A 57,671-nucleotide genomic window follows, 5' to 3' on the forward strand; every position below is an offset into this window, starting at 1 on the left:
CTGATGCAGGATACGGAAGAGGAGGAGTTGAAGGAGTATCGATCAAAGCGCCGTGCAGAAGTGTTAGCAGAAGCGGATAGGTTGAGGGATTTTGATGATGAGGCGTATCAAGGGTGGGTGAATGAGGGATTTGGGGAAGTAGAAGAGGAACTTCGTAACATGAAGCGGGCTTTATATCGACAGAAGAAGAGAGATCGTTTACGAGAGGTAATTGAGGACATGAATGAAGGGAGGGTTTTTTTATCGGGACGGGTAATCACACTTTGGCATTATCAGCGACAACAGATGAGGTTTGTTGGTTAGCAAGGAAGTGAGGTGTGTATGAAAATAGAGAAAGCAATTAAGGGTTATATTATTGATTGTCGAACACGCGGGCGTAGTTATCGAACAATTGAATGGTACGAACAGAAATTACGGGTGTTTGCTGATTGGATGAGGGAAGAGGAGGAGATAGAGGAGCTGGAAGAGGTATCGACATTGCATCTGCGTGCATTTGTGTTGCATATTCAATCAATTCAGGTAGGGCGGCCAACGGTGAATAAGAATGGAGATCCGTCAGAGATTTCGCCATTGACGGTAAAGGGTTATGTGCAGGTGGTGAAGGGGTTCTTTAATTGGTGTTACCAGGAGGAGCTAATAGAGAAGAATCCTGGGGCGCGTTTGCAGTTACCAAAGGTGCCTGAATATGTGATACCAACGTTTAGTAGTGAGCATATTAGAATGATGCTGGCAGTTTGTGATACATCGACGGCGCTAGGGTATCGAGACTATACCATTGTGTTGCTGCTGTTAGAGACAGGAGTAAGGATCTCAGAGTTGTGTAATCTGAGAATGCAGGATGTACATGAGGATTATATCAAGGTAAATGGGAAGGGGAAGAAAGAGAGAGAAATAGGGATATCAGCGGGTGTGAGTAAATGTTTATGGAAGTATATTAATAAATATCGAAAAGCGCGTGATGAGAAAGAGGATAGGGTGTTTATTAATCGAGCCGGTGTTCCTTTGACTCCTACAGGAGTGGATCAGGTACTAGATGATCTGAAGGAGAGGGCAGGGATCACAGGAGTGAGAGTGTCAGCGCATACATTCCGGCATACGTTTGCTCGGATGTACCTGGAACAGGGAGGGGACTTGTATAAGCTTTCGCTGCTGATGGGCCATAGTGATGTAGAAGTGACTCAGGAGTATTTGAAGGATTTTAAGAAGAGAGAGGCACGGCGTGAGCAGGATCGTTTTTCTGCTGTAAATGCTCTGGGTGTGTTAAATGGTCGAAGAAGGAAGAAGCGTTCTGACTTGTGACAGTAGAGGTTGTTCCCGGTTATTACTGTCTCCAAAATGGCTTTGGGACAGTCGGTTATTGGTAAAAATGACTCTAAGGGGTTGTTGTTAGAGCGACACCCTTTAGAGCTGTTTTCGCGCTTTTGGTGGGGATTGAATAAGGTAACTGGATGTGATATTATAGTGATGCTCGGGGCTGTAGCTCAGTGGATAGAGCGTCGGTTTCCTAAACCGTGCGTCGGAGGTTCGAGTCCTCTCAGCCCCATTCGAGTAACACGGTGGCTTGTAGAGCCACTTCTTTTTTTGGCGATTCTCGGCGATTCTCAAAGTGTGTCATATCCTCATCTCCATTTCGAAAAACCTTTGCTGTGTCTCCTGAAAAACCATTGCTGTGAAGAGCTGTATTAAAAACAGCCGATGCTCTATCCACTGAGCTACAGCCCCCATAAAGCAAATCAGCAAGAGCAGCTTGAGGCTTTTTACCAGAAACCGAGTGTCGGAGGTTCGAGTTTCCTCCCTTCTTTTCTGCTGACTGATGGTATTTGATCTGCTGGATTGTCCTCTCTAACTGGTCGTTCCTGTTCACTGCTGTATTTTCAGGTTTCTCTACGTTCTTAATATAGAAGAGAGTTATTGTCTCTCTTTCTTATGTATTACTTGATAACCGACAATATCTATCTCTGTTTTGCCTCTTCTCGAAGATCTGACAAAGAGCTTGTAGGAAAAATATATGTTTGAATATATCGGGCGCACTGTCGGGAACTATCGTCTGCTGCGCGGTCTCGGGCAGGGAGGCTTTGCGGATGTGTATCTCGGAGAACACCTTCACCTCGGAACTTATGCTGCCATCAAGATTCTACATACACGTCTGGCTAATGACGCTGTTACTCAGTTTCGCACTGAAGCTCGTACTGTCGCACAGCTTCGTCATCCCAACATCGTGCGTATTCTGGATTTTGGCATTGAGCAGGGAGCCCTTTTCTGGTGATGGACTATGCTCCTGATGCCTCTTTGCGCGAGCGCCACCGTTATGGGGAGCGGGTTTCGCTCTCTGCTGTTCTCGCTTATGTCGAGCAGGTTGCTGATGCTCTGCAATTTGCACACGACCGCAAGGTTATTCATCGAGATATCAAGCCTGAAAATATGTTGGTGGGGAGCCGACAGGAGATCCTCTTAACCGATTTTGGTATTGCCGTAGTTGCTCATAGCACCAACTCGGCGAAAACTGAGAATTTTGCCGGGACGCCATATTATATTGCTCCAGAGCAGGCCATGTCGCACCCGCGTCCAGCAAGTGATCAGTATGCGCTTGCCGTGGTTGCCTACGAGTGGTTGGCCGGGCGGCGTCCATTTGATGGCACCTTTACCGAGATCGTTGCCAAACACCTTTCAGCGCCTCCGCCCCCGATGGGTTCCCATGTCCCGAATGCGGTAGCGCATGTCCTGATGAAAGCGCTGGCAAAAGATCCGCAACAGCGTTTTTCCTGTGTCGCTGAGTTCGCGGTGGCGTTGCGGGAGGCGACGGTTGCAACCTATCCTCTTACAAGCGTTGCGTTGCAGCGGTCCACTGTTGCTGACGCCAGTACTGTTGTACATGTTTCGGAACAAATGAAGACGGAACGGGCAAGTGATGGACTGATGCAACAGCAGCAGCTTGTGCTCCCCGCAACACCCGCACCTGAAGCCGAGAAACCGCTGCCAACGCCCGCGCACACCGAAGAGAAAACCAGGATGGCTTCACACAAAAAAACGCGGCTATGGAAGCTGTTCAGAGCGCTGCTCTGGGTTGTGCTCGGTGCTTGCCTGGCGCTTCTGTTGTATGCGAGCAGGAACAGTAGCGGCTCAATGACAGGGGTGGAGATAACTGTTGTACTGGCTATGCTCCCGCTCTATATCATGTTGACCGGGATTCTGTTCGGCTGGTGGCTTGGTCCTTTGCTGCTACTCCTTCCATCGCTTGCATTCCTGCCTCTGGGGGCTTATATTGACGGACAACTCTTGATCGGGCTGATTGTCGGGGCCATGTTCTGCTCATGCTTGACCGGATTTCTTGCGTCCCGGAAAGGGCGACCCCGCTTCAAACGAGCCTGGATCGGTATCAGCATCCTGCTCCTGCTCTGTTCCCTGCCGCTCACCTGCATCCTATATCCACCCTCTGGGCCTGAGAATCTGCTTATTGTGGTGCTGGGGGGTGCTTCTGCCAATTGTACTGGCCCTGCTTCCTGCCGCCTTGATCACGTGGAATCGTTCCAAGCGCGAGACTGCGGCCCAAAAAGAGAAGATGGCAAGCGCTTGAAGCCTTGCCATCGTGGATCGCTCAGGGATGGTGTAGCCGCTGTTTGACCTGCTGACAGGCAAAATGTATGAAGTCCTTTGCCGCGGCAATTGCCGGGAGAGGATCGCGCCAGTCTACATAATCGTAACACATCGGCTGGAAGAAGGTCAGGCCAAAATCCAGGAATGCCTTGAGGGGAGGTGCACCGTCTGGCCGTCCCTGGCGCAGCATGGATGCAAGGGTTGTGGTAAAATCACCACGCAGATAGCGCATCCATAGCCCCGTTTTGTAGCCTTCTACGTGGGGAATGGGCTCTCCACAGGCCCATTGATAGAGCATATAAGGGAAATCAACTCCTGCCCGAATTGCCAGCTCTATTGATGCTGAGAGACGCGGGTTGATCTCCATCAGATAGGGTGTCCCTCGATCATCGCGGCGAAACTCTACTTCTGAATATCCTTCCAGAGAGAGTGTGCGGACCAGTTGTTGCGCCTGCTTACCCGTATCTGGCGGTACGGGGATACTCTGACGCAGGACAGAGGCTCCGCCAAGAGGGGGATCTGTGCGTTTGGCCCATTGCGCGAAGCAGGCGTAGAACCGCTCATGTGCGTAGAAGACATGAAGCGCTTCCCGGCGTCCTGACAGATACTGTTGAATCAGAATGCCGGTTCCATGTTGCAGGAGCGTGGTAGCGTGGCGATAGGCTTCCTCCTCTGTTATCACCAACTGGCTTGTCAGGCTTTGTGTTGGTTGAGTCTCCCATGTCCACGAGAGGGCAGGCTTCAGGATTGCTGGTAGGCCGATGTCACGGAGCGCCGCTTTGATATCTTGTTCTTGTGTTACGGTGACAGTGCGTGGAACGGAAAGACCTTGCTCACGGGCCATTTGAAGCGTTGCCTCTTTATCCAGCGCGATGCGCAGACCGGGAGCGGGACTCAAGGCGAGACGCACGCGCTTTTCCAGTTTAGCCCGGTAGCGGTTTATGATCTCGGCTGTCGCATTGGAAGAGACGAACAGTACCCTGGGGCGCGTGTACTCAACACAGCGCTTGATTGTCTGGAAATAGATCTCCGCGCTGTCGCCTGTCGGGCAGATATAGGCTTTTCGGCACCAGCGAGACTCATAAGCGGGAGCATGACGTGTTTGATCCATCACTGCAACCTGTAAGCCACGCCGACCCAGTGAGCGGACTGTTGCCAGTGCCTGTCGTAAATGCGCTTCCAGGATGAGCGCGTCATAGAGATAGGTGGAATGCTCGACTTGTGTTGTCCCTCGGGATGTCTGAAGCAAGGTCTGACTCATGAATGTTGCCCCTTCCCTATCTTCTGAAATTGCCTGACAACATGAGCTGTAACACGTCTGGCAGTGGCATCAGCCCCGAGAACAAAGCGATAGAGCGGGCCCGCGCCCAGAACGGAGCTAAATCCCACAAAGTAGAGATTGGGAACGCTGCTCTCAAAGAAAGGAGAAAGCAGAGGTGCTTGCTCGTAAGTGCGGATGCGTGAGAGCAGCGCGTTGTTGAGCATTGGCACTTTCCTGAGATCGCAGCGATAGCCTGTCCCGAGAATAATGTGCTCGACCGTAAGTTGCTTGCCGGAGGAGAGGCGCAGTTCGATTCCACGGTCAGTCTCATGCATATCGACGATCGGTTGTGCCTCATGAATGGTAGCCTTATTCTGAACTCTCGGTCGGAGCCAGGAAGAACCCATCGGCCCATAGAGCCTGCTTGTGACGGTTGCTTTCAGCGATTTAGGCAGCTTATAGAAGGCGTACGGGAGCTTTTCCAGTGTCCAGCTTACCCAGTCCGAGTTTATCCCGGCCCTGGGATGAAGAATGCGGTGCAGGAAGGTATCATCGGGTGTTTCGCCTTTAATCCAGGTCAGCGGACGGCGCGAGATCAGGTGTACACGCGCTCCGCATTCCTGTGCCAGTGCGGCAGTTTCCAGTGCGCTCTGTCCGCCTCCGATGACCGCGACCTCTTTATCCTGAAAGCGTGTGAACTGCTTATGGGTCGAGGCATGAGAGACCAGTTCGGGGCTGAACTTTTGAAAGGCCTCGGGCTGATAGGTATAGTAGTGCAGGCCGTGTGCCATAATCACAACCCGGCTGGAGAGCTTCCCGCCATCGTCCCGGGTTAGCAAGAACTGCCCATCTTGCTGTTCTATATCTGTAATGAAGGTTTCCTGGATCTCAGGAACCAGTTGCTCTTGAAACCAGAGTCCATAGCGAATAAAGAGCTCAATCGGGAGCGGCTCGCCTGGCATGTAGCCAATCTCGCGAAAAAAGGCCTTGATACTGCCTTTTCCAGTTGGATCAGAGAGGCTGCTTGCCCACCATTCCGAGCGGAGCCACATGCCGTCGGGCATATAGTCCCGCCAGAGCTGAAGCGGTTTCCCAAAGATCGCTACTCGAAGGCCGTGATGCAACAAATGCGCCGCGATTGAAAGTCCATAGGGCCCGGCTCCGATAACCACCGCATCGTATGTCATTTCTGATGTTGCTGATGAAGCCGGTTGTTGATCTAATAGCTGTCTCATATACGTCCTCCTTACAGAAGCTCTTGTGTGATAAAAGCAAGCAGACAACCTGTAGAGACTTCCGCGGCAACCGAGCAGAAGCCTTAAACGCGGCCAGTGTAGACAGCCTCCTGAATGGCGTCGAGGGAGGAATCATCTGATGTGTGGTGCATAGCCTGGTAGACCGTGCGGATCATGAAACATGCCTCGGTGCAGGCTACTGTGAGCCACCCCAGACTCAACCCGACCAAACCTCCCATCCTGGCTCCTAGCGCAGCCGCTCCCAGTTCCACAATGCAGCAGAGAAACATAGGAAGCACTATGTGCAGAATGCGCTGACGCAGACGATAGATTGTGACAAAATGATAGCGTATGGTTGCTGGAAAAACGCTTAAGCCCAGAATTTGCAGACACAGGACGGCCTGCTCATTATGGCGATAGCCAAAGAGAGACATCACAAAACCGGCGCACACAAACAAAACCCCATACGCGATACCACTGAGTGGCACGGAGAGGCCAAGTGTTATCCGAACGTTTGACGTCAGGCTCTCCGGGTGTGCCGCCGCCCGCGCGTTGAGTATGGTGGTCAGCGCAAGCGGGATCATCGTCAGGAAATTGGCGATCATCCAGGCTGAATAGAATATTGCATTGGTTGTTGCCGAAAGACTCATCGTCACCAGCACAGGTAACAGCAGCGGCGTTGCCTGAAGGGCCAGATTGAAGAGATAGTGCTGTCCGGCAGTTTTCCCCGGTTTTTTCAGCCAGTTCCAATCACTCCAGATACGCATTCTGTGTCTGTGTTGTCCCTTTATCATCCAGTATAAGAAGAGCACCATCATTGAGCAAACATTCCCGATGATCCAGGTTACATAAATACTCGCCCATGATTTATGCAGCAAACCAAGTTCAACGGGAAGCAGCGCGAGCAGCTTGATGCAAGCAAACAGAATATTGCGCAAGAGCTGTTGCGTGCCGCACAGCAAACCGAGGAGCGCCTGATCCAGAACGAGTGTACAGGCTGTCAGGCTTACCCCGGTTGCGAAGAGGAGGACGGTCATGATGCTGGTGCGTAGTTCATGAAAGTGAGAGGATAAGGACGGAACCAGCAGGGCGAAGAGAATTCCGGCAAGCGTTCCCATCAGGCTGGCGAGTAGCAGTGAGGCCCCGATCAGGGAGGCACGTTTTTCAGTTGTGCGGGGCAGCTCGCCAATCAAAAAGGTGCCCAGCCCTACCGTACTGATGGTACCGAGGAGCATCATGGCGGAGATGATTGCGGTACTGATGCCTACCACGCCCTTTGGGAAACGGAGCGAGACAATCCACCAGTAGATAAAGCCCATGCCCGAGGTTACCACGCTAGTGCCGATAAGTGAGCCAGCATTTGTCAGCAGGTCACCGTAGGTTTTGAACCAGTATTGAAGCTTTGCTTTCATCACTTCATCCTTCCACATTATCGCCGTGTCCGGGTGAGCGCCGCGCTATAGCTTCGGAGGACCTGTTTTACCGGAATGCGGGCCCTGATATACATCCGCTTCAGTACGGGGGCCTCTTCCTCCTGGTGGAGCAGCAGCCGGAACGCTTCGATACTCATGCCTGGCGTAACCATCAGGCGCTCAAGGCTGAATGGGTGTGAGGTAACGGCACAGGTCGCGAAGTTGACGGCACAGGCCGAGGTAAAACCAAGCTGCTGTACCAGTTCGCGAACATCGGGTGTATAGTAGCCGAAGGGATAGGCAAAGCTACAGATCTCCTGTCCTAAGCGCTGCTCAAGAATCAGTTTGCTGAGCGCGATTTCTTCTCGCGCCAGGGAGAGTGGCAGAAGATCCAGCGCGGGGTGCGTATGGGTATGCGCTCCGCACTCAATCCCGGCCCATCTGATCTCCTCAATCTGGGCCCAGTTGAGCATGGGGCGTTCGGTCTCGTTCTCGGGGCGAAGCCATGTACTGGTTTTTCCGATATAGGCCGTGGTGATATAGAGCGTAGCCGTAAACTGGTAGCGCGTCAGGATGGGCAGCGCATAATCATAGAAATCGGCAAAGCCATCATCAAACGTGATCACAACCGGCTTCGCGGGAAACGGTATCTTTCCCTGCATGGCCTTGAGGCACTGGGTCACGTTGAGTGGCGTATAGCCATTGCGATGCAGGTAATCCATTTGAGCCGCGAACATCACCGGGGCAACAGCGAGCTGCTTGAAGCGCGGGTTCGCCGATTGGGAGATGCTATGATACATGAGAATGGGGATATACCGTTCTGCGGTCTTCATCAACATACCTGATCCTTTCTTCCTGTGGGAACCTGGTGGCCTCTTTGCTGGTACGGCAACAGCATCGGTTCCGGCATGCTGCCATAGAGATAGCCCGTCACGGCAGCACCAATCCCTGCCAGAATTGTCAGCGCCTTTTGCAGTGATACTTGTTCGCAATGAAGCAGCGAGCGGATAAGTAGCGCGGGCACAATACCGAGTAGCAACCGAAAGGTATAGCTTTGCTCGGTCGCCAGACTTGCGTGCTGGCCGACAAAGCGGGCGATCATCGCTTTGGAGATGCCTTCCGCGAAGCAGCGTTGCACGAAGTATTTCCATGCTATGCGGCTCTGAGGCACCCGGTGATAGACCCGGGCCTCGGGCTGATACAGACAACGCATCCCCGGCTGTTGCTGCTGCACGCGGATACATAGTTCGGTCTCCTCGCAGCCAAGCGGCAGTGTTCCGATACGCCCGATATGGCTGCGAAAGCCACCAGAGCGCTTCAATACCTCCTTGCGAAATGCCATATTTGCGCCGATCACATTCCGTACGATTGTGTTCTGTTCGGGCATGCCTCGATAGGTACAGCCAACTACCCAGTAAAACTCCTCCGGGAACCAGCGTGGTGTTTGGCCGGGCCAGAGAGGAAGTATCGAGCCTCCAGTAGCTGCAACTGTGGGATCTGTGAAGCCTTCTATGAGCTGTGCAAGCCATGACGTGGTGGCGATCGCGTCATCGTCGAGAAACGCAATCACGCTACCCCGGGCAACATCAAGACCGGTATTGCGCGCTCCCGAGAGGCCAGGAGCATGGTGGTTCTCCACTACCTGAATGTCCGGCATAGAGGCTTGTAGTTGCTGATAGAGAGTCTGATTATGGTCGCTGACAACGATAATCTCTCTGGCCGGAAGGGTTTGCCGTCGAACCGAGGCAATGGCTTCCTGAAGGGGCTGCCAGCGGTCCAGACTATAGGTGCAGATGACTACTGAGACATCTGCTTTCTGTGGTTCCTCCACAGGCATCGTCCTTTCCGTTTTTATACCGATATCTTTTCTTTCGTGTGAAGCTGCGTAGGAAGCGTCTTGAGCGGCTCTGTATGCACGGTTTTCCCCTGGCGCCACTCATGCACAATGGTACTGAGGACGCGCCAGCCATCGCGGATTGTATGCAGGTTGCTGCGTCCATAGATGCGTAGATTCTCGATACTCGGGATCTCTGCAATGCCAAGATGCGCCTTCAGCATGCGGAGGTAGAGCTGTGTTTCCACCTCAAATCCCTCGCTGTCGAGCTGGATCTGATCGAGGCAAGAGCGCCAGAAGGCCACATAGCCATAACAGAGGTCGCTAATATTGGTGCCAAACAGCAGGTTGACGATATGGCAGAAAATGGCGTTCCCCAGGCGGCGGAGTGGCGTGATATCGAAGCTGCCGCCGCCCGGCTTGAAGCGTGATCCTTTAACGCAGTCATAGCCCTCCATCAGGGCACTGACGAAGCGCGGAATCTCTGTCGGGTCTGCCGAGCCATCTGCATCGAGCATGATAATGATGTCCCCCCGCGAGACGGCAAATCCAGTGCGGAGCGCCTCGCCTTTCCCTCTCCCTGCCTGGGTAACAATCTGGATGGAGGGAAGAAGCTGTCGGGCTACCTGGATTGTATTGTCTGTGGAATGCCCATCTACCAGTATGACCTCATCAACAATGGATGGGAGTAAGGGCAAAATACAGGGGAGGTTTTGTTCCTCGTTCATTGCCGGGATTATCACACTGACCCGTGGTTTCTGTGTTCTTCCTGGTCGTATTTTCACCTTTTGTATCACCTTTCCAGAGCCGTGTAGCCAGACGTTCAATGCTCTTTGCGCTCTGCGTGCTGGCTCCATCACAGAGCCAGTAATTCTTGCTCGTTGATACGGCTTGTTATGGGCAAAAAAGAACAATTGTTGGCTTTAGTATACGAATACGCAGGAAAGAAATATGTGCGGCTATCTATTTGGAGACTGCATATAATTAGCACGAAGCGTTTCTGCTTCTCCGCATTTAGATGGTGCGTAACCGTTATCCCACCCCTTTGCGATACCCTTGTTGTTGGGTGTGTATACTGGAACTGGCAGAGAAACGCGATGGTGAAGAGATTGCCCATGTAGAGCGTGAAGTGCTTTGAGGGGAGGTTGTAGATGTCCGTTGAATCTGACGTGGTAAAAGTGTTGATGGTGACCCCGCGCTACTCTCCTTCTGTTGGCGGAACGGAAACGCATGTGTATGAGGTCGGGCGGCGGTTGGCTGAGCGAGGCGTTGCGCTGACACTCCTGACGACTGCTCCGGCTGGATCCGCTCCCTCTGTTGAGATGGCTGATGGCATGCGCATTATTCGCGTGCGGGCCTGGCCTCCACGGGGCGACTACTTTTTTGCTCCCGGTATTGAGACGGTCATGAAGAGCGAGAACTGGGATCTCGTCCATTGCCAGAGCTGTCATACCTTCGTGCCGATTTTGGCGATGCGGACCGCGCAGAAACTCGGCCTTCCCTATGTGCTGACGTTTCATACCGGAGGGCATTCTTCTCAGGTGCGCACGTTGTTTCGTGGCCTGCAATGGCGTTTGTTGAGACCCTTATTTGCCGGGGCACAGTACTTGATCGGGGTGTCACAGTTCGAGGCCGCGTATTTTTGCCTGAAGCTCGGGCTACCTGTGAAGAAGTTTGAGGTGATTCCTAATGGCGCGTCTGATCTGGCTGCCTATCTCCCTTCAGGCGAGACAATCACACCAGAGAATGCGCTGATCGTCTCGGTGGGACGGTTAGAGAAATATAAAGGACACCATCGGCTGATTCTGGCGCTGCCGGAAATCCATAAGTATTGTCCTGCGGCCCGGCTTTTGATCCTGGGACAGGGGCCTTATGAGCTTGTTTTGCGCGAGCTGGCGAAATCAGCGGGCGTTGCCAACTTTGTTGAAATTCGCTCTATTTCCCCTGCCCGACGTGCGGAACTGGCGATGACTCTGGCTCGTGCCTCGCTGGTGGCGCTGCTCAGCCAGTATGAAGCGCACCCGGTTTCGATTATGGAGGCGCTTTCGCTGCGCAAGCCGGTTCTGGTTGCCAACACGTCGGGCCTGAGCGAGCTTGCCCGTTGGCCTCTGGTCAAAGTGATTCCTTTAAGAAGTTCGGCACAGAAAATAGCGCAGACGGTTGCTGAGATTCTTGCATGGCCACCCCGGGCAGAGGACGTTCCTTTGCCTACCTGGGATGATTGTGCCGAGCGGTTGCTGACGCTCTATCAACGTGTTGTAAGCGAGAGGAGGGCACAATGCGTATCCTGATGCTCACTCAATTTTACCCGCCAGTAATCGGCGGAGAGGAACGACATGTCCGCAATTTGAGCCTGGAACTGGTTGCACGCGGCCATCAGGTGGCGGTAGCAACACTCTGGCAGGAGGGCTGCCCGGAATTTGAAGAGGACCAGGGAGTACGTGTCTATCGTTTTCGGACGACAACGCAGCGCTTTTCATCTCTGTACAGCGATCCACGGCGGACACATGTGCCTCCGTTTCCTGATCCCGAGGCAGTTCGCGCCCTGTCCAGGATCATGCACCAGGAGCGCCCGGAGATTGTTCACGCACATAACTGGCTGGTCTATTCGTTCCTGCCTCTTAAGCAGCAGTATGGCTGCCCGCTGATTTTGACGCTGCATGATTTCAGTCAGGTCTGCCCAACCAGGCGATTTCTCTTTCAGCGAGAACTCTGTGAGGGACCGAGGCTGGACAAGTGTCTACAGTGTAGTGCACAGCATTATGGCATAATGAAAGGCATATCGGTCGCACTGATGCATCGCATCGCGTCAGCTACTGCCCGTCAGGGAGTGGATCTGTTTCTCCCGGTCAGCCGGGCTGTGGCGGAGGGCGCTCGGCTGAGCGAGCTAGAGTTACCCTTTCAGGTGATTCCGAATTTTATTCCTGATACCGTGACCTCACTTTGCAGTTCAAACGCGAAGCTGAATCGGTTATTGCAGCAGCTCCCCAGGAGAGAATTTCTGCTTTTTGTGGGAGATGTTGGTTATGATAAGGGCATAACGACGCTGCTCAATGCCTATGCCGATATGGCCTGTAACGTGCCACTTGTCCTGATCGGGAGAGCTGTGGCCGATTCTCCTACTGAACTGCCTCCAGGAGTGATCTGGTTGCGGGATTGGCCCCATCAGGCGGTAATGCATGCCTGGCGACGGTGTGCTATTGGCGTTGTACCGTCGCTGTGCCCCGATGCCTGCCCGACAGTAGCAATGGAGGCGATGGCCATGGGAAAACCCGTGGTTGCTTCGCGTATTGGCGGTATCTCTGACGTTGTCGTCGATGGCAAAACGGGCGTGCTGGTTCCTCCCGGGAATGCTCGTATTCTCCGTTTTGTGCTTGAATGGCTGATGGAGAATGACCATTTGCGAGCCCGGATGGGGGAGCATGGCAGGCAGCAAGTCACCTCTTTTCTGGCAAGCGCGGTCGTCTCACGCATTGAAACTATCTATCGAGAGGTCATACAGTCATCATGAATGGAAGTCGAGGGCGTGCAGAGCGAGCCTTGTTTGTGCGCTTCATGCTGCTACTCGTCTTCCTGGCCGTTCTGCCGCTGGCATCCTGTAAGCTGGAGGGGCCATCGCTTGAGGTAACAAAACAGAGCTATCTCAGCCGTTTTTCGCCAGGGATGTCGAATGTTGATTCCAGTTTGTCCTATCCCTGGAAAACAAACAGCGAGCAGGCGGTTCAACAGGCGCGGGCGCTTGCCTCTCAGGGGCTGACCTTCGTGAACAATTTCCTTATGGGGTGGGGCTCAGATAATCCCTGGCCTGATCCAGCTAAGCCAGAACCGGATAACTGGGCCTCTATGGATCGCAAGCTTGAGCTGGCGCGACAGATGGGAGCGCACCCTGTAATCTCGCTCTGTGAGGCTCCCTGGTGGATAAAGGGGGAGTTACGTGGAGATGGCACCACCAGATTGCTGACCCCCGCTGATGATTTTGCTGAGGTGGCCTATTCCTCGCGTGTGCTTGATAATCAGATGGACAACTGGCTGCATCTGGTGCGCCGAGTCGCCGAGCGCTATATGGTCGCTCCCTATAATGTCCGGTTTTTTCAGATATGGAATGAGTTTAAGGGGTACTATAATCCCGCGACCAACAACTGGGATGTCAGCACATCGCCCGGGGAGCCCGATGGCCCCAATGCGAAGCACGGATATACCTATATGTACAACCGTGTGTATGAGACGCTGAAGATGGTCGCGAAAGAGCTCGATATCAACCCTTCAGCGATCTTTGTGGGTGGACCCTACATTGTGGTGAACACCTGGCTGCATGCGCAGAAAGCCAGCCATCCCTCGCAATTTATTCGCTCGTACGGGATGTATGATAACCGCGATCTGGCCGCTATCAGCTACTGGCTGGAACATAAACGGGGAGCAGAGTTTATCACGTTATCCGGCAACAATCGCAATCGGGACGATGTTGAAGATGTGAATCCATTTACAGCGGCAGAAAAGTTTGCCGATGTGGTGCGCTGGCTTCGCTCGCTGGATGCGAACCGCTATCCCGGAGCGCGTACGTTGCCGATCTGGTGGGCGGAGTGGTATGCCGATAGCTATCAACCAAACGAGTTACAGGGAACGCTCGCGGTCAAAACCTATGCCATGATGCGCTTTATCGAGGCGGGTGGCTCGGTCGCGTTGATCTGGGGTGGTAACGGAGAAGGAGAGTCCACGCCGTTGAATGGTCTCTGGACATCAACCGCGGTAGAGAATGGAGGCCGACCGCTGCCGTGGTTTATGGTCTACAGGGTGCTGAACAATTGCTTTAGCGCCGGGTCGGTGATCTATCGCACGTACACGACTTCGCCCGATATTGCGGCGCTTGCCGGGCCGATAAAAACCATTATCGTGAATAAAACCGCCGATACGCGCACAGTGAACTTTGAGCGAGAGTCACGAACGCTGAAACCGTATGAGGTACTGATTGTGGATACAGCGCGTATCTCTACTGTCCTGAAAGAGGGAGGCGTTCCCTCGCTTCAGCCAGCCTGCCAGGCCCTATTAGAGGAGACTGCCAGATAAGAGTATCGGAGAAAAGGAGCGTTATGAGATTACTCGGGTATGCTTATGAGGGCGTTTTACTGCGTGACAAACTGGTATCGCTTACTCACATCTACCTTCAGGATAGAAGGCGAAGGTGGATCGATAGCACTGCTCTGCTTATTCTGCTGCTTATCTTCTTGCTCTGGCGCTTCTCTCTCTCGGATGTACAGTTAGAAAGGATGACCGGTCTAGGGTTAGTATCAGCCTTACCGTTACAGACGCTTGGAGCTCTGGGGCTTGCGGTCCTCTGCTTTGTGGTTCTGCTACAATTGAAGTCGCTGCGGGAGCCGCTGCTACTGCTCTATCTGCTCACGCTCATTTTTATGCTCTATGGAATAACGTCGGTACTTGAGGAGGTGCCGCGTTTCGCGACGGTCTATCGACATGCGGGCTATACCGAGTACATCATGCGTAACGGGACCGTGGATCCCAACCTTGACGCCTACTTTAACTGGCCGGGCTTCTTTATCTTCGGAGCCTTTCTGACCCGGGTCATACACGCGCCTGATATTCTCGTGTTTGCCGGGTGGGCGCCGCTTGTGCTGAACCTTGCCTATCTTGCCCCTCTCTATGGGCTTCTGGGTACCTTTACCACCAATAAGCGGCTGCTCTGGTTGGGGTTGCTGGTTTTTTATCTGGGCAACTGGATCGGGCAGGACTACTTTTCGCCACAGGGGCTTAGCTTCTTCTGCTATCTGGTAATTCTGCTGATCCTGCTGCGCTGGTTCAGGGGAGCAACTCAACCGCTCCGGGTGCCGAACTGGCGCCGGCTACAGCCCGCGATCGCACTATTGAGGCGCTATGAGCATTGGAGCAGACAGACAGACGAAGTTCCACAACCCTGTACACGTGCCCAGCGGATTGTCTTACTGACGCTGGTATTACTCCTTTTTGTGTGTGTGGTAGCCAGCCACCCGCTCACGCCCTTCTTTATGATTGCCAGTATCACGGCGCTGGTGCTGCTGCGGCGCTGTCATCCTATCTGGCTGCCGGTTGCTCTGTGCGGGCTCACGCTTGCCTGGATGGTGATTATGGCACAACCGTTCTTGCGCGGCCATATGCCAATGGTGACGGGCCATCTGGGTCAGGTCGCAAGCTCGTTTTCGGCGAATGTGACTGCCCGGGCGGTAAAGGGGAGCCCTGAGCATATTTACATTTCATCTGTCCGCATCATGATGACACTGACTCTCTGGGCCGCGGCTGTGGCGGGCTGTCTCCTGCGCTGGCGGCGCGGCCAAAGAGACATCACGCTGATCGCTCTGGCCGTGACTCCATTCCTCCTGATGATTGTGCAGTCGTATGGTGGTGAGATGCTCTTGCGGGTCTACCTGTTTGCGCTCCCCTTCGCGGCTTTCTTTGTGGCCTCGCTTTTGCAGGAAGAACTGGAGAAGATCCCGCTCTGGCGTTGTGGTCTGGTGGCCTGTGCTGTACTGGCGCTGTTAAGCAGTTTCCTGTTTACCCGGTATGGTAATGAAAAGATGGATTATATCAGTGCGAATGAGGTTGTCGGGTTGCGCTATCTCTATCGCGTGGCGCCGCCGCACTCACTGCTGATGGAGGCCTGGTATGGAGCACCCTGGCAATTTGAGCGCTTCGAGCAGTTCAACTATTTCTCGGCGAAGGATGTCATCAAGTATAGCCCGATCGCGCTTGCCAGTAAAGAGCACGTTGAGGCGATTCTGGATGTGATTCGGCGTGAGCAGCCGACAGAGGTCTATATTCTCTTTTCCAAAAGTCAGGAGGCAGCAGCGGACCTGTTGAATGATGTGCCCTCGTTTAAACTGCGGCAACTGGAACGAGAGTTGCTGCGCTCGGAGCGCTTTCAGTCATTCTACCAAAACGGAGATATTACTATTTTGCGCTACGTGCCGGAAAAGGAGAAATGAGATGGCTCGAACAACAATCTGTGCGTTGCTGATTTTGCCGCTTTCGTTTCTCTGTGAGCCGTTGATGATCTCGGGAGGCTGGTTCTGCAATCTGCTCCTGTTGGGCTTCCTGTTTCTGGCTCCTGGAACGATCGTGGTCAATTTTCTCCGGCTTGAAGAGCCGCTTCTTGAAGGGATTCTGGCGCTGACGATGAGCATTGTGTTGATGATGCTGGTGACAAGCGTTGCCCTCTATACCGGGCACTGGTCGATTATGGGAATTGTGAATGTGCTTGCCTGTTTCTGCTGTGTGGGGGCCGCGATCCAATTGCTCTCTGTTTGTTTGCGTGTGCTGGAGCGGCTGCCCGTATCATGAGGAACAACCCCGCTCAAGGTATGTCCCTCATGGTACGGCTTGGCTCAGGCGAGCCCGAAGAAGGAGCGACAGAGTGCCGCGACGCCGCGCAGGCTCGACATAGGAGTAAGAGGCTCTGTCAGTGGACCGCGGACCAGCACCGGGACATATTCCCGTGTATGATGGGTGCCATATGTCGGGTCATTTCCGTGATCCGCCGAGATGATAAGCAGGCTCTCGTCATCCAGACGGGGCAGGAACTCGCCGAGCCACGTATCAACCTGCCGCAGAATATCGCGGAAGCGATCCACGTCCTCGGCATGGCCGGAGAGATCTGTTTCCTGAACAGTGGCGACGATCAGGCCGCTTTCCAGGCGCTCCCAGGTCTCATTGATATCCGAGAGAACACCCGGCGTATCGACCGTCGGGCGGCGTGGTATGCCTTGATCTCCGGCCGCGACGTCCGCGACTTTCCCGATCAACTCCACTGGATAGCCCGCCTGCATGAACTGCAAGGGAAGCTCGTCATCTGGCTTGAAACCGACACCCAGGTGGCGCACCAGATACCCTTCTTTGTAGAAACCAACCTCTGGTGTAACAATCCCTGTTCGGCCTTCCGACGCTTTATGGACTGCGCTTAGAATGCTCTCAGGCGAGATCTCGGGCGAACCGAAGGCGATAACGCGCGGGTTGCGAACCTGTGTGCGCACTACCTCACCAGCACGGACCAGCGTCTCAAGATCGACAATATCGAAGGTGGCTGCAAGGTTGATCGCCATGCCGGGCTCATTTTCCAGATTGTCCGAGACGAGAATACCATTATTGACCCAGAGCGCTCCATTGTCCGCGATGGGGTGTACTATGAAGCCTGCCTGTTCGAGCGCCGGGATCAGGAACTCAAGGCGCCCGCGAACGGTGTCGGGGTGGGTTTCGGGGGCCGTGCCGCCTAGCAGCTCGTTGTGGCCGAGGTAGCTATCAGCACCGGGATAGCCAAGCGCTGCCCGCCCGACTGCCGGGCCGAAAGTGCCATCGGCGGCCTCAAACAAGCCAAGTGCTGCTAGATGGGGGAACGAGGCGCGTTGCTCCCGACTGATAACATGGTTGGTAGTGTTGGCCCCCTGTTGCTGTTCAGGAGCGTCTGGCATGGCTCCTATACCCAATCCATCCAGAATGCATAATACTGCACGTTTCTTTGAGATCATATTCATAACGCTTTTTTCTTCTACTTTCCACATAATGCTCAGTGAAATGAGAGAAGCTTCCAGGTGCCGTGCTCATCCTGCTCGACAATAGCGCGATAGCTTCGCAACACAAAAAGCTGGAAGCGGAAGGACATCACCACGGTATCACCGCAGTGGACGCGCTGTCCCTCAGGAAGCTTTAGCGTGCATTGATAATCGATATATTGTGCGGGTGGGAATTCGATTGGCAGGGGCTCTCGCTCAACCAGCTCATCAACGCTGCTTCCAACGAGTGCGCCCCGGGCATGGGCACGAGGGTAGAGGCCGCCGCCGTAGACCTGCGCTTGATCGGGAGCAATCGAGGATATCTCGCTAACATAGACCGTCGCGGGAATCTCATCACAATGCCCCTGGCTCTGTTCCGGTGTGGTGCCGGTCAGTGCATGGCCGGGCTCTCCATGTGTGCCGCCATACTGCGCGACCAGTGACAGAACGCTGCGCGAGGTGTTGCCGGGCAAATTGATCTGCTTCAGCGTAAAGCCCTCGGCCTTCAGGCGCTCAATGGCGATCTGCACATGTTCCAGATTCGAGGTCGGTTTATAGCTCAGGCTCTGCTCATCCCAGGCGAAACAGGGATAGCTGGTGACACCGGCAACTTCCAGACCGGGCATATCGGCGATGCGCTTTGCCGCTTCCTGAACGTTTTTGGATGTGAAGCCGCCCTCCTGTCCCGGAAAGAGATCATCACCCGTGATGCGCAACAGAACCGGTTGCGTAATATTGAGTGCACTGGCGATGCGGCTGACCTCCGCTGCGGCTTCCAGATCAAGCACCGTCCAGACTTCCGGGCGGGCCTGCTGCATCACTTTGGGAATGGTGTGGAAAGGGATCGGGACAAGGTGTCCCACATGTTTGACTGGAACCTGTTGTGCCATCATGGCCTCTGCCCCCATCCAGTCAACGGCAACGGCAGAAGGGATGCTTTCGCGGATAGCCTCCATAATCTCTGCATCGTAGCTGAACTGCTTTGCCATAAAATAGAGCTTAAGACCCAGTTCATGGGCCCGGGAGGCGATCATGTGGGCGTTCTTGCGAACGGCTCCCTTATCGATAACGAAGGTATTGGGCGGAATCATGCCCTCGCGGTGCAATTGCGCTGCAAAGCGGATCAGCCCTGGATTGCGTTTGCGGACAGCGTCAAGAAACATGGTTTTCTACCTCTTTTTGCGCTTTTTCGAGAATTGCCAGGACCGTCTGGGCTCCGGCTCGCATCGGGTTAATGCGTATCCAGTGGCGGGCGTTTTCCTCTCCCAGTTCAGCGATCATTGTGCCTGAGACGCGATAAAACATAGGGACGAGCTCATAGCGTGACATTGCGCCGACCGGGAAGGGAGCAGCGCCAAAGCGGGCAGCCTGCTCAACAATGCGGGGTCCTATCGGCTGCTCGAAGCGAACCAGAATGACCGGAGATTGCACATTGGCGATGCAGGCTTCACTGATGCCTGCCGGTTTCTGCTGGCGAATATGCTCAACCACAGCGGTCGCTGCTTCCTGGGTGAGCGCGTTCTGAACAAAAACAGAGCTGAGGCCGAGCAACACTTCCTGTGCCTGATAGCCCTGAACACGGGTTCCTCCCGAATACATATCGGCCCGGATACGTGCGCCGATCGCGGAGGTGCAGCAGACAATGCCGATTCCCTCAGGACCAAGCAGCTTGAAGGCTGAAAAGGCGCTGGCATCGGCTCCCATCTCGACACCGATCTGTGGGGTATTGGCAACAGCATAGTTATCGTCGATCACGATCAGTACGTTCGGTTTATGGGTTCGCACAAGCCGAATCACCGTTGCGAGGTCATAGCTATCTTTGAGCTGCTGGCGTGTGTGCTGAATATAGACGGCCTGAACCTCTTCATATTCAAGTGCCTGTTGAAGCTGCTCCTGATTGTTGAAATCAACCCGCACGGCCTGATAGCCCGCGGCCCGAAAGGTAACGCCTGTGGTGGAGTACAGAGGCGCATCATGGATCAGGACCCGGCTTCCTGATGCAAGCATCGCGAACAGAACCGCACGAATCGCGCCTGTTCCGGCTCCGGTGACCAGAACCGCATCTTCTGTATGGAAGAGACGAGCCAGTACCCGCTCGACTTTTTGTGTGAACTGACTGCCGCGTCCATCAATGCCAACGCCCAGTTCACCCCGTGTCAGCCATTCGTTCCCCTGAAATTCTCGGGTGATGGCCTCTATCAGGCGCTCCTGGAGCTGGCGGGCAGTATTCAATGTTAAGGGTGCAAGACGTGAAACAGTTAACATATGCCCTATCATCCTTTCGTAATGCCGGCACCCGCAAGGAAGGCGCGAGGATTCTCAACGGTCATGGCATAAATTGCCTCTTCTGAGACCCCAGCAGCGCGCAGCATGGGCAAGAAGGTCTGAATGAGATAGGCATAGCCCTGTCCACCATTCTTGCGGAGGTACGGGTTACGTGAGATGTCACAGGAGAGCAGGATGCGATGGTGTAACCCTGCCTGAACAAATGCCTTGATATACTCAACGCGGCGCTCGTCTGGCGCGTAGCTGGTCTTACCCACTGTATCAAAGCCAAGATAGGCCCCCTGCTCGGCGATGTGGAGAAGAGTATCCAGCGACGGACAGAGATCCTGGTGTCCGATTAGAATGCGCGCTGGCTCAACGCCACCCTCAAGGAGCAGATCGAGCTCATCCTGACCCCCGGTTCCCAGGTGGGCGTGGGTTGTGACCAGTACAGGATACTTTCGCGCCACCTGTGCGGCTGCTCGAAAGACGGTGGCCTCCTCCGGGAAGGGAGGAGAGCCGGTTCCGCCAATTTCGCCAAGCAACATGGGGCGCACGCCTGTGCCATCCATGCCAGTAAGTAGCTCCTGTTCGAGCGTGTGAGCGATCTCATCTATGGTTGCGGTCGCCAGAAATGGCGGGTGGAATCCCTTATGATAATAGCCTGTTGCGGGAATGATCTGTACGCCGGTTGCCTCCTGAATCTCCCGAAGGCGAGCCACGTTGCGCCCCATTCCCAGGCAGGTTTGCTCAAGAATGGCTGCAACGCCCAGGCGCTTAAGCTCGCTGACCTCCTCGATGATAGCGTCGAATTGATCGAGCTTTCCGGCTTGATCGCGCTCGGTCGTCAAATCGATGCAGAGATGCTCATGTGCGTAAATGATTCCATCATTGAGCGGTTGCAGTCCCGCAGCCGTCTGTATCATAATTGTAGACATCGTTCTCCTCGTTGCACTGTGACTGGTTGGCAAAGGCGTGTGTGTGCTTTCTTTACTTGGCAGCTAGCGGTGTGAAGAGATGCGCATATGCCAGAATATTAAAGAGAATACCGGCGATAATCACACCAACTGGTCCCGCTGCCATGCGCACGATGGGGCGGCCAAAGGCTTCGTTGAGCGCGTAAATACCACCGACAACGGCAATGCCAATGCCTCCCGCCATCGCGTTTCCTGCGGCGATCGAGCCAAAGAGAATCGCGACTTCAAGCGTCAATGTGATCGCGTTACGGATTGTATCCGAGGCATCACGGACGGTGCTGAGCTTCGATAGTCCTTTTGCAAGGTAGCTCAGGACAAAGACCTCAAGGCCAAAGAGCAGCGCGCCGACAATGGCTGCCAGAATCGGGTTTGGCAGGAGATAGGCGATCGGATAGATCAAGGTCGAGCCGACGATCTGATAGGCGCCCGAAGCCACAGCGGTTGTGACTACCAGCGGGATAAAGCCAAGTGCACGATAGAAGTCGACCTGTGCGGCGTTTGCATAATCACCTTTTGCCAGCAGGTAGCTGGTCGCCTCACCGCCTCCAAACTTATGCGTATTAACCAGAACGGCCAGCAGAGCGCCCATAACCATAAACATGGGCAGGTATTTGCGCAGGCGCTTCGCGTTGGCTGCAAAGATAGAGTCCGTCTCGTCCTCCACATCTTCCGCGTCTTCTTCACCGGCCTCGGCTTTGGCTTCCTTGCGGTTTTTGAACTCCTGAAAAATAGCGATGATAACCAGGATGATCATGCCTGCTGCCATTGCGGCTGCACCAGGATTAATAGCCGGTACCCACTTCATGATGACAAGCATGACCGCAAAACTGATAATCGCTGCAATTGAGCCGCGCAGTTTCCCGAACTGCATTGCAATGGCAACCGAGGGGAAGAATGCAAACAGATAGAGAATCGGGGTCGACATCTGCTGCATTGCGTCCAGGAAGTTCACTGGCAGGCTGGTTGCGGCTGAAGTAACAGCTCCCAGACTGAAAACGACAATGGCCCCCCAGGCCGCGCCCAGGATCGGAGCAAGCCATTTCTTGGGCGAAATAATGCCCAGGATATCTGATGGCAAGAACAGAAGCCACGGGTTCAGCACGCTCGAAGAGAAGGCGATCGGCACGCCCAGACCGAAGATAAAGCCTGCTGACAGTCCGAACGCGATGGACGACATCTGCGGGCGTTTGAGCTCTCCCTGGTGGAAATCCAGCAGGAACGGGCGCACACCGTCGTTAAAGACTGCCAGTGCCATGTGAGAGAGCAGTGAGGCAAAGGCAGTGCAGAGAATCGTGAAAATGATAACGAGAGGGGGAAGATGGAGGGTCATGATGCCCCTCCCTTCTCCTTGTACGACTGAAGGCCATCAACCAGAACAGGGACAATGGCGTTGATCTGGTCAATGGAGAGGCCAAAAGCCCGTACACCAGAATCAAGCAATGAATGTACATCTTTTGTCGTCAGTTTGCTCTGGCGTCCGAATGTATGACATTTCTGTCTTCCCATAAATGCAAGCATTGCACCGAGAGATGCGCCCGCTCCTGTATGGCAGGTTCCGATATAATATGCGTCTTTGTTGCGTTTCATGGCCGGACCCGCCTCAAGGTCGCTGCTTGCGATAATCTTGAGATCCGGGCTGCGGCGCTGCTCTAGAAGCCGCTTGACGTCAACTTTGCCTACACCACCTACATAGATTGTTAACATAGCTTCTTCGCTCCTATCTTTTCTGTTCTAGAGGTTCCCGTATCAAGTGAAGACAAATGATCTTCGATGATCTGTTCAGGTTCTTTGACGTCCTTTCCCTTGACGGATAGGCGCTATGATGCGCCGATATTCTCAAGCATCGGGTCATTGTAGTGTAAGAAGAAGGCGCCCAGGTGAAGCAGAAGGAAGTCCACTTCCTCATCAGGCAGGCTCAGGTGAAGCTCCTGCTGAGCCTGAGCGCGAATATGCTCTGCCCACGGTTGCAGGATGGAGAGCTGTAGCGCCTCCTGGTGTACATCGGGATCCCAGGTGTCGCCTAATCCTTCACCTTTGCGTACGCGCTCTAATGCCATCATCAGGTGGCTGGCCAGTGTTCCGGCGCTTTCCTCTGTGCAGGGGTGTTTGCTGCGCTCCTCAAGCCAGAGAAGCATATTCCGAACAAATCCTGCAATGGCAGGCGCAACGATTTCTTCCTGCTCGAATAGCTGTAGGCGCTCCTGGATTGTTTGATCCATCGAACCTCCTGTTTTCTGGTGCTGTCCCTAGTAGAGCGGCAGCCGTTGACGCTGATACACTTCTTGCTGAATGGCGGTGATCTTTTCCGGTGAAAAAATACTCATCAGAACTTTGCGCACGGGAGCATCTTTGAGGGCAACAATAGCGGCTTGTGTGGCGCTATCGCGTTTTTTGCTGTCACCTTCGAGTGGAAAGATCTCTATTCCGGCGGGGAGAACTGAGGGAAGCCCATCCCGGTTCCAGATCAGTGCATCACAGAGTCCTTCTTGCAGAACATCCAGTACCTGAAGCCGATTGATGGCTACGGTCTTCCATTCGGGATGAATGCGCAGCTCCTCCTCTGTCAGCAGAAGTTCATCAAGCGAAACCGGTTCAACGCCAATTCGTCGAATCTGATCTCGGGGGACCGCGGAAACAAGAATGTGTTCCATCAGATAGGTGTGAACCGGCAACTGTGTGATAATGGAGACATCTGGATTCTGCTTGATAAAGTGCTCTGCGGCCAGCAGCGACATCACGGCGTAATGGTAATGACCTTTGCGCACCATCTCCCCCCGTGTCAAAGCACCGCGCTGATAGGTCATATTGAAAGGAAGCCCGGTCTCTTCCATCTGCGCGTGTAATGCGGTTGCAAGCCCTTCATATCGCAGCGTGTAGGGCAGCGGCATTGAGCCAACAATCCAATCATTGCCCGCGTAGCGCCAGAGCTGCTGATAGTCGATCTCTGTAATGCTGGTTCCCCGTGAACCTCTGGCCTCTATCCGGATCGCTCCGGTACGGGTCAGGCAGTTCAACGCTTCCTGAACAGTGCCGTTCCCGACCTTCAGTTCGCGTGCAAGATCCATTACTCTTGGAATGCGGTCTCCCTGGTTATAAGCAAGCAGAAGTCGAGCGATCGCGAGAGTTGTTTTTCCTGTCTGCGAAAGAAAGCCATCTGTTTCCAGAGCACTCATTTCTGTCTCCGTTTCAATATTCAGTATACTGTATAGTATAGGAAGAAAAACTAGAAAGTCAAGCTTTTTTCTGAGCTGCGAGGCGTTCTAACCTCTTTCCCTGCCTGTATATCGGGTGGAAAGAGAGATTGAAATTCATTGGTGGTGTCTCTGCTCCGACGTTTCATAGACGCGAGTGGCGAGCGCTTCAACGGTTGCCATTACCTCTTTCAGGACGGGCTTTTGTTTGAAGTAGAGCACTTCCCCGGGGACATCTTGCAGCGCCTCTCCACTGAGGTTCACGCCCTCATAGACGAGTAGCAGTAGATGTTGACAGCGGGCAGCACGCACCTTTTCGACCTTGCGCCGCAGATAGTCGGGATGCCAGAAACCCACCAGCTCAATCAGGACGCGATGCCCCTTGCGCTTATGGGTCAGGGCAAAGTCGGGAATCATGACGGTATCGCCCAGAAGCAGTACCTCATCTTCACGGCTGAGTTGCCATTGTCCGCGCTCACTGCCGAACTTCTCTTCAAACTCGTGTGCAAAATCGGCCTCCAGGCGGCTATCAAAGAGTCCGCTTCGCTTAAAGTGGGAATGGAGCGGCATTGTGTGATCCAGCCGGTAGGTGACGGGTGGTTGTTGGGGCAGGTGGATAGTGGCGACAAGACTCCACTGATCGCAGTGCAGGAGCGCGGGCAGAAAGGCGGCAAATTGTCGCCCGTAGCGGGTGGTTGCCGAGACAAACGGCGAGATTGGCCCATCCAGCTCCAACAGATAGCCGGACTGTAAGGGGTGTGCCACAAACATGAGCTTAAATAGCTTGAGATACTTCCACAGATCTTTATAGCCGCCGTGTACCTTGATCTGCACCTGGCTTGCCCAGTAGAGAACACCGCGAGCCAGTTCCAGGTTGTAGCGGCTCAACAGTTGTTCCGGGGTCCAATCCGGCCCGGGCGAGGTGAGCAAATACGCAGCGGGACGGTCCGCAAAGAGCGCTGTGTCAATCTGGGTGGCATCAATTCCCAGATCGTGCGCACTGGCCTGTAAGATTTCTTCGCGGGTCTTCTGGCCGAAAAGGGATGGTTTGGAGAAGACCGGACCGTACGAGAAGAGGCGCTCACGCAAGACCAGGGGTGGCTTCGGCGTCGGGCGTGGCTCGAAGCTTGCGGCGTCGGTCAGCACTTTTGCCAGACCGCGAATGGTCAGGTAGTCCGTGCGATCACTTTCATATTGTTCGAGTGCTGCGTTCCAGCTCTCTCGTGGCCGTCCGGTTTGCTGTTTGAACAGGGAAATCAGCTCGCCTGCTGTGGTCAGCCAGTGCGGATCTGTGGTGTCCACTACATCAATTGAAAGGTCTCTGGCTCGAAGTCGGAGTCGTGGCCGAACCAGATCAGCGGTCAGCATGGTTTTATCCCTCTCTCTTCTTCCAGTGGGCGCGTCGGCGTTGAGCGCGACCCTCTTCAAGCGTTTTTCGGGCGATGATCTCAAAGAGCTGTGCCTGTCGGTTCTCGACTTTGCGCAACACGCGTCCAAGCCGCTGAATGTATTCGCGTGCGCCCGAGGTGCCGCCAAGCACGACAGCAATTTTGGCTTCGGGCACGTCAACCCCTTCATTGAGCACTCGAGAGGTTGCGATCACCCGATACTGACCTTCACGGAAGCCATCCAGAATATGCTTGCGTTCGGCGGCGCCGGTTTCGTGGGTGATAGCCGGAATCAAAAAGCGGCGTGACAGCTCATATACTGTGGCGTTTTGTTCGGTAAAGATCAGTACACGCTCCTGGCTGTATTCATGCAGCAAGGCTTCGAGAGCCTGAAACTTTTCTGCACACTGCCCGATCAAGCGGAGCATATGCTGACGAGCAAGGAGTGCTCGTCGTGCGGCGAGATCCTGCGTTGAGCGCCGCATCAATTCCAGCAGCCAATCAGGACCATAGCGCTGCGGAAGGCGCTGAGAGTTGATATAGTCTGTGTAGAGCTTGTGATCTCGGTTATAGCGCTCGCGTTCCTCGGCTGTCAGGTTCACCCGAATACGTTCTGTACGATACTCGGCCAGTTGCAGCCCTACCAGTTCATCGATCTTTTTCGTGTAGACAATCGGGCCGAGCAGGTCTTCAAGGCTGCGCCGTCCGTTTGTCTGTTCTTGCGCGTCGGGATAGGTAGCGGTCAAACCCAGACGGAGTGGAGCCGGAGCCATCAGCGCGGTCTCGCTCCATGAGGGCGCTGGAAGATGGTGTACCTCATCGAAAATAATGCACTTAAAGTGATTGCCTGCCTCAGCGATCAGGTCTCCGGCTGAGTGATAGGTGGTGACAGTTAACGGCAAGATCTTCTTTTCGCCTCCATAATAGACACCGATCTCGGTCTGAAAGGCGTTTGTCAGGCGACTGTACCACTGGTGAAGCAGGTCAATCGTGGGAGCGACAACCACGGTCGCACATCTGGCACGGTGAATTGCGTGTTGTGCAATAAAGGTTTTCCCGGCGCCGGTTGGAAGCACAATACTGCCGCGTCGCCCGGCCTTTTCCCAGGCCGCCAGCGCCTCCGTTTGATAATCATGAGGTTCGCGCTGTTCATGCAGTGTCAGATGCAGCGTGTGCCAGCGGGGGACAGAGTCGCGGATTTTCTGCTCCCGGAACCAGGGAACCAGTGTACTATAGTGATAGGCCTCACAGCGCCAACGTCCCTTGATAAACCGGAAGGGAGCAGGTGGGCAGGCGTCGGAGCCGATTCCCTGTAAGACCAGTGTGCCACCATGAAAGAAGACCGATGTACTCATGTCCTTTATCATAACAAACTGCGGGTGAACAGCGCAAAAGGGAAGGAGGGTTTGAGATGCGCATAGTATGGAGCCTGCTGTTGCTTGTTCTGTTGCTGACTGGCTGTGGAGAGCCAGCGGTACACTGGAAAGAGATTCAAGTGTTTCATGGAAAAGGGAGCGCGGTGTTAAACAGGCTAGGGCTGCGTGTTTCCGGTATCTGGGCAGTTCGTTTGAGCTGTCGAGGTGAGGGGCATGTCACGGCAATGCTCTACCCGCTCGACGTTGGCGGCTCGTTCAAGTGCGGGCAGACCAGGAGCGCCTTTAAGGTTCAGGAGCGCGAAGGGACCCTGCATCAGCTTGAACTGGTGACTGATCCTGCTGAGCAATGGCAGGTACAGCTTTTTGTCTGTACAGGAACGCTGGCTTCCTGTCGCCAATACCCGCCCGAGACGCATGCTAAGGGAACACCTTATCAGTTTGTCCGAGCTAACGGTATAATTGACAACAATAGAGCCACATATTCATATGAAAGGGCAGAAATAAGCTGCAAAGAGATATGGAGGGTATTTTGACGTGTACTTTAAGGCAATAAAGGAGGCGCTGGGAGAGCCTTTTTTTGAGGATGAGGCTGTATTGCTCTATCAGATGGATTGTCTGGCGGCGCTGCAAAAGCTGGACGCGCCGTTTATAGACCTTACTGTTACCAGCCCTCCTTACAATATTGGCAAAGAATACGAACAGCCATTGCCTTTAGACGACTATTTATACTGGTGCCAGTGCTGGATGGAGGAGATTCATCGCCTGACTCGCACAAATGGCGCTTTCTGGTTAAACCTCGGGTATCTCTCAATCCCTCATCGGGCGCAGGCGGTGCCTATCCCCTATTTACTCTGGGATCGCTCGCCCTTTTATTTTGTGCAGGAAGTTGTCTGGAACTACGGAGCGGGCCTGCATACGCGCAAACGGTTCTCGCCGCGCAACGAAAAATTTCTCTGGTATGTCAAGTCGGAACAACACTATACCTTTAACCTGGATGCTGTACGAGATAAAGACGTAAAATATCCTTTTCAAAAGAAAAACGGAAAGCTGAAATGTAATCCACTTGGGAAGAATCCCTCGGATGTCTGGCAAATTCCGAAGGTCACATCCGGGCAGAAGCGCAGTTCAAAAGAGCGAACAGCCCATCCGGCGCAGTTTCCCCTTGCGCTGATAGACCGTATTATCAAGGCGTGTTCTCACCCCGGTGAGCTGGTACTTGATCCGTTCATGGGATCGGGGACAACCGCGGTCGCGGCGCTCCAAAACGGGCGGAAGGTGCTTGGCTTTGAACTCAACGAGAAGTATTGTTTGATCGCCCAGCAGCGTATTGAACGATATCTGGCCGAGGTACAACCGGAGCTACCCGCCGTCTCATAGAGAGAAGCCATCCAGCAAGCAACTGGATGGCTTCAACGGGTTCTGCCTTAGTGCGTGACTTCCTGACCGGGTGTCCAGCGCAGATTGGGCTTACGCGCTGCCAGTGCCTGATCAAGGCGCCCGACCACCGTAGTGTGGGGAGCCGTTTTCACAAGCTCTGGATTGGTGCGGGCCTCCTCTGCAATCTGCTTCATCACCGCGATAAAGGTATCCAGCGTCTCGCGTGTCTCTGTTTCGGTTGGCTCGATCATCAACGCCTCGGGCACGATCAGCGGGAAGTAGGTTGTAGGCGCGTACATCCCGAAATCGAGCAGGCGCTTCGCGATATCCATTGCCGTGACGCCTGATTCCTCCTTCTGCCGGCGTGCTGTTGCCACGAACTCGTGCTGACAGATATGAGGATAATAGATCTCGTAATCCTCTGAGAGTCCATGCTTGACGTAGTTGGCGTTCAGAATCGCACTCTCCGAGACATGACGCAGGCCATCGGGGCCATTGGAGCGGATGTAGGTGTATGCTCGAACCAGTACGCCGAAGTTGCCCAGATTGGCGCGTACCTTGCCGATTGACTGCGGCCCCACCTCCTGCCAGTAGTAGCGTCCCTGCTCGTCCTTCGCGGGCAGGGGACCGGGGAGGAAGGGAACCAGATGTTCTTTTACGCCAATAGGGCCAGCACCGGGGCCGCCACCACCATGAGGAGTACTGCACGTCTTATGCAGGTTAAAATGCACCACATCAAAGCCCATATCACCGGGGCGAGTGATACCCATAACCGCGTTTGCGTTTGCACCATCATAGTAGAGCTGGCCGCCTGCCTCATGCACGAGACGGGCAATTTCCAGAATATTCGCCTCAAACAGACCAAGCGTATTGGGATTGGTCAACATGATTGCCGCGATATCGTTCGCGTGTGCGTCCAGGATCTGGCGCAGGTGATCCATATCCACGCCGCCAGTTGCCTTGTCTGATTTCAGCTCAACCGACTTGTAGCCTGCGAGGGTTGCGCTGGCCGGGTTGGTGCCGTGAGCGTTGTCCGGGATCAGCACCAGATGACGGTGACCTTCGCCCCGGCTCTGATGATAGGCCTTGATCAGCATCAGGCCGGTCAACTCACCATGAGCGCCTGCGGAGGGTTGCAGGGTGACGCGAGTCATGCCAGCGATCTCCGCGAGATACTGTTCCAGCTCATAGACCAGTTGAATCGCGCCCTGCACCTGCTCAGCGGGCTGAAGCGGGTGGATATGCGCGAACCCGGGCAGCCCGGCCATATCCTCGTTCACCTTTGGGTTGTACTTCATAGTACAGGAACCAAGCGGATAGAAGCCGGTATCAACACCGAAGTTGCGCTGTGAGAGATGAGTGTAGTGGCGCACTACCTCGATTTCGCTGACCTCGGGAAGCGGCGCCTCTTCCTGACGGAGCAGGTGAGCGGGCACCAGATCTTCAATGGTTTCGGTCGGGACATCCATTGCAGGCATATTGCTGGCGCGGCGACCGGGGGCGCCCTTTTCAAAAATGAGTTTCTCTACGCTCATGCCTGCACCTCCTTCAGAACGGATACCAGATAGTCAATCTCTTCTTTGGTGCGCGTCTCCGTGACGCAGAAGAGCATGCAGTTTTCCATGTCTGGATAGTCTTTGTCCAGCGCATAGCCGCCGACGATTCCAGCCTGAGTAAAGGCCTCTTCAAGGCGGGCAAGCGGGACGGGGGATTTGATCACGAATTCGTCGAAGAAGGGAGCAGTGAAGGGAGCTTCAAAACCGGGCAGGGCGGTGATCTGGCGGAAGGCGTAGTGCGCTTTCTGCAAACAGAGCTGACCGAGTTCACGGAAGCCTTGCTTGCCAATCGCTGCCATATAGATTGTTGCGCCGACCGCAAGCAACGACTGATTGGTACAGATATTGGAGGTTGCGCGTTCGCGGCGAATGTGCTGTTCGCGGGTCTGAAGAGTCAGCACATAGCCCGTTTGCTTGTCGCCGCCCTCTTCTACCGTCTGGCCTACGAGGCGGCCCGGCAGCAGGCGCATGAATTTCTGTTTGGATGCCATGAAACCGAGGGCCGGAGCGCCAAAGCTCATGGGGTTCCCGAAGCTCATGAGTTCGCCAACCGCGATATCCGCGTTGTATTCGCCCGGAGGGGCAAGCACACTGAAAGAGGCGGGCTCAGTTGCGACCGAGATAAAGACGCCTTTCCCTTTGTGGGCGATTTTCTCGATTGCTTGCATATCTTCGATAGAGCCGAAGAAGTTCGGCTGCTGGACCACCACGGCGGTTGTTGTGGCTGTTACCGCTGCATCGAGCTCCTCAAGGGAGGTCACACCATTGCGGGTTGGAACCTCTTTCACCGTAAAGCCGCGGGCAAAGGCGTATGTTTGCAGGACGCGGCGGTACTGGGGATCGACGCCAGCAGAGATAACCACCTCTCCCTTACCGCCCGGACCAAGCGCGATAAAGACTGCTTCAACCATTGCGGTCGCGCCATCATAGAGGGAGGCGTTTGCTATGTCCAGACCGGTGATCTGACAGACCATCGTTTGAAACTCATAGATGGTTTGCAGCATCCCCTGGCTGACTTCAGGCTGATAGGGTGTATAGGAAGTGACAAATTCCGAGCGGCGTTGCAGGTGGGGGACTACGCTCGGGATCGCACGGTCATAAGTACCGGCCCCCAGGAAAGAGATAGCAGTGTCAAGGTTGCGATTTTTCGCGGCCATCCTCGTTACCACACGGCGCAGGTCGGGTTCCGAGAGGGCGGCTGGAAGGTCAAGAGGGCGATTGAGCCGGACATTGGCTGGAACAGGAGCCAGCAAGTCCTCTAACGACGAGAGGCCCATGCTCTCTAGCATCGCCTGCTGCTCTTCCGGTGTATTTGGTACATAACTCATGGATAAAACACTCCGGGAGATCGAGAAACACCCCTGGTGGGGGTGCTGCTCTGGCTTTTTGTATTTACCTTTGGGCATTCAGCGGCATTCACTGCGGGCAAACGTTACACAACATATGGTGTTTCTGAATGCAAGGTAGATATCTATCTTTGAATAAGCACAAAAAATATCAGGAAAAACGGTAAAATAATTTTTCCTGTAAAAAAGTATTTCAGGCACCCATTGATATTCAATTTGTGGGTGGGGAACAGAGCTGTGCTCTATCAGACCCCTTGATTATATCTCATAATTGTCTGGCATAGCCAAAAAGAGAATACATGAATTGCGTACCCCCCATTTGGGCTAGAAGAGGAGCATAGGGGAGTTTTTCCGCCTGCAACTGAGGGAGGGTCTTCCTCGCCTGGAAGTGTCAGGAGGCGAGGAAGACGGAGCAGGAATTAGCGGCCCTGAAGGTGCCGCAGATAGTCTTCTGCGCTCAGCAGTTGATCAACTTCGGAAGGATCGTTCAGCTTGATCTTCAGCATCCAGCCCTGTTCATAAGGGCTATCATTGATCAGTTCGGGATGCTCTTTCAACTCCGCGTTTGCCTCGATCACCTGACCACTGACCGGGGAAACGAGCTCAGAAGTCGCTTTCACCGACTCGATGTCACCGAACTTTGCGCCAGCGTCAAGCTGCTCGCCACCGTCCCAGGGGAGCTCGATATAGACGATATCGCCAAGCTGGTCTTGCGCGTAATCGGTCACGCCGATCACAGCAACATCACCCTCAAGGCGAATCCATTCATCAGTTTTTGTATATTTCAGGTTTTCAGGATGGTTCAGGCTTGCCATCGATGAATCTCCCTTCCTTACTCTCAAAAAAGTAGGTGTATTATTTCTATTGTGCGCGTTTATAAAAGGGGAGCGCAACAATCTGAGCCGCAACACGCTTGCCGCGTATATCGACCTGGATCTGTGTGCCTTCAACCGCGAATGGAGTCTCTACATAGCCTAGACCAATATTCTTCTGTACTGTTGGTCCGGGGGCGCCACTGGTCAGGATGCCGATCTGTTGATCACTGGCATACAGGGCGTAGCCTCCGCGCGGTATTCCTCGTTCGATCATCTCAACGCCGACCAGCTTGCGCTTGAGCCCTTCGGCTTTGACCTTTTCCAGGGCTGCGCGACCGATGAACTCGCCCGGCTTTTTCAGTTTCACCGTCCAGCCAAGCCCGGCCTCCAGCGGATTGGTCTGCTCGTCAAGCTCGTGTCCATACAGACAATAAGCCGCCTCCAGGCGGAGCGTATCGCGGGCGCCCAGACCGGCTGGAAGCAGACCATGAGGCTGACCGGCCTCCAGGAGCTTGCGCCAGAGTGCAACCACGTCAGCCGAGGAGCAGTACAGCTCAAAACCATCCTCTCCGGTATATCCGGTACGTGAAATAAGACATGTATAGCCGGCCACCTGTCCTGGCAGAAAGTGATAATACTTCAAGGCAGAGAGGTCGGTGGAGGTAAGAGGCTGAAGAATGGTTTGTGCGAGCGGACCCTGTAATGCAAGCAGCGAGGTGGTGTCAGACTGGTCGGTGATGGTTACGCTGGCGAACTTGGTCGCGTGTCCCTGAATCCAGGCAAGGTCCTTTTGAATGTTCGCCGCGTTGACGACCAGCATAAAATGCTCTTCGCTCAGTCGGTAGATCAGGAGGTCATCGAGTGTGTTTCCCTCGGGATTACAGAGCTGTGTATAGAGCGCCTGATGGACCGCGAGGCGAGCGACATTATTTGGCACCAGATATTGTAAAAAGGCTTCGGCGTCTTTTCCCTCAACCTTGAACTCTCCCATATGACTGACATCAAACAGACCGGCCTTTGTACGAACGGCCTGATGTTCCTGGAGAATCCCGCTATACTGGACGGGCATTTCCCAACCGCCAAATTCAACCAGGCGAGCTCCCAGGGAACGATGTTCTTCATAAAGAGGAGTACGTTTCAGTTGATTGACCGCATTGTCCTGCGTTGACATAGGTGTTTTTTCTCCCATTGCGCACTGCTGGTGTGAGCAGACGCTGTGCGCAGCTAGATATCGCTTGTCACTATAGCAGATTTTGTTTTCAAGAACAATATAACACAAGATCAGGAATCCATTACTGTGGCATGAGATTGAGCGTGAAGGGTGCCCCGTATGTCCACTTGCTTTCCAGTCGTTCCGCAGAATTTGGTATAATAATAGAACAACTATAAGCAATAGAGACGCTCTCTTTTTTTTCTATTATCTGTTTTAGAAGGAGTTCATGCAGGCATGGACGTGAACCCAGAGACTCAAAAACGGCAGAGCTCGGGGGATAATCCAGTTCAGGAGCAGAGCCCGCAGGCAGAGGCGCGGCAGTATCCCGAGCAGGCGTCTGAGTTGCCACAGGGAAGCCGCGAGCAGGAAACGCTCTCGACCGAGGAACCAACCAGCAAAGCAGTTCCCCCTTATGCGGCGCAGGCTACTCAGCAGGAAGTCCCCACGACGCCGAGCGAGGCTACCTTCAGACCCGTAAGCACACACAAGCCCGTCATTGAAGAAAAAGGATATACCGGGGCAACACCCGTAGAAGAGGTGACACAGAGAGTGGTTCCGGCGCAGCCTGCTGGTTCCGTGAATAATGAGCAGACACAGCGAATCTCGCCTGCATCACCGTCGGAAGAACAGTCTGTGGTGGCTGCCTCCGCGGAGCAGACACAGCGAATCTCGCCCGCATCACCGTCGGAAGAGCAGCAACAGGGATCTTCTGTGGACGAGGTGACGGTACGCAGGATGCCTCCCCGGGGAGGCGTGCAGCAAGCTCCGGTAGCTCCAACACCGCCTGTTTCCCCGGTTGCCACACCACAGAATGGCCCGGCAGCGTTTCCGCAGGTTGTCTCGGTGCAGCAGGATCACGTCTATAGCGAGCGCTTCGGCCCACCACCCGAAGAAATGATGGCGGTCAGCGGGTCGCAGCCGTGGGGCTACCCGGCGCAATCAGGTGGGCCACAGTATCCCGCTCCTTCTGGTGTGTTTCCACAGCAGGGCCCGGGGATGCCACCGCCATACCCGTATGGATATCAACAGCCGTATCGGCAGCAGCCGCGTCGCTCTCCTGGGAAAACGATCTTTCTGGCATGTTGCGCTGTGCTGGTCCTGGTGCTCTTCGGGAGTCTGATTTTTGCCTTTTTCTCCTACCAGGCCCAGGTAACAGAGACAAATAACAAAAATGCGACCGCAACCAGCGTTGTACAGACGGCTACCGCAGTGAAATCAACCTATCCATTCAGCACAAAGCTGGTCCTGAATCAGCCGCTCAACAAGAATGAGGCCGAGTGGGATGTGAACGGGGATTGCGCTTTCCAGCAGGATGGCTACCATGTGCACGTCAAATCGGATGCAGCCACGTTCTGTGGGGAAAGCAAGCAGTTCTCGAACTTTACCTATGAGATCACCGCAAAGCTGCTTGAGGGGAGTTGGGCAGGTATCTATTTCCGGGCCAACGTGAACGGAGGCAAGTTGTACGCTTTCCTGGTCTCATCTAAAGGCTATAATATTATCAAGGGGATGGGGGTCTACTCCGATATCATCCTGCTCGCAAGCGGGGATAGCGTACCCTCTTTCCAGCAAAATGGAGAGAATAAAATCAGCGTTGTGGCGGAGGGCGAAAGCCTGCAATTCTATGTGAATGGGACTTTAGTCAATAGAATGAGCGATTCATCTCATACGAATGGCAGAATCGGTGTGATGAGCATCACCAATATGAATGAAGCGACCGCTGAGGTGGTCTATTCAAACGCGAAAGTGTGGGAACTGTAGGTCAGGCAGGCAGTTAGCAAAGCGATAAAGGGGGAGCCGTTCGGCTCCCCCTTTATCGTAACACTACTCTTTCCTGCTTTGTGATCTGAACGCACGATTAATCATGCTCAGGGACGGGATACCCTTTGTTCCCTCCTGTTGAACCGAGAACGACGCAACACAATTGGCATACTCGACCGCCAGTTCGGGATCACCATTCTTTGAAAGGTGGATCAGGAAGGCGGCAGCGAAGACATCGCCTGCGCCGGTCGGGTCAACCTCTTCTGCTTCATAGGCCGGGAACTGTTTTGTCTGACCTTCGTGGAAAAGGGTCGCGCCATATCTGCCCTCAGTGGCGACAAGAATTGGCACCATCGTACTCCACTCGCTGAAAAGGGCATCTGCTTCCTCGCGGCTGTTGCCATTAGAGGACAGAATATCTTCGTAGCTCAGGATCAGAACGTCGAGAGAAGAAAGAACTTTCGGGGCATCGTGCCAGGCTGTGGGCCAGATGCGGCCATCAGCATCCCACTGGCGGAGCCAGCCCTGTGGACTGGCAGCGATCAGCGCATCCGGGCGCCGGGGGAACAGGGAGGCGAAGTCTGTAGGAAGCTCCTGAGCGAGTGGGCCCAGAAGGACGATCGGAGTATTCCGCCAGGCTTCGGGGACGTCACGGGCTTCAAATGTGTCGGCCCGAGCGCAAAGATACTGTATCCGTACGCCCTCCGTGTACTGGTTGATAAAGGTTGTGGTGACGGAAGACGGACGAATATGTAACGCGATACCCGGTAGGTGAGAAGGGAGCTCAATGCACATATTCGGGTCGGCGCACGTAATCACACCGGTCGCAAGGCCCAGATGCTGTGCAGTAAGAGCAGCATAAGTAACGGTACCACCGAGTGTGTAAGTACCGTCAGGGCGTAGGTCTTTCGATACATGACCGATAGTAAGAAAATCTGGAACCGGTAGCATAGATCAGGCCCTTTAAACTGAAGTGTGGGAGGGCGACCGACCGGAAAAAGCTTCTGATACAACAAAAAGCTATATATGCAGGGGGGTCGCCCTGCGAGAAGAAAACCGAAAATTACCTGCCGGGACGTTTGAGAGAGATAACGACGCGACGTTCATCGCCTTCGCCGATACTTTCTGTTGTGACATCTGCACTATCTGCAAGCGCAAGGTGAACGATTCGGCGTTCATGCGGTGGCATGGCTTCCAGCGCGATAGAACGGCGATAGCTGCGCACCTGTTGTGCCACACGTAGAGCCAGAGAGCGCAGGTTCTCCTCACGTCGTACGCGGTAATTTTCAGCATCGACAATAATGCGGAGACGATGGCCAGTAAGATGGGCAACGATCAGGTTAACCAGCAATTGAAGTGCTGCCAGCGTCTCACCACGGCGACCGATGAGCAGGCCAAGATTCTCATTGATGCCATGAATGTTGAGTGTCAGCGGGCTGGTAGAGCGCACCTGTACGGTGGCCCGGATATTCATATAGCGTAAAATATGCTGAAGCACATCGACCGTAATCTCAACATCCTCGCGGGATGGGGTTTCGATGAAAGGCAGTTCTGAGTTCTTTTCAGCAGACGCGGCAGCGGCAACACCGGGAAAGTTGCTGGAGGCCAGGAATGGAGCATGTTCCTCCTCTGTAGCTTCCTCTTCCTCCTCTTCTTCCTCCGCTTCATCGCTGTACTCATCGTCCTCATACTCATCGTCAGCCTCATCCTCAAGGTACATTTCATCATGGTCATAGAGTTCATCATCATCACTACTCGGGCCAAGAATGGCGTCGGCCATTTCTGGTGTGATGACAGCGCCAGAGGTCGTGGGGGTCGAGCGAACGGTGGCCCGGATTCGCGCCTCTTTGCTCCCTATGCCAAAAGTACCACGCACAGGCTCTTGCAAGACCGTAATGTCAACCTCGTCCCGGCGTTTGCCCAGACGTAAAAGAGCCTGGTGTATTGCTTCATCTATACTTTTGCCACTAGCCTCGATACTTTCCACAGTTTCCTTGCCTCCCTAAGTAAAGAACTAGAGTCTATAATTGCAGCCTGTGTGATGAATATTGTAACAGATTCTTGCCTGAAGCGCACCCGGTGTCACCAGAAAGATATAATCACACAAGAGATAGCAGGATCAAGGGTCCTTTTTCCGGTGCCCGATCTCTCAGGAGGGTGTTTTAGCACTTCGCTTGCTTCCTTTACCTGCAAGGGATACGATCCCCTCCCAGCGGATAGCGCACAGGAGGGGACCTTTTTGCATTATACCTTATTTTGTTGGAATAGTCTCAGCGTTTGTACTAGCGATGGGTACGCTGCGTGTTGCGTCTGCGCGCTGAGGCACTGTTCCGCGAGCGGCGCTGACTTCCGGTCGCATTGTGGGCATTTGAGCGAAGTGTGCTGGTTGACGAGCTTTTCTCGGCTGCAACCGGAACTTCTTTGCCACTCTTTGCCTGGGAACCTTCGCGCCCATTGGCTTCAACTGTGGAAGCGGGTAGTGTTTCGACGGCCGGTTTCACCTCTGGCTTTTTGGGAGTGCCGATAAGCAGTGAGCCCCAACCGGTGACAAAGTACTGCTGAACTGCCTGGAAGACAGACGAAATGGTCCAGTAGAGCGCCAACCCTGCCGGGAACGTAAAGCCGAAGAAGGCGGTCATGAACGGGAAGATGTATTGCATCATCTTCATCGACTGGGCCATTGGATCTTCTGGCGTCTTCTTATCCTTGTCTGCCTGCTTGTTCTGCTTTGGCATGCTCATGCGCAGCGAGACAAAAGTTGCCAGACCAGCCAGAATCGCCAGCACCGGGCTTGGCTTGGAAAGGTCGACTGACAGCACGGGACTGATAAAGGTCAGCCAATCAAGGTGGAAATTAACCGGGGTAGTGAAGTGGGGGACCCAGGCATACAGTCGGTCGTTGATTGCTTTGAGCAACTGGGTCGCAGAGGAACCGTGCTGGCCAAATGCACCATAGACGGCATAGTAGAGACCGTAGAGCACAGGAAGCTGTACCAGGGTGGGGAGACAGCCGCTCATCGGGCTGGCGCCTGCGGCCTTGTACAATTTCTGTGTCTCTTGCATCATCTTTTGCGGGTCGCTGGCGTACTGCTTTTGCAGCTTCTTCAATTCCGGCTGGATTTGCTGCATCGCCTTTGACGACTTGAGCTGCTTGATCGTAAGCGGGAAAAGGACGAGCTTAATGATAATCGTCAGAACGATAATGGAGAGGCCCAGATCTCCGAAAAGATGATATAAGAGCATCAATCCATTAAAGATGGGCCTGGCGAATATCATATCAAAAAATGCGCCAATAAATTCAAACACGAGTTTCTTCCTGCCTTCCTCGCTCTAGTTTCCCGCCCAGTGTTTCCGGAACCGGATCATAGAGATCACCGTGATAGAAGGGATGGCAACGGCCTATCCGCTTGATGGTAAGCCAGCCACCACGTAAAAAGCCAAAACGTTGAATTGCCTCATACCCATACTGGGAACATGAGGGTGTAAACCGACACGATGAGGGCAGGATCACCGACAGCGTGTGTTGGTAGAGTTTAATGAGACCGAGAGCGATATATTTCACGGTTTGTAACCTTACGCCTGATTACTCTGCCGAACTTCTCCTGATTGAGAAGGTGCGAGTAGATGCGCCTTACGTAACACGTATACAAGTTCTTTCTGTAGTATACGCAGATTCACGGCCACGCGTTGTTTTTGTGTCTGTGGATCGAGTTGAACTGCCGTCTGCCGTACACTAATAATTATATCGGTCTGTTCTGGCAAAAAATTAAGGTGAGGTCGGATCGCCTCTGACAATAGCCGTTTCAGATAATTGCGTATGTTTGCTTTGCGAGCAACTCGTTTGCTCACAACGAAGCCTATACGGGTGTGGTGAATGCTATTCGGTGCCCATGCGAGGATAAGCAGCCGAGAGGAAACACTTCTTCTCTGCTGCCTTACTCGCATGAAATCTGCACTTTTCTTTAAACGTAAAGCACGTTGAAGAGCCACGGTGGACTGAAGCCTTTATGTTAGACGGTCAGTTTCCAGCGCCCTTTTGCGCGGCGGGCCTTCAGAACACGACGACCATTGCGGGTCGCCATACGCTTCATAAAGCCGTGCTCACGTTTGCGCGGGATGCGCTTTGGTTGCCAGGTACGTTTCATTGACCAAAAATCCTCCCAGTTCGGATATCCCAAAGATTATAGCGAGTAATAAGTATACTGTCAAATGCTATAATCGGACAGAGCTGTTTCCCGATTAGGGGGTTTTGAAACGTAACACGACATGTCCCAGTCGAATCTCGTCGTTGTCATGCAGCTCGACAGGCGTTTTCTCCTCAAGGCGCTGGCGATTGAGATAGGTGCGATTGGTGCTTCTCTCATCTTCCAGCATGTACTTGCCGTTCTGCACAAAGATGCGAGCGTGCAGGCGTGAGACGCCTCCCTCTTCGCCGCCATGTGGCGTCAGATCGACGTCGGGATAGATGTTACTGACCGCATCCTCGCGTCCAATCGTAATATTATCTTTGCCGCTGAGGTCAAATTCCTGATTGTCGGCCTCAACGATCAGGCGGGCCTGAAGCCCTGTGCCCGTGGCTGCCGGAGCGGGCTGAACATCGGGCGGTTCTGGTGCCGGTGGTGCCAGTGGCTCCTGAGGCTGAGCAGGCTGTGCGACCGGTTGGGGGGCACCCTGCAAGCTCACTCCACAGTTGGAGCAGAAGGCCTCACCTGCCGGATTGCTTGCACCACACGAAGGGCAGATCTGGCTTGCACCCTGGTTTGCATCCTGGCTGGCTGCTGGTGGGGTTGGAGGCTCTGGAGCTGCTGTCGATGCGGCAGGCGCATTCCCCAGAGGCTCACCGCACTCATCGCAGAAGGCGGAGCCATCTGGATTCTCATGTCCTAAAGAACAGCGTACTGGCATGATGCTATTATCCTTCCTCTTTCGTACATTGTAATGTATGGCAACTGCTGGTAAATCTCTTTTCTCGGGAGAACCAGACGGGCCTCTCTTATCTTACGGTTTGCTCCTTGAACCGGTTGCTGAGTCGTTGACACACCGCCCACTTCCAGGCGGGGGATACTTCCTCCATCCATGTGGCGTGCTCGGCTGTCTTTGCGAGACAGCGTAGAGAGGCCAGGTGACCAGAAGCGTTTCACGATCCGCCGGAACCGTTGGTTCTGTCTGTCCGACAGGACCACTCTGTTGCTTTGCTTTCGACAGGGAGGCCCATGCATTCCCGCCTTCTCAAGAACGGAGCTTTCTGGCCTTGCGTATCTGTACAGTCTCCTGCTGATTCTCCTGAGTTTGTTCACGTATACACGCTATATAAACGATTGATGCCCCTGTCAGGGAACAGGGTTTCCCCTGCCTCTGTCGTCAGGGGAGCAGGTCATCAAGGCGCTGTGTGAGCTTACGTGTCTTGTTGCCGATCGATTTGACCTGATCTGCCGAGATCTGTTGGCCCTGATTGATCTTCTCAATCGCTTGCTGTGTCTCGGCGTCAAGCACTCTGGTGACGTTGGGCGACAGCTTGGTTGTCACTTTCCCGCTGCGCTTGTATTCGTCAAGCACGCGTGTAACGAGGCGATTGGCCTGCGCTTTCTCGGCAAAGTTCATGACTTTTGGATTCACCTGACTGATCAGATTGGCATCACTGGTGAAGGTGACAGTGATATTCTCGCGTATGCGCTCACCGACCAGGCCGCTGATGGGCACATCATAGGAGAGCTCGGCCTGTGCAATACGGAATAGTCCGGCGGGGCGGGGCTCAATCATCAGCTCAATCAGAACGGCCTGCGGGGTATCTTTTTCCAGATCTCCCAGTGGCACAACAACCCGACGGTCTGAAAGCGTCGAGGGATCAAGATCTTGAATGATCGGAAGCACTTTGACAGCGCGGCGTGGTGAGACGCCAGCGGGCAGGTTGAGGGTCATGGTTGTGTTACGGACCGCGACCGCAACCGCGCTCTGTACCTGCTGCTCGAAGATGCTCATGGCATCGGCCGGGGTGCGGATAAATTCGGCGGGCATACCACCGCTCAACTGACCGATTTCGTCAAGCAGATTCTCATCCCAGTCTGCCCCGATACCAAGCGGATAGATGGAGATTCCGGCTGCGGCTGCATCACGTGCGAGCTGGCGACAGCGGTCATTATCGCCGTAGGTGACACCATCGGTCAGCAAGATCATGCGGCTGACGGCATTGGGGATATTCCAACGGCGCAGCTCTCCCAGTCCCTGAATCATGCCGAGAGACATGGTTGTTCCACCAGCGTCCTGAATGCGGTCGATGGCCGCCTTCATGCCAATGGGGTCATTGGCGGGCATTGAGGGAATGATCACCTGAGCCGTGTCGTCAAAAATCACAACTGAAATGTAATCGGTTGGCTCCAGACGGTCGATGACCATCTTCACGGCTTCCTTGACATTGCGCAGTTTCGCGCCCTTCATCGAGCCGGAATGGTCAATGACCAAACAGAAGTTCAGCGGCATACGGACCTGAGCCACAACATCGGTTGGTTTGGCTTCACACAGGACGTATGCAACCTGGCTACCGCCAGTGACTGGCATATATTCTTTCCCTACCTGGGAAGTAAACGTTACCTCTCCGGGCATAGTCTCTTTAGCTCCTTTCGCGTTCGGCTGCCCCTAGTATATCATACCTGCTTATCGCACAAAAACAACGACAGCGCTTATATTGTCTTCTCCGCCGTTTATATTCGCTGCATCAATCAATTCCTTACAGGCGGTATGCGGATCGGCTGAACGATTCAGAATCTCTTCAATCTGCGGATCGCGAACCATCTCCCATAGGCCGTCAGAACAGCTTAACAGAATATCACCGGGATGGAGCTGTTGATGAATGATATCTACCTGTACATTCTGCTTATCGCCCAGACTGCGGTAGATCTGGCTGCGCTGTGGATGGCTATAGACCTCGTCTGGCTCGATCAGACCACCAGCGACAAGCTGCCCGACCAGAGAATGATCTGTGGTGAGCTTATAGAGTTTGCCGTCACGCAACATATAGGTACGGCTATCCCCTACATTAAGAATATACGCATAATCATCAACAATCATAAAACCGGTCATAGTTGAGCCGGAATCCGTATTTGTTTTCTGGTTGACCTGGTAGATGGCGTTATTGGCTTCCTGCACGGCTCGATTTAGCAGTGCGTCTAGTGCCTCGCTCTCGGCCTTCTCCGCGACCTGGCCCTGCTGCTCGGTCTCAAGAGGAGGCAGGAGCAGCGCCTGTGTGATCTGGTTTGCCATCGTGCTGATCGCGATGCGGCTGGCAAGCTGGCCATTGTCGTGACCGCCCATGCCGTCAGCGACCACAAAGATGCCCGCGGTCGAGGCAATGGACTCATGTACGCGCTGTAGGTGAAGCACGAGCGTGCTGTCTTCGTTGGGATCACCGCGGCGCAGGTTACCTGCATCTGAGGCGCAGGCTGCGATCAGTGCAAGGCCATTCGGGAACGCTGGCTGAAGATCCTGCTGATGTTCGATAATGTAGGTCTGGTTGTTCTCAACAAAGGTGTCTAACATCGTATTGTTGAGCCGGGTATCCTCGATAGGAGGCATATCAGCCGCGAACTCACGCAGGATATACGAGGCGTTGCGCAGCTCAGCACCGCAATCCATACAGAAGTCATCGTCTTCCGTGTTTTTATCCGAGCCACAGTTCCAGCATCGACGATAGCTCTGGCGATCAAGCACCTCATAGACATGCTCATGTTGTGTGATCTCCAGCACCTCGGCGACCTCATACCGCTCCTTTAGCACCGTCCCGATGGATAGGACCGGGAACGTGGTGCTCTCCTCAGTCGCTTCAGCCGAAGGGGGTGGCGGTGGTGGAATCAACCCTTCCGGGTTCTCCTCCGTGATTTCTGGCTCGGCTGGTTGGGACTGCTCATACTCGGTATGTGCCTGATTGTCGTCAGAAGGTGGTGTTACCTGCTCCATTATGACCTCTTCCGTTGTTGTAGTCGTAGCCGTGCCTGCTGGCACCGCTGCATATGTTTCCAGGCTCTCTACAGAAGGTGCCTGTGTTTCTTCTCGCTGTGTTGCGTTTGCTTGTGGCTGCTCGGCTTGCGGCTCCTCCTGAGGCGGGATGTGCTGTTCGGCGCTTTCTGGCTCCTGCATCTCCTCTTTGGGAGAGGGAGTCTGAGCACTCGGGGCCTCTGCGATATCCTGTTGTTCCTGGGCGTATTCACCGTGACGCTCTCGTTCGCGCTCAAGCTCGCGTTCCCATTTGCGCACATGGTATTCTTTCATCTTGTTCGGCGTCAGAATCTGTGTCGGATACGCGTTGGCTTCCTCTAGTGCGGCCTCAGAGGAGGGCTCGACCGACTCCTGCTGAGCCTCATCTGTTGCTGGCTGCTCGTTGGGCTCTTCTACTACCTGTGTCTCTGGCGCTTCAGGAGCGGGAGACAGGACCTGTTGTTCTACGGCTTCAGCGGAGGCTTCCCGGGTCGTCGAAGGCGTGTCGACTGTCGTTGTGGGGAGAGCCTGACCACAGCCTTTACAAAACTTTGCATGTTCACGATTCAATGTATGACATGACGGACAGTGCATCCTGCCCTCCTTTAGAGTTGTTTTTGTAGTCGTCGGGCTTCGGTATTCTGTGGATCGTGTGCCAGAGCCTCTTCGACCATCTTTCGGGCCTCATGTTTTTTGTTCAACTTCAGATACGCTGTTGCTAGCGCACTGTAGGTTTCCGAGATCCGGGGGTTTGCCTGTCGCGAGCGTTCCAGTGCACCGAGCGCATATTTCCATTCACGATTATGCATGTGGGCTCGTCCCAGTGCGTACCAGGCATCCCAGAGTGACGGATCAAGTCGTGTTGCTTGCTGAAGCGTCTTGATTGCTGCCGGGATTTGTTTTTCTTCCAGTTGGAGACGCCCAAGCGCTGACAGCAGCAGCACATGATTGGGATTGATTTGCAGGCCATCCTGGAACCAGGTTTCGGCGTTGCGTTTCATTCCCTGCTCAAGGGCAATGCTGCCAAGCTGGTAGTAGATTGCCGGGTCCTGAGGGGCGAGAGAACGCGCCTTTTGAAAGGCCGCACTGGCTTTCTCCAGGAGCCCCAGATCCCGGTAACAGAGACCAAGCTGAAAGTGAGCGTCAATGCCATCTGCTTTATACTTTAAAGCCTGCTCAAACTGTTCTGCGGCGTAGCGCATATTGTCGGTAAAGGCTTTTTGATTGATGCTGCGGACGGCCTGCCCATACTGACGATACGAGCGACCGAGGTTGTAGTATGTGTCGTATGGCGGAGCACCAAGACTGAGCGCCTGCTTGAAATGGCTGACCGCGCCAGCATAGTTTTTGCTGGCCAGTTGTTGGAGCCCATCCCGATAGGGCTGCATGGGATCACCCATCGAGGTCGCAGGTCGTGCCGCGTTATTTGAGCTGACCGGACGGGCCCGGATCGGTTGACGAGCGACGGGCCGGGGCTGAATTGGCTGACGGACGGGGCGGGCCTGAATACGCGAATGCCGCTGCTGCGGAGGCGCGACGGCGACACCCTGAACCAGTGGTTGTCCATCTCGCTTGCAGAACTTCGCGCCAATACGATTCTGATAGCCACACTTTGGACAGATCAGCCCGGAGACAGCGCTTCCGGCTGGTGTGGTCGAGATGGTGGCTTTGTTGGGCATGGACGGAATCTGCACGGTTGTCGGGGTGAAAGGCACATTGGGCAGGCAGGAAAAAAGCGCGGTACGCATGGCATCGGCATTTTGAAAGCGGTGCGCGGGCTCCTGCTGCATGGCCTTGATAATAACCTGCTCCACCGGGCACACCGTTTTCCCTCCGACCTGAATGGTGCGGAGAGCGGGATTCTTCGCCAGGATACTCCCCGGTGCTGGTGTTTGAATGGGCTCGGGTTCGTAGTTGGTCAGCAGATGATACATGGTTGCGCCAAGCGAGTAGATATCCGAGCGCGCATCTGTCTGAACCAGCCGACCGGGATTGTCGGCGGAGCGGCGCTGTCCGGGCATTGTAATGGAGCCGAGATGCTCGGGTGACGCGTATGAGATGGTCCCCAGGTTCTCGGTATTGGTGCGCTTGTTGGGATCAAAACGGCGCGCGATTCCGAAGTCGATTAACTGGACCTCGTTATCAGGCGTGATCATAATGTTACCTGGCTTCAGATCGCGCAGGATAATGGGCGGTACGCGTGAATGAATATAGCTGAGCGCCTCGCAGACCTGGATCATCCATTTGATGACCTGTTCCTCGGGGAGCGGCTTATTTGCGTCCTCAAGGATTTTCTCCAGGCTCCGTCCGGGGACGAACTCCATCGCAAAGTAATAGTTCCCCCGATCCTGGAAGGGAAGCTTCAGAGAAGCAATACGCGGATGCTTCAGGTCACGAAGTAACTCGATTTCTTTATGAAAACGATCGATCGCTGCATTGCGCTCTTCTTCGCTTGTATTGGGATTAACGAGTAACTCTTTGACTGCATAATAGTATGGGGGATTGGTGCCCACCTGGGCAACTTTATAGACGGTTCCCATCCCCCCTTCGCCTAATATTTGAACTATTTTAAATTTTCCATCAAGGATTGTACCGATCGGGAGAGCCATACTCCGTGCGCTCAACCTTTCTGAACTAATATCCCCTATAAGTGTAAGCAACGTGCAATAGGCAGTCTGGCAGAGTGTTGGGAGATGCCTGATGCGGTTCCGCTATCTCACGGTGCAGCCTCCCCTCGGGTCAGGAGGGAAAAGATGCGCGCTTCTCTGTTCGTTTTGCATATGCAGGCGTAGATATACCGGATCAACAGGCGTTGACATGCACAATAATGGCGGTAATGTTATCCTCGCCGCCGTTTCTGTTCGCCTGTTCAATCAGCTTATCGCAGATTGCCTGAGGGGAGCCTGTTTCGATAATAATACGCTCTATGTCTGGATCGCGGACCATTTCCCACAGGCCATCCGAGCAGAGGAGAAACGTGTCTCCCGGCTGTGCGATTTCATGGAACACATCAACTTCGATCCGGGCATTGCCCCCACCTAAAGAGCGATAGATCAGGTTGCGCTGTGGATGGGTATAGACATCGTCCGGGGCGATCTGGTGGGTTTCCACCAGACGTTGCACAACCGAGTGATCTTTCGTCAGGCGTGTGAGCTTGCCCTTGCGAAAGAGATATGTGCGGCTGTCACCAACATTGCCAATATAGACGTGTTCGCCCTGAAGTAATGCCACAGTGACGGTGCAGCCCAGACCCCGGGCCGAAGCCTTTTCTTCACCGTATCGGTTAATCTTCCGATTGGCCTGCTGGATAGCAGCCTTCAGTTGCTCTTCCATCGCCTGAGCCATATGGGTATCTGCGAGCTTGCTCGTTTGCGGGGACTGTCCCTGATTGCTGGTGTCGGCTTTTTGTGTCTGCTGGAGCACTGCCCGGTCTATTTTGATTGTTGGTTGTTCTGAAATTGGCTTAAAGATGTGATCCAGGCCCTGGCTGATTGTTTCGACAGCGATACGGCTGGCGATTTCACCTGCCTTATAGCCTCCCATTCCATCAGCAACAATAAAAAGACCACGGTCGCCGTCTTCCGCCGACTCTACGCGCTTATAGACGTAGTCTTCATTCTGTTCTCGTTGTCGACCGACATCGGTTTTATCAGCGGCGGTGAGTTTAAACTGCATTGGTACGTACCTCACAGGAGCAGGAATGCTTTTAGAGAAATTTCCATGCTCACTATAGCATATAGCTAGTATATATGACAATTGAGACATCCCCGCGTGTGTGCATATATGAATATGATATGTATATACTTTCTTCTCTATTTATGTGTATCAGGACATGTGAGGCTACCCGTACGGTGCTCCTGTCTTTATACCCATTCCATCACAACTGTGGGATTACCTGCGAGCGAACAGAGATGATAGCATTCTCCCTTCTGCCTGTGCGCTACAACTGCAATTGTCTATACTCAATACGCGCCAGCCCGCAAAAGGTTGTGCAAACCAGTAGCTCATTTTTCCTTGAAAAAAGAAAAGAGGAACCGCATGCCGGGCGGCTCCTCTCCTGTATCAGCTTTTCGCGGGAAGGGCTATCGTGTCTCTTTCTCGCCACGGGCACGGAACTGAAGGCGAATTCCTGTTCCTTTGAAACCGAAGGCGTCACGCAGCCGGTTTTCCAGATAACGAGTATACGAGAAGTGTACGCTTTCCGGGTCGTTCACAAAGAAGACAAAGGTTGGCGGGTTGACCCGGGCCTGAGTCGCATAATAGATCTTGAACGGTTTATGCCGGATAATGGTTGTGTGATGATGGCGAACTGCTTCCTGAACAACCTCATTCAGACGTGAGGTGGAGACACGCAGGTAGCGCATATCGGCGATATTCAGGGCCGTGCGCAGAATCGATTGAACATGATAGCCGGTTTTGGCCGAAGCAAAGATCACCGGGGCATATGGAATAAATTTCAGATCTTCTTCCAGTTGCTTACGCATCTCCTCGGCCTCTGGAATCTCCTCATCCGGGCGCGGGTAGATGCCTTCACGCTCCGCGGCGCGCTGTTGTTGGGCCAGATCCCATTTATTCACGATTACGATCACGCCTTTGGACTGTTCAAGAATCTCGCCCGCGATGTGGGTATCCTGAGCGGTCAGGCCCTCGGAAGCATCAATCAGCAGCAGGGCAATGTCGCAGCGCTCAATAGCCCGCGATGTGCGCAGCACGCTGAACTTCTCGATGCCCGGCGTGATACGACCACGGCGCCGAATACCGGCGGTATCGATCAGCTTGAGCTTGCGTCCTTCAAACTCGAAGGTGGTGTCAATGGCATCGCGAGTTGTGCCGGGAACATCGCTGACAATCGAGCGTTTGAAGCCCAGAATGGCGTTCAACAGCGAGGATTTTCCCACGTTCGGACGCCCAACAATCGCGATGCGCGGAATCTCTTCCTCGTCCTCTTCCTCTTCTCCTTCCTCTTCGGGAGGCAGTTCTTCTACGATGCGGTCAAGAAGATCGCCGGTGCCAATGCCGCTGATTGCAGACACAACAATGGGCTCTCCCAGGCCGAGGGCGTAGAACTCAACGGAATCCTGGCGGCGGGCCTCGTTGTCTGCCTTGTTGGCGGCAAGAATAACCGGCTTGGTTGCAAAGCGGCGGAGTAAGTCCGCAACTTCTTCATCGGCGGCGGTGATCCCGGAACGGGCATCAACCATAAAGACAATCACATCGGCTTCTTCAATCGCAAGTTGCGCCTGCGCCTTGACGTGATCCATGATATCGCCTGGTTGCCCTGTGAGCCCGATCTGTCCTACCGGAACACCGGAGCCAAGTTCGAGGCCACCTGTGTCGATAAGTGTAAACTCGCGCCCATTCCAGTCGGTATCACCATAGAGGCGATCACGGGTTGTACCAGGCATATCTTGAACGATGGCGAGACGCTCGCCAATCATGCGATTAAAAAATGTGGATTTGCCGACATTGGGACGGCCTACAATGGCGACAAGTGGCTTCATTGCGCCCTTCCACCCTTTCTATGTAGTTTTAAGAAGGGCATCTCAGCACTACCCGAGATGCCCTTTGCTCTCTTGAGGACTGTTGTTTGTTATAAACGGTATGATATCAGGAGGCATTATAGCATAAACTAACGTTCCTGGGTATGAGAGGTAAAAGAATAAGAGCTGTTTCAGCGTAGAGAGAATGGATTTGTTCTGTTTCCTTTCATCAGTTAAAGAGCTCAGAGACTGAGCGGCCGTCATGAATGCGGCTGATCGCGCCTGCAAGCAGTTCTGAGACGGAGAGGACAACCAGTTTAGGCAGGCGTTTCGCATCCGGTGAAGGAATGGTATCGGTGATAACCAGCTCCTCAATGGGCGCTTTTGCGAGGCGTTCAATAGCGGGTCCAGAGAAAACGCCGTGGGTGGCGCATAGATAGATCTCGCGTGCTCCGTGCTCTCGGACCATGCGTGCCGCCTGCGTGATAGAGCCGGCAGTATCAATCTCATCGTCAACGATCAATGCGCGGCGCCCCTCAACGTTACCAATGAGTCCCAGGGCTTCGGTTGTGCCATCGTTGCCGAGGCGGCGCTTCTCGACAATTGCCAGAGGTGCGCCCAGACGATCGGCCAGCTTGCGGGCCTTTTTCGCGAACCCTTCATCGGTGGAGACAACCGTCAGATCAGAGATATTCTTGGCGGCGAAGTAGCGGGCCTGAATGGTTTGCGCGGTTAGCTCATCAACGGGAATGTTAAAAAAGCCCTGGATCTGACCTGCATGCATATCCATTGAGACAACACGCTGTGCACCAGCCACCGTAATACAATCTGCGATCAGGCGGGCGGTAATGGGCACACGCGGCTGATCCTTTTTATCAGTGCGGCCATAAGCGTAGTAGGGAATAACAGCGGTAATTCTGGCGGCTGATGCTCGTTTCAACGCATCAATCATGATGAGTAGTTCCATGATTGAGCGGTTGACTGGTGAACTGAAGGGTTGAATCACAAAGACATCGTGTCCGCGCACATTTTGATTGATTTTCACAAAAATATTTTCATTGCTAAATTGAAAAACATCCGCCTTCCCGAGCGGAATATGCAGATGTTCGCAAATGTCAATTGCCAGTTGTCGATTCGCGTTCCCGGTAAAAATACTTAGTTTGTCCACAGGGCACCTCCTGGTTTTTCAGTATACCATATCAGGGAGGTGACCGCACCTGTTGACATGTACAGAGAGGAAAAAGGCTCTCACGCTCAAAAGGACCACCAGAAAAGAGATGCCGCTTCAAGAATCAGGAGAAGCGGCACTCTGTTGCTTTGCCTAGTTGGGCGCTTCCTCCGGGCTGGAGATGAGGATTTGCAGGAAGCGGCGAATTGCCCAGAAGATAAGGAAGTAGATGAGCATGGCAATGAGGGTTGACCACTCAAATGCCTGATCTTGCCGAATAGACGGTGATGGCACAATAGAACGGAACGGGAAAAGAATGATATCGGTCAGCGAGTACAGGAAACCTGCAAACAGGTTGCCGCTGGATGCGCCGATCAGCTTCAACAGGAAGCGAAGCACAAGCGCGACTTCCAGGACTGTAGTAAACCACTGGAGAAAGTCGATCAGCTTTCCGATCGCATATTTCACGGTGCGAGCCTCTTCCTGCCGTTCAAGGTCAATCTCAGGGGCAGGATCACCCGCAGGTGGCGGTTGTTGCTGAGGGGGAAGAGAAGGTTGCCGCATGGGCAGATCCTCCATCCGTCCCGCCCTGTTCTGCATATCTGCCTGACCGGTAGGTTCTTCATAGGGATTATTGCGCATCCTGCCAATCCTCCAACACGCGGTTATGGCATTTCTTCAGCCCACACTGCGTGGCCGAAGAGAATGCGAATACCTGTAGCAAACAAGGGCGGACAATAGAGCAAACAGCATACAAGCACTATCCGCATTGTTGTCTCAGCTCTTAGCTACATTGTCCTGCACGCTGCAATTATAACATTAATTCCGCTCTTGTTGCTACAGGTATGTTTCGATGTTTTCTTCTCCTATTTGCCTCCAGGCTCAGGATTGGCGGGGCAGCTTACATCATTTCGCGCCAGCAGGATCACGCCATCTGTCTGTTTGATGGTACAGAAGAGATGTGTTTCGCGAATCTGGTTGAGCATCTCAAAGGTACTTCCGCGCATATCGGCGGGCACAATATTGCGCACATCCACAATTACATACTCAACGGTATGCATATTGCCGTCAAGCGTGAGATAGGTGATAAACGGGAAGACGGTCACATATTGCCGTCGTGTCAGATGTGGATTGAGCGTGGCACTGGCCGAGACCGAAGCCGTATCCGGGATCATGGTCAGCAGTTCTTCAATGCGCTGCTCCCGCGTGCCGGGTGTATGATCCGCGAGCAGCCAGTTGTATTTAGGATACATAATAAAGTTGTTGAGTAGCACCATGAGCACTACCAGCCCACAGATCACCCACTGCATCACGGTAGGAGTAATGACCCGCGAGAGGTCGGTCATCCGCTCATGAAAGCTTTTTCGGCGCAGGGCTCCCTCTTCTACAATTGCCAGCACGCCGGGGCGTACCATCGTCACCGGGCGGGTTGACCAGAGGTTGCGAGCGGCGCGTGTCAGGGCAAGCTGTATGCCTTTGATTGGCTTGACTACAAAGCCCGGCCAGCTTGAACGCTGCGCCTGTGCTGTGTCGCCGACGATCAATGGAATCGGCTCAACCGTTTCGCCGTGGCGAACCTGCCACCAGGCTACAAAGCGAGCCAGACCATGAATTGTGGCAAGCGTGACGAATGGAATAATGGGAGCATTGTAGTGATAAATGCCGCTGTAAAGCTGCGGGCTATTGGTGTTTAGCAGATTAATCGCCAGATCGGGCAGCGCGGGTAGTAACCACTCAATGGCCAGCAGGCCGAAGAAGCCGCCACTGCGGAACAGGCCAACCAGATAGAAGAGGCGATCCAGCGTTACAAAGAAAGTGAAGAGGATCATCGGGTGACGCAGGATGTTCTTGATCGCGTCTCCGGGGGTGTCGCCAAGCTCTACATAGCGATACCAGAAATTGTTCCCCTGATTGCCAGGGTAAAGCTGCTTCATCAACAGAAACGCGCCTGCACTCCATGCGATGCCCCCGACGAAGAGGGCAAGGCCGAGCCGCGGGCGCTTGTACTTCCACATGACCAGCAGGCCAAAGAGACCAACTACAGCAGGAATCTCTTCCTTACAGGAGGCCGCCAGAACACAGAAGAGAATAAAGAGCACAAATCGTCGTTTTGTCAGCGCCCAGGCTGCAAAAAGCATGAATGGCGCAACCAACGCGACCGGGTGAAAGTCAAAGATATTCACGCCGATCAGGGCTGGCGAAAAGAGATAGCCAATCGCCATCCCGGTGGCCAGATAGGGAAATCTGGGGATAAAGTAGCGTGTTAGCGCATAGACTGGGAGCGCTCCGAGAGCCAGCATAGCGGTCTGGAGCGTCAACAGCATACGTGGATCGGCCCAGATCAGATAGAGCAGCGATATCGGCAGGAGAATCGGTTCGACATGCTGGGCTAATCGCAGTGGCGGGCCGAACCAGTCAACTCCCTGGTTTGTCCACTGAAATGGACGTCCATGCAGCGTATTCCAGACAACCTGATCCATATTCCCCAGGTCAAAGGCTGTAGCGCGGAACGTGGTATAGCGCAGGATCGATTCATAGTTGATCCATCCGAAATAGACCACTATCGCGAGACAGGCCAGAAGAAAGGCAAGGCGTGTCTGGTGTTTTTGTAGAAAAGAGAAGGAGAACCGCTTCATCAGACCTCAAATAACTAATATTGATTGCCAGATACCGAGCAGCACAAGGATAATAAATCCCCAGACAACGACGTGTTCAACCCAGGTTCCAGTTTTGAACCGCATATCAGGTCGCGGGGGAATTCCAAAGCGTTTACGGTACGGCCAGAAAAGGGGGACCCCGCCCTCGGTTAAGGAATCACAGGCGATGTGGACGATACATCCAAAAAGGACCCCGAAGAATACAACGTGCGATAAGCTTACGATATGCGCAGGAGCCTGTAAACCGCGCGTACCCAGTAAAAATATTACCACTTGTTCCAGGCCGATGGCCAGCAATGAGCCTAACGCTAACCCGAGAAGGCTATGAAAAATCGTTCTATGCCCTGCCACATGCTGAATTGTCCTACTGATCCAGCCAAAACGACGACCAAGCATGCTTCGTGCGTTATCAATATCTGGAAGCAACGCGCCGAAGCCAACTGCCGAATAGAAGACAGCTTTTTTCACGACCAATGCGAGGGGAACAGATGTAGCGAGTGTCAGAGGGTCTCCTGAGAGGTGAACGAAGCTATCCAGTACAACGCCTGCTGCCAGGCCCATTAAGAGGTGCGAGCGACCTTCCATGATCTTGACTCTCCTGCTTGCGCGGTGTAAAGCGCTTTTTCTCCATTAACGAAACGCATAGGTTATTGTAGAGTGTTCTCGAATTGCTGTCAACTGAAGTTATTCGCCCTCTTGCATCGGGAGACACACGAGGTGCAGGAAAAGAGGAAGCGACGCCTACGAACGGCGCTGTGAAAGCGAGAAATCGGGACGTGCCATATCCTGAAGCAGGCAACGTACCTCATCCCGGAAAGCGCCCTCAGGAGAGGCGAAGTGGAACAGGTCCGCGAACCAGAGGCCATCAATCGCCAGACGCAAGATGGTTGCGTAAGCGCGTGGAAGTCCGTCCTGTTCGGCGCATTGTTGATAGTACAGGAATTCCTTGCGGGTCGATTCGAGTAGCACGGGGTTATTACTGAGTGCTGCGATCAGACCACTGATAAAGTCTGGCTCATACCCGGAAAGATTACAGGAGGTTTGAGCAAAGGCACGGAGCCAGCGCCCCGGGGTGTCATCCTGCTTTGCGAGCTCTTCGTTCAGCCGCGCGCGGAAATGCTCATGAAAAGCGTTGAGCATCCCTTCAATGAGGGCATCTTTGTTCGGGAAATGGTACAGCACTCCGCCCTTGCTGACCCCGGCTTCACGGGCAACTCCTTCTATCGTCAGATGCGAAACGCCGTCCCGATGCACAATGCGGCTGGCCGCTTCCAGAATGGCAGCTCGTTTTGTTGGATGTTGTCTTTCCATAAAGACACTATGCCATTAGAGCATGTTCTTGTCAAGCGGAGGGCAAAAGAAGCAGCTTCCGCAAGTCATAAGTGCGGAAGCTATAAGGTCATTCATCATCCGGGAGCCCGACCAGAACGGAATTCTCTTCGATTTTGACCGGAAAAGTGATCAGGTCATAGCGGGCAGGCCCGCGCAACACTTTTCCATTGGTGATATCAAAGCGAGCCCCATGAAGCGGGCAGGTAATCACGCAGCCATCAAGTTCGCCGCGATTGAGCGGGCCACTGATATGAGTGCAGTTATCAGAGAAGGCATAAATGGTGCCATCGATTTTCGTCAGGCAGACCGGCTCGCCATCGATATCAACGGGATACAGCTTCCCCTCTCGTATGTCTGAGAGGTCGGCTGCTTTGATAAACTCGGTCATAAAGCCTTTTACTCTTCTTCGTCCTCATCCAGATCGGGACGCTCATAGCCGGCTACCGCGAGGCCACGATGCAGGACACGCAATGAAAGGAAGGCACATTTTGTGCGGGCCGGACTGATGGGAATGCCCAGTGCTTCGAGCACCTCATCCTTGCCAAGTTTGACCACTTCCTCGATCGGCTGTCCTTCGATCATTTCGGAGAGCATGGAAGCTGATGCCTGACTGATGGCGCACCCTCTTCCCTGAAAGCGAACCTCGGTGACAAGGCCATTTTCAACCTTGAGATCCATCGCGAGCTGATCGCCACACAACGGGTTGTTATCCTCCATATGTACATCTGGCGCTTCCAGGGTCCCATAGTTACGCGGATTCCGATAGTGATCTAGAATATATTCGCGATAATAATCCATTGACATTGTATCTGCCTCCAAAGGCGCTGCTGCTCAGCGCACAGGGGTACTGAAATGAGAATTGTGTAAAAGTGTACACCTGTGAGGCTGGTTAAGCAAGCGCGTTGGTCGAAAGTTTAGAGACCTGCTGTCGCCTGGAAGATCTCTTGAGCCTTCTGCAAGCCCTCTGCCAGCGTATCAACATCGCGTTCATCATTGTAGACATAGAAGCTGGCGCGAGCGGTTGCCGGAATGTTGTAGCGATCCATCAACGGTTGAGCGCAGTGGTGACCGGCTCGAACGGCAACGCCGACTTCCATATCAAGGATTGAGGCGAGATCGTGCGGGTGTACTCCATCAAGCGTAAAGGAGAGCACGCCACCGCGCTGCTCAACATCTTTCGGACCGTAGATGGTCAGGCCAGGAATCGCGCTCAGCCGCTTGAGGGCGTAAGCGGTCAGTGCTTTCTCGTGCTGGCGGACCCACTCCATGCCAAGCTCATTCAGATAGTCAACGGCCACGCCCAGCCCGATGGCTTCGGCGATCGCCGGGGTTCCTGCCTCAAATTTGTGAGGGAGATCGGCCCAGGTGGACTCGTGTAGCTTGACCGTGCGAATCATCGAACCGCCACCCATAAAAGGCGTCATGGATTCCAGCAGCGGGCGTTTCCCATAGAGCACACCTATGCCGGTCGGGCCAAGCATTTTATGTCCGCTGAAACAGTAAAAGTCAGCATCAAGATCCTGCACATCGACCGTCATATGTGGCACGCTTTGTGCTCCGTCAACCAGCGTGATCGCTCCAACTGCATGCGCCTGTGCGACCATTTCTTTCACCGGATTGATCGTTCCGAGCACGTTTGACATGTGGGCGAAAGCGACCAGTTTCGGCTTCTGCTGTAAAAGCTGCTCGTAGACATCCAGACGTAGCAGGCCCTCTTCGTTGACAGGGACAAATTCCAGCCGCGCGCCCGTGCGCTGGGCCAGTAACTGCCAGGGAACCAGATTACTATGATGTTCCATTTCGGTCAGGACGATCAGATCGCCCTGCTGAATATGTTCCCCACCCCAACTGTACGCTACCAGATTGATACTTTCGGTTGTGTTGCGGGTAAATATGACCTGTTTACTCTGACGTGCATGAATGAAACGAGCGATCTTCAGGCGGGCCCGTTCAACGGCTTCGGTTGCCTCTTCGCTAATTTCATAGACGCCGCGATGGACGTTCGCGTTATAGGTTCTATAGTACTGATCGAGCGCCTCAATGACCACAGCAGGCTTCTGTGAGCTTGCCGCGCTGTCCAGAAAGACCAGACGCTTTCCGTGTACCTGCCGCGAAAGAATGGGAAAATCCCGGCGAATATCCTCAACGCTGCGGTTTGTTGTGTTCTTCTCGCTAATCATCGTATACTCTCCGCCAGACGGGAACCAGGGGGAAGAAAAGCAAAGGGTACCCGTAAACAGGTACCCTGCTCACCAAATTAGTATTCTGAGAGCTCAATCTCGTCCTTGTCTCTGGTTGAGTCATCCAGATGGACCGCGCCCTCATCAACGCCCTCGATCTCCCAGCGCTCCTGAGCGTCGACCCAGGTGTCGGCCTCGGTCTCATAAGCACCGCTCATGCGGGAGATAATGCTGCGGCGCAGACGGATACGCAGGTTCTCCAGCGGAATACGCTGAAGGACCGGCTCAAAGAAGCCCTGCACAATGATGCGCTCGGCCTCAGGACGGGGAACGCCGCGAGACATCAGGTAGAAGAGCTCTTCTTCGTCAATCTGACCGGTGGTTGCACCGTGGCTGGCGCTGACCTCATTTGCCGCGATCTCCAGACCGGGAATGAATTCGCCGCGTGCCTTCTTGCTCAGCATCATGCCGTGCGCCGAAAGGAACGACGCCGTCTGCTGCGCGTTGGGACGCACGCGGATCATACCATCGAACTCGACGCGAGATTCATCTGTCAGCACGCCTTTGACCAGTGTCTCGGCGTTGGTGGACAGGCCCACATGGTCAGACAGCGTGTTGATCTTGTAGCGCTGATCGTGGTCGGTGAAGAAGATACCAACCAGTTCAGCGGCGCTGCCGTTGCCCTGAAGACCCGCACCAATCTCAACAAGATTGAGCTTCGCCCCCAGATCCGACATCACGAAGGTAACGCTCCCGTCATTCTCAAAGACCGCGTTCTTGTTCGTGATATTCCAGGTGTTCTGGTCAAGGTCCTGTAGATAGCTGAACTCAACGCGGGACTCGCGCTGGGCAAAGATCTCAACGGCGTCGCTGACCAGGCTCGGCTGATCGCTGGTCACGCTGGAAGAGAGCTCTTCAACGAAGCGCACGCTACTCTGGGGCTCGGTCACAACCAGTGTATGCGTGAAGGTCGCGGAAGACGGCGCATCAATCCAGACCTGCGAGAGAATCGGCTTTTCGATCTCGACGCCCTTTGGCACATAGAGGAAGAAGCCGGTTGTCCAGAAGGCGGCATGGAGTGCGGTATACTTGCTGGCATTTGCCGGAATGCACTCGGTCATGAAGTACTTCTGCACAAGCTCTGGATACTGCTGTACGGCCTTGTCCAGAGGCAGCAGGATCACGCCCTGCTCCTTGAGATCCTCATCTAGCTGTGTGTGCACTACCGACGAGTTATGCTGCACGATCAGGCCAGAGCGGTCATTGACCAGCGCTTCCTGCAAGGACTGCTCAATCTTCGCGGGCAGCTTCTCACTTGGATCGGGAACATAAGAGGTGAGCTGCTGGAAGCGGAAGCCTGCCAGCGCCTTGAGGGTGCCCAGGTCACCACGACGGCCCAGAGGCGCGGGAGTCTGCTCATAGAGCTCCCAGGCTTGCAGGCGCTTGTCCAGCAACCATTCAGGCTCCCCGCGCTGACGCGATAGCTCTACCAGCGCGTCTTTTGTGAAACCTGTAGTTGAGACATTAAGCATTCGCGGACACTCCATTCTCTTCGATGGACTCTTTCAGCCATTCGTAGCCCTTCTCTTCGAGCTCAAGGGCCAGTTCTTTGCTACCGGACTTGACGATGCGGCCTTCGTACATGACGTGCACAAAGTCAGGCGTGATGTAGTTCAGCATGCGCTGATAGTGCGTGATCAGCAGGATGCCCATGTTCGGGCCACGCAGCGCGTTGACGCTCTCGGAAACAATCTT

General features: G+C 54.1%; 55 protein-coding genes and 1 tRNA gene (1 of these 56 running past the window's edge). 13 read left to right on the forward strand and 43 right to left on the reverse strand.

All coding sequences use genetic code 11. The features are described 5' to 3' along the window. From EI42_RS32820 to EI42_RS25310, 3 genes are all read left to right on the forward strand, one after another. On the forward strand, positions 1–303 hold a 303-nt coding region (locus EI42_RS32820; RefSeq protein ID WP_170142905.1), incomplete at its 5' end, for a hypothetical protein. Between the two features lie 18 nt (positions 304–321). Next, positions 322–1,299, forward strand: coding sequence for a tyrosine-type recombinase/integrase (locus EI42_RS25305; protein ID WP_111325433.1), 978 nt, complete (start codon positions 322–324; stop codon positions 1,297–1,299). A 171-nt stretch (positions 1,300–1,470) separates the two neighbouring features. Continuing rightward, positions 1,471–1,543 (forward strand) — tRNA-Arg (locus EI42_RS25310). Here the strand turns inward: EI42_RS25310 and EI42_RS33480 are convergent. Further along, positions 1,535–1,864: a hypothetical protein gene (locus EI42_RS33480; protein ID WP_211326341.1), complete on the reverse strand. Its 330-nt coding sequence runs from the start codon at positions 1,862–1,864 to the stop codon at positions 1,535–1,537. The two genes, EI42_RS25310 and EI42_RS33480, sit on opposite strands and share 9 nt — an antisense overlap. A 144-nt stretch (positions 1,865–2,008) precedes the next feature. Between EI42_RS33480 and EI42_RS34495 the strand changes: the two genes are divergently transcribed. Together EI42_RS34495 and EI42_RS25320 are read left to right on the forward strand one after the other, a co-directional pair. Further along, positions 2,009–2,266, forward strand: coding sequence for a protein kinase domain-containing protein (locus tag EI42_RS34495; RefSeq protein WP_111325434.1), 258 nt, complete (start codon positions 2,009–2,011; stop codon positions 2,264–2,266). Beyond that, complete coding sequence (locus EI42_RS25320; protein ID WP_111325435.1) at positions 2,266–3,621, forward strand: serine/threonine protein kinase; 1,356 nt, start codon at positions 2,266–2,268, stop codon at positions 3,619–3,621. Before EI42_RS34495 ends, EI42_RS25320 begins: the two co-directional genes overlap by 1 nt. On the opposite strand, the gene EI42_RS25325 is transcribed toward EI42_RS25320, so the two are convergent. The 6 genes from EI42_RS25325 to EI42_RS25350 form a co-directional block, all read right to left on the reverse strand. Beyond that, a complete protein-coding gene (locus EI42_RS25325) occupies positions 3,596–4,855 on the reverse strand; it encodes a carboxylate--amine ligase (RefSeq protein ID WP_111325436.1) in 1,260 nt (419 codons plus the stop codon). The genes EI42_RS25320 and EI42_RS25325 overlap by 26 nt on opposite strands. Then, a complete protein-coding gene (locus tag EI42_RS25330) occupies positions 4,852–6,090 on the reverse strand; it encodes an NAD(P)-binding domain-containing protein (protein WP_111325437.1) in 1,239 nt (412 codons plus the stop codon). Before EI42_RS25330 ends, EI42_RS25325 begins: the two co-directional genes overlap by 4 nt. An 83-nt stretch (positions 6,091–6,173) precedes the next feature. Next, entirely contained in the window at positions 6,174–7,502 is a 1,329-nt protein-coding gene (locus EI42_RS25335; RefSeq protein WP_111325438.1) for a lipopolysaccharide biosynthesis protein, read from the reverse strand. A gap of 17 nt (positions 7,503–7,519) precedes the next feature. Further along, positions 7,520–8,335, reverse strand: a complete 816-nt coding sequence (locus EI42_RS25340) for a polysaccharide deacetylase family protein (RefSeq protein ID WP_211326342.1) — start codon at positions 8,333–8,335, stop codon at positions 7,520–7,522. After that, on the reverse strand, positions 8,335–9,339 hold the full coding sequence (locus EI42_RS25345) for a glycosyltransferase family 2 protein (RefSeq protein WP_111325440.1): 1,005 nt from the start codon (positions 9,337–9,339) through the stop codon (positions 8,335–8,337). The genes EI42_RS25340 and EI42_RS25345 overlap by 1 nt, the downstream gene beginning before the upstream one ends. Before the next feature lie 14 nt (positions 9,340–9,353). Then, positions 9,354–10,121, reverse strand: coding sequence for a glycosyltransferase family 2 protein (locus EI42_RS25350; RefSeq protein WP_246046339.1), 768 nt, complete (start codon positions 10,119–10,121; stop codon positions 9,354–9,356). Between the two features lie 366 nt (positions 10,122–10,487). Here EI42_RS25350 and EI42_RS25355 point away from each other — a divergent pair, with 366 nt between their 5' ends. Genes EI42_RS25355 through EI42_RS25375 form a run of 5 tightly spaced genes read left to right on the forward strand, consistent with a single transcriptional unit; the run spans position 10,488 to position 16,662 of the window. Then, a complete protein-coding gene (locus EI42_RS25355) occupies positions 10,488–11,627 on the forward strand; it encodes a glycosyltransferase family 4 protein (protein WP_111325442.1) in 1,140 nt (379 codons plus the stop codon). Next, on the forward strand, positions 11,615–12,847 hold the full coding sequence (locus EI42_RS25360; RefSeq protein WP_111325443.1) for a glycosyltransferase family 4 protein: 1,233 nt from the start codon (positions 11,615–11,617) through the stop codon (positions 12,845–12,847). Before EI42_RS25355 ends, EI42_RS25360 begins: the two co-directional genes overlap by 13 nt. Then, the gene (locus EI42_RS25365; RefSeq protein WP_111325444.1) at positions 12,844–14,400 is read left to right on the forward strand and encodes a hypothetical protein; all 1,557 of its coding nucleotides are present in this window, start codon (positions 12,844–12,846) and stop codon (positions 14,398–14,400) included. The genes EI42_RS25360 and EI42_RS25365 overlap by 4 nt, the downstream gene beginning before the upstream one ends. 23 nt (positions 14,401–14,423) lie before the next feature. Further along, positions 14,424–16,307 carry a hypothetical protein gene (locus tag EI42_RS25370; protein WP_111325445.1) on the forward strand — a complete coding sequence of 628 codons (1,884 nt, stop codon included), beginning with the start codon at positions 14,424–14,426 and terminating at the stop codon, positions 16,305–16,307. A gap of 1 nt (position 16,308) precedes the next feature. Continuing rightward, positions 16,309–16,662 carry a hypothetical protein gene (locus tag EI42_RS25375; RefSeq protein ID WP_111325446.1) on the forward strand — a complete coding sequence of 118 codons (354 nt, stop codon included), beginning with the start codon at positions 16,309–16,311 and terminating at the stop codon, positions 16,660–16,662. A gap of 44 nt (positions 16,663–16,706) precedes the next feature. On the opposite strand, the gene EI42_RS25380 is transcribed toward EI42_RS25375, so the two are convergent. The 10 genes from EI42_RS25380 to EI42_RS25425 form a co-directional block, all read right to left on the reverse strand. After that, on the reverse strand, positions 16,707–17,849 hold the full coding sequence (locus tag EI42_RS25380; protein ID WP_170142908.1) for a phosphopentomutase: 1,143 nt from the start codon (positions 17,847–17,849) through the stop codon (positions 16,707–16,709). A gap of 32 nt (positions 17,850–17,881) precedes the next feature. After that, positions 17,882–19,030: an alanine racemase gene (locus EI42_RS25385; protein WP_111325448.1), complete on the reverse strand. Its 1,149-nt coding sequence runs from the start codon at positions 19,028–19,030 to the stop codon at positions 17,882–17,884. After that, a complete protein-coding gene (locus EI42_RS25390; protein WP_170142909.1) occupies positions 19,020–20,132 on the reverse strand; it encodes an aminotransferase class V-fold PLP-dependent enzyme in 1,113 nt (370 codons plus the stop codon). Before EI42_RS25390 ends, EI42_RS25385 begins: the two co-directional genes overlap by 11 nt. A gap of 8 nt (positions 20,133–20,140) precedes the next feature. Then, entirely contained in the window at positions 20,141–21,070 is a 930-nt protein-coding gene (locus EI42_RS25395) for a phosphotriesterase family protein (protein WP_111325450.1), read from the reverse strand. Positions 21,071–21,122: 52 nt separating this feature from the next. Next, positions 21,123–22,439: a YhfT family protein gene (locus tag EI42_RS25400; RefSeq protein WP_111325451.1), complete on the reverse strand. Its 1,317-nt coding sequence runs from the start codon at positions 22,437–22,439 to the stop codon at positions 21,123–21,125. Continuing rightward, positions 22,436–22,813 carry a DUF2620 family protein gene (locus tag EI42_RS25405; RefSeq protein ID WP_111325452.1) on the reverse strand — a complete coding sequence of 126 codons (378 nt, stop codon included), beginning with the start codon at positions 22,811–22,813 and terminating at the stop codon, positions 22,436–22,438. The genes EI42_RS25400 and EI42_RS25405 overlap by 4 nt, the downstream gene beginning before the upstream one ends. A gap of 113 nt (positions 22,814–22,926) precedes the next feature. Next, on the reverse strand, positions 22,927–23,328 hold the full coding sequence (locus EI42_RS25410; RefSeq protein WP_111325453.1) for a PRD domain-containing protein: 402 nt from the start codon (positions 23,326–23,328) through the stop codon (positions 22,927–22,929). Positions 23,329–23,355: 27 nt separating this feature from the next. Further along, a complete protein-coding gene (yhfZ, locus tag EI42_RS25415) occupies positions 23,356–24,282 on the reverse strand; it encodes a GntR family transcriptional regulator YhfZ (RefSeq protein ID WP_111325454.1) in 927 nt (308 codons plus the stop codon). A 135-nt stretch (positions 24,283–24,417) separates the two neighbouring features. Next, entirely contained in the window at positions 24,418–25,668 is a 1,251-nt protein-coding gene (locus tag EI42_RS25420) for a DUF790 family protein (RefSeq protein ID WP_111325455.1), read from the reverse strand. Between the two features lie 4 nt (positions 25,669–25,672). Further along, positions 25,673–27,043: a DEAD/DEAH box helicase gene (locus tag EI42_RS25425; RefSeq protein ID WP_170142910.1), complete on the reverse strand. Its 1,371-nt coding sequence runs from the start codon at positions 27,041–27,043 to the stop codon at positions 25,673–25,675. A gap of 56 nt (positions 27,044–27,099) precedes the next feature. On the opposite strand from EI42_RS25425, the gene EI42_RS25430 reads away from it, so the two are divergent. After that, positions 27,100–27,597: a hypothetical protein gene (locus EI42_RS25430; RefSeq protein ID WP_111325457.1), complete on the forward strand. Its 498-nt coding sequence runs from the start codon at positions 27,100–27,102 to the stop codon at positions 27,595–27,597. A gap of 1 nt (position 27,598) precedes the next feature. Beyond that, complete coding sequence (locus EI42_RS25435; RefSeq protein WP_211326343.1) at positions 27,599–28,441, forward strand: DNA-methyltransferase; 843 nt, start codon at positions 27,599–27,601, stop codon at positions 28,439–28,441. A 47-nt stretch (positions 28,442–28,488) separates the two neighbouring features. On the opposite strand, the gene gcvPB is transcribed toward EI42_RS25435, so the two are convergent. From gcvPB to gcvT, 4 genes are all read right to left on the reverse strand, one after another. Beyond that, positions 28,489–29,976, reverse strand: a complete 1,488-nt coding sequence (gene gcvPB / locus EI42_RS25440; protein WP_111325458.1) for an aminomethyl-transferring glycine dehydrogenase subunit GcvPB — start codon at positions 29,974–29,976, stop codon at positions 28,489–28,491. Then, a complete protein-coding gene (gene gcvPA / locus EI42_RS25445; protein ID WP_111325459.1) occupies positions 29,973–31,325 on the reverse strand; it encodes an aminomethyl-transferring glycine dehydrogenase subunit GcvPA in 1,353 nt (450 codons plus the stop codon). Before gcvPA ends, gcvPB begins: the two co-directional genes overlap by 4 nt. A 437-nt stretch (positions 31,326–31,762) precedes the next feature. Continuing rightward, on the reverse strand, positions 31,763–32,149 hold the full coding sequence (gene gcvH / locus EI42_RS25450; RefSeq protein WP_111325499.1) for a glycine cleavage system protein GcvH: 387 nt from the start codon (positions 32,147–32,149) through the stop codon (positions 31,763–31,765). Between the two features lie 55 nt (positions 32,150–32,204). Continuing rightward, positions 32,205–33,329: a glycine cleavage system aminomethyltransferase GcvT gene (gene gcvT / locus EI42_RS25455; protein WP_111325460.1), complete on the reverse strand. Its 1,125-nt coding sequence runs from the start codon at positions 33,327–33,329 to the stop codon at positions 32,205–32,207. A gap of 276 nt (positions 33,330–33,605) precedes the next feature. On the opposite strand from gcvT, the gene EI42_RS25460 reads away from it, so the two are divergent. Further along, on the forward strand, positions 33,606–35,132 hold the full coding sequence (locus EI42_RS25460; protein WP_111325461.1) for a 3-keto-alpha-glucoside-1,2-lyase-like domain-containing protein: 1,527 nt from the start codon (positions 33,606–33,608) through the stop codon (positions 35,130–35,132). Between the two features lie 63 nt (positions 35,133–35,195). Here the strand turns inward: EI42_RS25460 and EI42_RS25465 are convergent, their stop codons facing one another. The 22 genes from EI42_RS25465 to sufC all read right to left on the reverse strand — a co-directional run. After that, positions 35,196–36,083 (reverse strand): PfkB family carbohydrate kinase, encoded by an 888-nt coding sequence (locus tag EI42_RS25465; RefSeq protein ID WP_111325462.1) that lies wholly within the window; start codon positions 36,081–36,083, stop codon positions 35,196–35,198. A 112-nt stretch (positions 36,084–36,195) separates the two neighbouring features. Further along, positions 36,196–37,119, reverse strand: a complete 924-nt coding sequence (gene jag, locus EI42_RS25470) for an RNA-binding cell elongation regulator Jag/EloR (protein ID WP_111325463.1) — start codon at positions 37,117–37,119, stop codon at positions 36,196–36,198. A gap of 295 nt (positions 37,120–37,414) precedes the next feature. Beyond that, a complete protein-coding gene (locus tag EI42_RS25475; RefSeq protein ID WP_111325464.1) occupies positions 37,415–38,437 on the reverse strand; it encodes a YidC/Oxa1 family membrane protein insertase in 1,023 nt (340 codons plus the stop codon). Further along, positions 38,430–38,693, reverse strand: coding sequence for a membrane protein insertion efficiency factor YidD (gene yidD, locus EI42_RS25480; RefSeq protein ID WP_111325465.1), 264 nt, complete (start codon positions 38,691–38,693; stop codon positions 38,430–38,432). The genes EI42_RS25475 and yidD overlap by 8 nt, the downstream gene beginning before the upstream one ends. An 11-nt stretch (positions 38,694–38,704) precedes the next feature. Further along, positions 38,705–39,121 (reverse strand): ribonuclease P protein component, encoded by a 417-nt coding sequence (gene rnpA, locus EI42_RS35000; protein WP_371859977.1) that lies wholly within the window; start codon positions 39,119–39,121, stop codon positions 38,705–38,707. Between the two features lie 20 nt (positions 39,122–39,141). After that, positions 39,142–39,276: a 50S ribosomal protein L34 gene (gene rpmH, locus EI42_RS25490; protein WP_111325467.1), complete on the reverse strand. Its 135-nt coding sequence runs from the start codon at positions 39,274–39,276 to the stop codon at positions 39,142–39,144. Between the two features lie 94 nt (positions 39,277–39,370). Continuing rightward, entirely contained in the window at positions 39,371–40,036 is a 666-nt protein-coding gene (locus EI42_RS25495; RefSeq protein WP_111325468.1) for a double zinc ribbon and FHA domain-containing protein, read from the reverse strand. A gap of 456 nt (positions 40,037–40,492) precedes the next feature. Beyond that, complete coding sequence (locus tag EI42_RS25500) at positions 40,493–41,731, reverse strand: vWA domain-containing protein (RefSeq protein WP_111325469.1); 1,239 nt, start codon at positions 41,729–41,731, stop codon at positions 40,493–40,495. A gap of 51 nt (positions 41,732–41,782) precedes the next feature. Continuing rightward, positions 41,783–43,693 carry a protein phosphatase 2C domain-containing protein gene (locus EI42_RS25505; protein ID WP_111325470.1) on the reverse strand — a complete coding sequence of 637 codons (1,911 nt, stop codon included), beginning with the start codon at positions 43,691–43,693 and terminating at the stop codon, positions 41,783–41,785. 11 nt (positions 43,694–43,704) lie between these two features. Further along, positions 43,705–45,708, reverse strand: a complete 2,004-nt coding sequence (locus EI42_RS25510; protein WP_111325471.1) for a serine/threonine-protein kinase — start codon at positions 45,706–45,708, stop codon at positions 43,705–43,707. A 193-nt stretch (positions 45,709–45,901) separates the two neighbouring features. Then, complete coding sequence (locus EI42_RS25515; RefSeq protein WP_170142912.1) at positions 45,902–46,774, reverse strand: PP2C family protein-serine/threonine phosphatase; 873 nt, start codon at positions 46,772–46,774, stop codon at positions 45,902–45,904. Positions 46,775–47,181: 407 nt separating this feature from the next. Beyond that, complete coding sequence (gene der / locus EI42_RS25520) at positions 47,182–48,600, reverse strand: ribosome biogenesis GTPase Der (RefSeq protein WP_111325473.1); 1,419 nt, start codon at positions 48,598–48,600, stop codon at positions 47,182–47,184. Between the two features lie 208 nt (positions 48,601–48,808). Next, positions 48,809–49,747, reverse strand: a complete 939-nt coding sequence (locus tag EI42_RS25525; RefSeq protein ID WP_111325474.1) for a ribose-phosphate diphosphokinase — start codon at positions 49,745–49,747, stop codon at positions 48,809–48,811. Positions 49,748–49,900: 153 nt separating this feature from the next. Next, the gene (locus EI42_RS25530) at positions 49,901–50,389 is read right to left on the reverse strand and encodes a YggT family protein (RefSeq protein ID WP_111325475.1); all 489 of its coding nucleotides are present in this window, start codon (positions 50,387–50,389) and stop codon (positions 49,901–49,903) included. 224 nt (positions 50,390–50,613) lie between these two features. Next, complete coding sequence (locus EI42_RS25535) at positions 50,614–52,383, reverse strand: DUF2079 domain-containing protein (RefSeq protein WP_111325476.1); 1,770 nt, start codon at positions 52,381–52,383, stop codon at positions 50,614–50,616. 6 nt (positions 52,384–52,389) lie between these two features. After that, complete coding sequence (locus tag EI42_RS25540) at positions 52,390–52,989, reverse strand: metal-dependent hydrolase (RefSeq protein WP_111325477.1); 600 nt, start codon at positions 52,987–52,989, stop codon at positions 52,390–52,392. Positions 52,990–53,145: 156 nt separating this feature from the next. Then, positions 53,146–53,715 (reverse strand): TetR/AcrR family transcriptional regulator, encoded by a 570-nt coding sequence (locus EI42_RS25545; protein ID WP_111325478.1) that lies wholly within the window; start codon positions 53,713–53,715, stop codon positions 53,146–53,148. 88 nt (positions 53,716–53,803) lie between these two features. Then, complete coding sequence (locus EI42_RS25550) at positions 53,804–54,124, reverse strand: Rieske (2Fe-2S) protein (protein WP_111325479.1); 321 nt, start codon at positions 54,122–54,124, stop codon at positions 53,804–53,806. 8 nt (positions 54,125–54,132) lie between these two features. Continuing rightward, positions 54,133–54,540: a Fe-S cluster assembly sulfur transfer protein SufU gene (gene sufU / locus EI42_RS25555; RefSeq protein WP_111325480.1), complete on the reverse strand. Its 408-nt coding sequence runs from the start codon at positions 54,538–54,540 to the stop codon at positions 54,133–54,135. Between the two features lie 110 nt (positions 54,541–54,650). Continuing rightward, complete coding sequence (locus EI42_RS25560) at positions 54,651–55,916, reverse strand: cysteine desulfurase (protein WP_111325481.1); 1,266 nt, start codon at positions 55,914–55,916, stop codon at positions 54,651–54,653. Positions 55,917–55,993: 77 nt separating this feature from the next. Then, positions 55,994–57,448, reverse strand: coding sequence for a Fe-S cluster assembly protein SufD (sufD, locus tag EI42_RS25565; RefSeq protein ID WP_170142913.1), 1,455 nt, complete (start codon positions 57,446–57,448; stop codon positions 55,994–55,996). After that, positions 57,441–57,671 carry the 3' portion of a Fe-S cluster assembly ATPase SufC gene (sufC, locus tag EI42_RS25570; protein WP_111325483.1) on the reverse strand. Its footprint extends 594 nt past the window's final position, so the window shows 231 of its 825 coding nt (coding positions 595–825); the start codon falls outside the window, past its right edge; the stop codon is at positions 57,441–57,443. The genes sufD and sufC overlap by 8 nt, the downstream gene beginning before the upstream one ends.

The organism is Thermosporothrix hazakensis (assembly GCF_003253565.1).
GTDB classification, from domain to species: Bacteria; Chloroflexota; Ktedonobacteria; order Ktedonobacterales; family Ktedonobacteraceae; genus Thermosporothrix; species Thermosporothrix hazakensis.

Excerpts from the sequence above, each read along its gene's own strand:
- EI42_RS25305 (WP_111325433.1), top strand. The coding sequence starts at position 322 with ATGAAAATAGAGAAAGCAATTAAGGGTTATATTATTGATTGTCGAACA.
- EI42_RS34495 (WP_111325434.1), top strand. The coding sequence starts at position 2,009 with ATGTTTGAATATATCGGGCGCACTGTCGGGAACTATCGTCTGCTGCGC.
- EI42_RS25320 (WP_111325435.1), top strand. The coding sequence starts at position 2,266 with ATGGACTATGCTCCTGATGCCTCTTTGCGCGAGCGCCACCGTTATGGG.
- EI42_RS25325 (WP_111325436.1), bottom strand. The coding sequence starts at position 4,855 with ATGAGTCAGACCTTGCTTCAGACATCCCGAGGGACAACACAAGTCGAG.
- EI42_RS25330 (WP_111325437.1), bottom strand. The coding sequence starts at position 6,090 with ATGAGACAGCTATTAGATCAACAACCGGCTTCATCAGCAACATCAGAA.
- EI42_RS25335 (WP_111325438.1), bottom strand. The coding sequence starts at position 7,502 with ATGAAAGCAAAGCTTCAATACTGGTTCAAAACCTACGGTGACCTGCTG.
- EI42_RS25340 (WP_211326342.1), bottom strand. The coding sequence starts at position 8,335 with ATGAAGACCGCAGAACGGTATATCCCCATTCTCATGTATCATAGCATC.
- EI42_RS25345 (WP_111325440.1), bottom strand. The coding sequence starts at position 9,339 with ATGCCTGTGGAGGAACCACAGAAAGCAGATGTCTCAGTAGTCATCTGC.
- EI42_RS25355 (WP_111325442.1), top strand. The coding sequence starts at position 10,488 with ATGTCCGTTGAATCTGACGTGGTAAAAGTGTTGATGGTGACCCCGCGC.
- EI42_RS25360 (WP_111325443.1), top strand. The coding sequence starts at position 11,615 with ATGCGTATCCTGATGCTCACTCAATTTTACCCGCCAGTAATCGGCGGA.
- EI42_RS25365 (WP_111325444.1), top strand. The coding sequence starts at position 12,844 with ATGAATGGAAGTCGAGGGCGTGCAGAGCGAGCCTTGTTTGTGCGCTTC.
- EI42_RS25370 (WP_111325445.1), top strand. The coding sequence starts at position 14,424 with ATGAGATTACTCGGGTATGCTTATGAGGGCGTTTTACTGCGTGACAAA.
- EI42_RS25375 (WP_111325446.1), top strand. The coding sequence starts at position 16,309 with ATGGCTCGAACAACAATCTGTGCGTTGCTGATTTTGCCGCTTTCGTTT.
- EI42_RS25380 (WP_170142908.1), bottom strand. The coding sequence starts at position 17,849 with ATGAATATGATCTCAAAGAAACGTGCAGTATTATGCATTCTGGATGGA.
- EI42_RS25385 (WP_111325448.1), bottom strand. The coding sequence starts at position 19,030 with ATGTTTCTTGACGCTGTCCGCAAACGCAATCCAGGGCTGATCCGCTTT.
- EI42_RS25390 (WP_170142909.1), bottom strand. The coding sequence starts at position 20,132 with ATGTTAACTGTTTCACGTCTTGCACCCTTAACATTGAATACTGCCCGC.
- EI42_RS25395 (WP_111325450.1), bottom strand. The coding sequence starts at position 21,070 with ATGTCTACAATTATGATACAGACGGCTGCGGGACTGCAACCGCTCAAT.
- EI42_RS25400 (WP_111325451.1), bottom strand. The coding sequence starts at position 22,439 with ATGACCCTCCATCTTCCCCCTCTCGTTATCATTTTCACGATTCTCTGC.
- EI42_RS25405 (WP_111325452.1), bottom strand. The coding sequence starts at position 22,813 with ATGTTAACAATCTATGTAGGTGGTGTAGGCAAAGTTGACGTCAAGCGG.
- EI42_RS25410 (WP_111325453.1), bottom strand. The coding sequence starts at position 23,328 with ATGGATCAAACAATCCAGGAGCGCCTACAGCTATTCGAGCAGGAAGAA.
- yhfZ (WP_111325454.1), bottom strand. The coding sequence starts at position 24,282 with ATGAGTGCTCTGGAAACAGATGGCTTTCTTTCGCAGACAGGAAAAACA.
- EI42_RS25420 (WP_111325455.1), bottom strand. The coding sequence starts at position 25,668 with ATGCTGACCGCTGATCTGGTTCGGCCACGACTCCGACTTCGAGCCAGA.
- EI42_RS25425 (WP_170142910.1), bottom strand. The coding sequence starts at position 27,043 with ATGAGTACATCGGTCTTCTTTCATGGTGGCACACTGGTCTTACAGGGA.
- EI42_RS25430 (WP_111325457.1), top strand. The coding sequence starts at position 27,100 with ATGCGCATAGTATGGAGCCTGCTGTTGCTTGTTCTGTTGCTGACTGGC.
- gcvPB (WP_111325458.1), bottom strand. The coding sequence starts at position 29,976 with ATGAGCGTAGAGAAACTCATTTTTGAAAAGGGCGCCCCCGGTCGCCGC.
- gcvPA (WP_111325459.1), bottom strand. The coding sequence starts at position 31,325 with ATGAGTTATGTACCAAATACACCGGAAGAGCAGCAGGCGATGCTAGAG.
- gcvT (WP_111325460.1), bottom strand. The coding sequence starts at position 33,329 with ATGTCAACGCAGGACAATGCGGTCAATCAACTGAAACGTACTCCTCTT.
- EI42_RS25460 (WP_111325461.1), top strand. The coding sequence starts at position 33,606 with ATGGACGTGAACCCAGAGACTCAAAAACGGCAGAGCTCGGGGGATAAT.
- EI42_RS25465 (WP_111325462.1), bottom strand. The coding sequence starts at position 36,083 with ATGCTACCGGTTCCAGATTTTCTTACTATCGGTCATGTATCGAAAGAC.
- rpmH (WP_111325467.1), bottom strand. The coding sequence starts at position 39,276 with ATGAAACGTACCTGGCAACCAAAGCGCATCCCGCGCAAACGTGAGCAC.
- EI42_RS25495 (WP_111325468.1), bottom strand. The coding sequence starts at position 40,036 with ATGCCAGTACGCTGTTCTTTAGGACATGAGAATCCAGATGGCTCCGCC.
- EI42_RS25500 (WP_111325469.1), bottom strand. The coding sequence starts at position 41,731 with ATGCCCGGAGAGGTAACGTTTACTTCCCAGGTAGGGAAAGAATATATG.
- EI42_RS25505 (WP_111325470.1), bottom strand. The coding sequence starts at position 43,693 with ATGCACTGTCCGTCATGTCATACATTGAATCGTGAACATGCAAAGTTT.
- EI42_RS25510 (WP_111325471.1), bottom strand. The coding sequence starts at position 45,708 with ATGGCTCTCCCGATCGGTACAATCCTTGATGGAAAATTTAAAATAGTT.
- EI42_RS25515 (WP_170142912.1), bottom strand. The coding sequence starts at position 46,774 with ATGCAGTTTAAACTCACCGCCGCTGATAAAACCGATGTCGGTCGACAA.
- der (WP_111325473.1), bottom strand. The coding sequence starts at position 48,600 with ATGAAGCCACTTGTCGCCATTGTAGGCCGTCCCAATGTCGGCAAATCC.
- EI42_RS25530 (WP_111325475.1), bottom strand. The coding sequence starts at position 50,389 with ATGCGCAATAATCCCTATGAAGAACCTACCGGTCAGGCAGATATGCAG.
- EI42_RS25535 (WP_111325476.1), bottom strand. The coding sequence starts at position 52,383 with ATGAAGCGGTTCTCCTTCTCTTTTCTACAAAAACACCAGACACGCCTT.
- EI42_RS25540 (WP_111325477.1), bottom strand. The coding sequence starts at position 52,989 with ATGGAAGGTCGCTCGCACCTCTTAATGGGCCTGGCAGCAGGCGTTGTA.
- EI42_RS25545 (WP_111325478.1), bottom strand. The coding sequence starts at position 53,715 with ATGGAAAGACAACATCCAACAAAACGAGCTGCCATTCTGGAAGCGGCC.
- EI42_RS25550 (WP_111325479.1), bottom strand. The coding sequence starts at position 54,124 with ATGACCGAGTTTATCAAAGCAGCCGACCTCTCAGACATACGAGAGGGG.
- sufU (WP_111325480.1), bottom strand. The coding sequence starts at position 54,540 with ATGTCAATGGATTATTATCGCGAATATATTCTAGATCACTATCGGAAT.
- EI42_RS25560 (WP_111325481.1), bottom strand. The coding sequence starts at position 55,916 with ATGATTAGCGAGAAGAACACAACAAACCGCAGCGTTGAGGATATTCGC.
- sufD (WP_170142913.1), bottom strand. The coding sequence starts at position 57,448 with ATGCTTAATGTCTCAACTACAGGTTTCACAAAAGACGCGCTGGTAGAG.